Genomic DNA, 43,791 nt, shown 5'->3' with positions numbered 1-43,791 from the left:
CACCCAGGCTCTGCTGTCGCTTGCCCGTCGCCGGGTCGACGTGCTGTGGGCGATGCTGCGTGACAAGAGGCTGTTCACCTCCGCCCCGCCGCTCACGCAGACGGCTTGACACGATCATTGAGATTCCCTCCGTCATCGACCAGTCCGACAGTTCGATACGAGACGTATCGTCTCGCCTGAGTCACCCTCACAGGGTGCGGCGAGACGTTCCGTCTTGTCAACCTGATAAATTCGAGGCCATGGCCAGCAACCCCGCCCGTCCCGACGCCACCCGCCGCAGCGAGAGGTCCCGACGCGCGATCTACGACGCCGCCCTCGCCCTCGTCGCCGAGGTCGGCTACCCGAAGACGACCATCGAGGGCATCGCCGCCCGCGCCGGGGTCGGCAAACAGACGATCTACCGCTGGTGGCCGTCGAAGGCGGACGTCCTGCTGGAGGCCTTCCTCGACCTCGGCGAGCAGGCCGCCCGCCAGGCCGACCCCGGCGCCGACCCCGCCGCCGGGTACGCCATCCCCGACACCGGCGACCTCGCCGCCGACCTCAAGGCCGTCCTGCGCGCCACCGTCGACGAACTCCTCGATCCGAAGTTCGAGGCCCCCTCCCGGGCGCTGGCCGCCGAGGGCCTGGTGAACGAACAGCTCGGCCGGGTCTTCGTCGCCAAGCTCCTCGAACCGCAGCTCCAGCTCTACGTCCAGCGGCTGCGCGCCGCCCAGGACGCGGGCCAGGTCCGCCGGGACGTCGACCCGCGCATCGCCCTGGAACTCTTCGTCTCCCCGCTCGCCCAGCGCTGGCTCCAGCACACCGGACCGATCTCCTACGAGTACACCGACACCCTCGTCGACTACGCCCTCGGCGGCATCGCACCCCACTGAGCACCCCGCTGACCACGGCCTCCGGCGGCATATTCCCGGTGTGGGGTATCTCTCGTACCCCCGTTCCCGGTTGGGGACCCGGGCACCCCAGGGCGCAGGATGGTGGGACCATAGGGCATCCTGACCGCACGACGGCGAGGCGAGGGGATAGATGAGCGCGGAGTACGGCGGCCGCACCGGCCGGCAGGGCAGACTCTCCCAGTGGCTGCGCGGACGCCGGCCGAAGGAGGCCGCCGACGACGGCGGCCGGGAGGCCCTGCTGCTCGCCGCCGCCGCCGCGGGACTGCCGCTGGCGCCCGCCGCGCACCCCGCCCCCGGCTACCGCTGCTCCTGCGACCGGGTCGGCTGTCCCACCCCCGCCCGGCACCCGGTGTCGTTCGCCTGGCAGACCCAGTCCACCACCGACCGCGGCCAGATCGAGCGCTGGGCCCGGCACCAGCCGGACGCCAACTTCATCACCGCGACCGGCATGGTCCACGACGTCCTCGACGTCCCCCTGGAGGCCGGGCGCGAGGCGCTGGAGCGGCTGCTCGCCGACGGGATCGAGGTCGGCCCGGTCGCCGAGACCGGCGACGGCCGCATGCTCTTCTTCACCCTCACCCGCGGCACCCCCGAGGACGAGGACGAGTGGTGGCCCTGCGAGCTGGACTGCCACCCCGAGACCATGGACGAGCACCCCGGCCTGCGCTGGCACTGCCGCGGCTCCTACGTCCTCGTCCCCCCGTCCCGGCTGCCCGGCGAGGGCCTGGACGTGCACTGGGTGCACGGCCCCGAGCAGGCCCTGCCCGATCCGCTGAGCCTGCTGGAGCACCTCACCGACGCCTGCGCCCGGCACCACGTCGGCCAGGACAGCGACCACCAGAGCGGCGGCGCCTGGCCCCTGCGCCACTGAGCCGACCGCGGGGCAGCGGCCCTGCCCGCCCTACTCGCCCTGCGCCGCCGTCAGCCCCTGAATCCGCCCCAGCACCCGCACCCGCTGCTCGCCCGAGCCCCGCGCCGGGTCGAGGACGAGTTGGTTCGACACGAACTCCATCGTCAGCGACTGCTTGATCTCGCCCTTGGTCAGCGCCAGCACGCTGTCGTTCGGCGCGGGCACGGAGGTGCCGGGCGCGGCCGTCTGCCGCTCGAAGTGGCGGGTGGCGAAGAAGACCGCCGCCCCGCCGTCCGCGGTGCGCAGCGCCACCGGCGCGTAGTCGCCGTTGGTCAGCGGCTCGTCGATGTACTGCGTCGCGAGGCCCGGCCGGGTGGCGTTCTTCTCCCGCTTGGCACGCCACTCGGTGGTGTGGGTGCCGGGCTCGAAGGTGTCTTCGCCGTCCTTGAGGTAGGTCGTGTACTCCTTGCTCAGTTCGTCCGGGGAGACGGCCAGCCCGTCGGAGCCGGCGGCCACCGGCTCGGCCCAGCCGTCCGCGTCCGTCCTGAACTCCGGCACCTTCCCGGCCGCGACCAGCGTCAGGAACGACACCTGCCACGGCTCGTCGAGCGAGTCCCGGGTGAACACCAGCAGCCAGCGCGCCGAACCGCCCTTGTTGCCCTCGGCGTCCGCGACGAACCAGCGGGGCCAGCCCGCCTTCTTCGGGATGGCGAACTCGGCGTCCGTCAGCTCCAGCGGGGTGTGCGACGGGTTCCCGCCCGGGTTGTTGGCGCGGCCGGCGGTGAGCCGGGCCTTGTCGATGTCGGCGAGGGCGCCGGTGACGTAGTCGGCGTCGAGGGAGCTGTCGTAGGCCTCGTCCGCCTTGTTGTACGCGGACGTGAACTGCCGCAGCGCCTGGGCGGCTTCGGCGCGGGTCGCCGCGGGGAGCACCTCGCGCTCCCCGTGCACCACCACGCACCCGCTCGCCGTCAACGACAAAGTGGTCACCGAGGCGGCTATCAGCGCGCTGCGGCGACGTCCGCGGACCCTGCTTCTGGGGCTCATCGGGCTCCCTCACCTTCCCCTTCCCGGAGCCGAACCCTACCGGGGCCGTCGGGGCGGGGTGTCACGAGTCCCGTCGTGGGGTCACCAGCACCGCGCCGGTGCGCGGATGCGGCAGCACCTCCACCGGCTGGTCGTAGACCTTCGACAACAGCCCCTCGGAGAACACCTCCTGGGGCGGGCCGTCCGCCGCGACCCGGCCCGCGTGCAGCACCGCGACCCGGTGGGCGTGGGCCGCGGCGAGCCCGAGGTCGTGCAGGACGACGACGACCGCGTCCCCGGCGCCCGCCCGCTCCCGGCACAACCGCAGCACCAGTTCCTGGTGCCGGAGGTCGAGCGCGGCGGTCGGTTCGTCGAGCAGGAGCAGCGGGGCGCGCTGGGCGAGCACCCGGGCCAGCGCCACCCGGGCGCGTTCGCCGCCGCTGAGCGCGGAGAACGGGCGTACGGCGAAGCCGGTGACCTCCGTCGCCGCCATCGCCGCGGCCACCGCCGCGTCGTCCTGCTCCTCCGCGTCGGTCCCGGCCCACGGGGCGCGGCCCATGCGGACGACGTCCGCCACGGTGAACGGGAACGACAGCGCCGCCGCCTGCGGCAACATCGCACGGCGCAGGGCGAGTTCGGGCGCGGACCAGTCCGACGCCGGGCGGCCGTGGAGCCGTACGACGCCCGCCGCGGGCGGGACATCGGCGGCCAGGGCGCTCAACAGGGTCGACTTCCCCGCCCCGTTGGGGCCGACCAGCGCCAGCACCTCGCCCGCGCGGGCGGCGATGTCGACGCCGTCGAGGACGGTGCGGGCGCTGAGGCGGACCCGGAGCGCGGACGCCTCGGCGAGGACGTCGCCGGGGACGGGCGCGGGCGGCGGCAGGGGCCGGCGGGTGCGGAACAGCGGCATCAGGCCCAGCCTCCCTGCTGGCGGCGGGTGCGGCGCAGCAGCCAGAAGAAGAACGGGCTGCCCACCAGGGCGGTGAGCACCCCGAGCGGCAGCTCGGCGGGCGCGGCGAGGGTGCGGGCCGCGAGGTCGGCGGCGAGCAGCACCACCGCGCCGCCCAGCGCGCTGCCGGGGACGAGGAAGCGGTGGCCGGGACCCGCCACCATCCGCAGCAGGTGCGGTACGACGAGACCGACGAAGCCGATCACCCCGGAGACGCTGACCGCGGCCGCCGTCAGCAGCGCCACGATCAGGATCAGCCTGATCCGCAGCCGTTCCACGTCGACGCCGAGGTGCCGTGCGGACCGGTCGCCGAGCGCGAGCAGGTCCAGGCGGCGCGCGTACAGCGGGGCGAGCCCGAGTCCGAGCGCCGCGCACGGCAGTACGGCGAGCACCTTGGGCCAGGTGGCCTGGGAGAGGGAGCCGAGCTGCCAGAAGGCGATCTGGTTCACGGCCGCGGTGTCGGCGAGGAAGATGAACAGCCCGACGAGCGCCCCGGCGAACGCGTTCACCGCGATCCCGGTGAGGATCAGCGTGACGACCTCCGTACGGCCGCCCGCCCGGGACATCGAGTAGACCAGCAGTACGGTGCCGAGTCCGGCCACGAACGCCAGCGCCGGGAGCGTCCAGTTGCCGAGGAAGTCCAGGCCCAGCGAGATCGCGGCGACCGCGCCGACCGCCGCGCCCAGGGAGACGCCGATGGTGCCGGGTTCGGCGAGCGGGTTGCCGAAAACGCCCTGCATGAGCGCGCCCGCGCAGCCGAGGGAGGCGCCGATGAGCACGGCGAGGACGATGCGCGGGAAGCGGACGTTCCACAGCACCGACTCGGCCACCCGGTCCAGTTCGCCGCCGCCGAGGTGGGCCCGGTGCAGCACGGAGGCGATGACGTCACCGGCGGGGACCGGGTAGGCGCCGGTGCTCCCGGCGACGGGCACGAGCACGAGCAGGGCGGTCAGCAGGGCGGCGGTGAGCAGCCAGGCGGTGCCTCGGCGTCTCCGGCGCGGGGCGGGGTCGGTCGCGGCCCGCGGGGGCGCCTTGTCGAGCACCGTCATGCGCCACCGCCCGGTGCGTGGAGCTGGTCGACGAACGACTCCAGGACCTGGTCGGTGCGCGGGCCGTAGGTGAGCAGCACGCCGTCCTCGATGGAGGCGACCCTGCGGTCCATGCCCGCCGGGGTCTGGGCGATGCCCGGGATCTCCGCCAGGCCGTCGATGCCGCCGACCGACTCGAGGCCCTTGCTCATGACGAGGATCGCGTCCGGCGCGGCCTTCACCAGGGCCTCGCTGGTGAGGGCGGTGAAGTCCTTGGTCAGGCCCGACTCGACCCCGGCGTCCACGGCCCCGGCCGCCTCGATGAGCGAGGTGGCGCCGGAGTCCCTGCCGCCGATCAGGTAGACGGAGGCGGAGCCGCGCAGGTAGAGGAAGGCGACGCGGGGCTTCGGGTCCTCGGCGGGGACCCGCTCGCGTACGGCGGTGATGCGCCGCTCGGAGCGTTCCGTGAGCCGTTCTCCGGCGGACGGCACGCCGAGGGCCGCCGCGACGGACCGGATGCGGGGGCCCACGTCGTCGAGGCCGTGCGCCGGGGCGACCACGAGGACCGGGACCCCGGCGTCGCGGATCTGCCGCATCGCCTCGGCCGGGCCGGTCGTCTCCTCGGCGAGGACGAGGTCCGGGCGCAGCGACAGCACGCTCTCGGCGGAGACGTCGTGGGCGCGGGTGACCAGGGGCAGGTCCGCCGCCTGCGCGAAGGTGGTGGAGATGTCACGGGCGACGACGCGGTCGCCGAGGCCGAGGCTGAAGACGATCTCGCTGAGGCCGCCGGAGAGGGGGACCACGCGGTCGGCCCGGCGGACCGTCACCTTCCTGCCGTCTGAGGACGTGGTGGTGGCGGGGAGGGCGGGGGCCGCGGGGTTCTCCAGGGGCTCCACCCGGTTGACGGTCGACGGGGGCGGGCCGCCCTCGCCGCCGCTCCCTCCCGTGTCGGTGGCGGCCGTGGTGCAGGCCGCCGTCGCCGTCAGGGCAAAAACCGCCAGCAGGGCGCCGATCAGTCGTGTGCGTGTGCCTCGCACGGTCGTCCCGTCCTCTCCGCAGCGGGCGTGATCCGGACCTTCCGGAATCCCCCGATGGAACTTAGGTTAGCCTTACCTTGCCAGCTGGGCTCCTTGGGGGCGGCGCTGGTTCCCCGCGCCCTGTTGGAGGTCTCCCGTGTCCCCACCCCCGCCACCACGCCGGTACGGCGCCCTCGTCGCGCTCTGTCTCGCCGTCCTCGGGGCCCTGCTCCCGGCGGGCCCCGCACAGGCCGCGAGCGGTACCGTGCAGGGCGGGCGGCTGGACTGGGGCATCAAGTCCTCCTTCCAGAGCTATGTCACCGGCCCCGTCGCGCAGGGCAGTTACTCCCTCACCGGCGGCGCGGCCACCGTGGGCCAGAACCAGTTCCGCTTCCACTCGGCCCGCGGCACGTACGACGCCGGCACCGGCGCGTTTACCGCCGCCTTCTCCGGAGGCGTCCACTTCCTCGGGCACCGGGAGGGCGACGGCGGCCACCAGCTCGACCTGACGATCAGCAACCCCAGCGTCCGGCTCGCCGGGAACGGCGGGACCCTGTACGTCGACATCGTCAGCAAGGCGCGCGGCAGCGGGGTCGTCACCTCGTCCTCACAGGTCCCGTTCGCCACGCTCTCGCTCGGCGGTGTCGACCTGAGGGGCGGCGGGACCGGCGTCGTCCTCAACAACCTCCCCGCCACCCTCACCGCGCAGGGCGCCCGGTCCTTCGCGGGGTACTACACCGCCGGGACCGCGCTGGACCCGGTGAGCCTCTCCGCGGACATCGTCGCGGCCACCACCGCCGCACCCACCCCCACCAGCGCCTCACCCACCCCGTCGAAGTCCACCGGGACCAAGCCAACCGCCGTTCCCGGCAAGGCCGTCGAGGACGGGGTCGTCGACTGGGGTGTACGGCGCACCTTCCGGGAGTACGTCACCGGTGACATCGCCCGCGGCAGGTGGGCCCTGTCCGGCGGTGCCGAGGACGGCGGCGCGCTGTTCCGCTTCCCCGGTGGCCGGGGCACGTACGACGACGGTGAACTGCGGGCCGCCTTCGAGGGTGCCGTGCGCTTCACCGGTGAGCACGGCCTCGATCTCCGGTTGAGCCGGGTCCGTGCCGTGGTCGAGGACGGCGAGGGCACGCTCTACGCCGACGTCGCCGGTGCGGAGTTCAGCGGGACGAGGGTGCCGTTGGTCACCTTCGCCGCCGACGAACTGGCACTGGAGGACGGGCTCGTCGCCGTGAGCGAGGCGCCCGCGACGCTCACCGGGAAGGGGGCGCGGGCCTTCGGGGGGATGTACCGGGCCGGTACCGCCATGGACCCCGTGTCGGTCGCCGTCGCCGTGGCCGAGGACGCGGAGCTGCCCGCCCTGCCGGACCTCGGCAGTTCAGCCACGCCCGAGCCCGAGCCGACGCCGTCCGCCTCCGCCCAGCCCGTGGCCGGCGCGTCGGGTGGCGACGGAGTGTCCCCGTCCCTGGTGGCGGGGCTCGGAGCGGGTGGCGTGCTGCTCGTCGCCGCGGTGGGCGCGTTCGTCCTGCGCCAACGGCGGCGTGCCGCGGCGCACGGCACCACCGAAGACAACTGACCTGATCACAAGGAGACATCCGACCATGCCGACCAGATCCCGTCGCCGTACCACCGTCCTCGCCGCCGCCGTGGCGACCGCCGCCGCGCTGGGGGTCGGCGGCGTCGGCGTCCTGGGTGCCACGAGCGCCTATGCGGCCGAAGTGCCGCTCACCGGTTACGAGTTGACCTGGGGCATCAAGCAGTCGTACCGGACCTATGTGGCCACCTTCGCCGCCGGTACCTTCACCGCCGAGGGCGGGGCCTCGCAGGCCGAGGGGAACGGGGCGTTCACCTTCGTCAACGGCACGGGGAGCTACGACTCCACGTCGCACGCCGTCTCGCTGGGGTTCGAGGGCGCTCTGCACATCGAGTCCAAGGCGCACGGGTTCGCCGTCTCCCTGTCCGACGTGTGGTTCGACAGCGGCAGCGCCGAGATCACCGCCGATGTCACCAGGGACGGCACGACCAGTGAGGACGTGCCGCTGGCCGAGGTCACCGTGACCCGGGCCATGACCGACATGGCGACGACGCTGACCGCTGAGGCGGCGGAGGTCTTCGGCAGCGCGAGCTACGCCGGGGCGGCGGGGGACCCGCTGACCGTCGTGCGGAAGCAGTCGCCGACGCCCAGCGCGAGCGAGTCGGAGCCGGAGTCCGCGACGCCTTCGGGGACGCCCTCCGGGACCGCGAGTGAGACGGTGAGCCAGTCGCCGTCGCCCTCCGCGTCGCCGTCCGGCACCGGGTCCGTGTCGCCGTCGGCCACCGCCACGTCGTCTCCCTCCGCGTCGCCGTCCGTCAGCGCCACCACCAAGGCTCCCGCCGAGGACGGCATCGTCGACGGGAAGCTCGTCTGGGGCGTCAAGGAGTCCTTCCGCGCGTATGTCGTCGACGGGGTGGCGCGCGGGGAGATCTCGGTCTCCGGGGGCGCCTCGCAGGCCTCGGACAACGGGGTGTTCACGTTCGTCGACGCCACCGGCACCTTCGACGGGGAGAAGCTCTCGGCCGTCTTCGAGGGGGCCGTGAACTTCAGGGGGCACCAGCAGGGCGGGACGTACGGGCTCGACCTGACGCTCAGTGACCTGAAGGTCGCCTTCGACGGGGAGGGCGGGGAACTCGTCGCCGACGTCACCAGCCTGGGGGAGGAGTCGCCGGACGTCGTCCTCGCCGAGCTGACCGCCGACGCGGCTGGCCTCACCGCCGAGGACGACGTCGTCACCCTGGACGACGTCACCGCCGAGCTGACCGAGGCCGGGGCCGAGGCCTTCGGCGGCTTCTACCCGGCCGGGACCGCACTGGACCCCGTCGACCTGTCCGTGGCACTGAGTGCCGACGCCCAGCTGCCTGACGGTGGTTCGTCCTCCGGCGGCGGCACGGGCACCGGTGGCGGTACGGGCACCGGGTCCACCACCACGGGCGGTGTCACCGGCTCCACGGTGACCGGTGGGCTCGCCGCCACCGGGGCGGGCGTTCCGGTGGCGGGGCTCGGTACCGCCGCCGCGGTGGCGGTCGTGGGCGGTGCGGGGGTCGTACTGGCGGTCCGCCGCAGGCGCAGCGAGGCGTGACGGGACAGTCCGCGACGGGCCCCTTCCGCCGACCGGCGGAAGGGGCCCGTCCGTGATGCTTGAATGCCGCCGTGACTGACTATGACGTGCTGCGCGTCTTCTGCGCGCCCAACGGCGGATACGGCAAGGAACTCGGTGTCGTCCGGGAGGGCGCGCGCATCCCCGAGGCGGCGGACCGGGCGGCGCTGGCGGCGAAGCTGGGCTTCAGCGAGACGGTGTTCGTCGACGATCCGGAGCGGGGCGTCATCGACATCTGGACGCCGAGCGTGCGGCTGCCCTTCGCCGGTCATCCGTGCGTGGGCGCGGGCTGGCTGCTCGACGTGCCCGAGCTGGTGACGCCGGCCGGGGCGGTGGGGGTCCGGCTGGACGGGGAGTTCAGCTGGATCGAGGCACGGGCCGAGTGGGTGCCGCCGCGCAGCCTGCGGCAGTACGCGACCGCCCGGGAGGTGGAGGACCTGGCGGTGCCGCCCCCGGGGGAGTGGATCTACGCCTGGGCCTGGGAGGACGAGGCCGCCGGGCGGGTCCGGGCGCGGGCCTTCCCGGGGCGCGGGGACGGGGTGGAGGAGGACGAGGCGACGGGGGCCGCCGCCCTGTTGCTGACCGAATCACTGGGCCGGGCGCTGAACATCACCCAGGGGACGGGCTCGCAGATCCTGACCGCGCCGCAGCCCTACGGGTGGGTCGAGATCGGCGGTCGGGTCCGGCTGGAGCGCTGAGCGGGCGTCCGTACGGGTGGAACCGCGTGTGCGGTGAGGGACGAGCGGGGACCTCTGGGCGTGACCGACCCGCACCACGAGAGGTGTCTCATGCGTATTCGTTCTGTTCTCGCCGCCGCCGCCCTGACCGTCGCCGTGACCGCCGGGGGCGCGGCCTCGGCCTTCGCCGGTGACGACAGGGGGCACCACTTCCCGTTCAACGGGGGGCACTCGTGCAGCCCGTACTTCGGGGAGATCGAGATGGAGACCGCCGAGGTGAGGTGGGGCGGGGCCCGCTGCGACGGCGATCACTGAGCAGGGCGGCGTTCAACCCCCTGGCGCACCCGGTGCGCCAGGGGGGTTCGCTTTGTTACGCCGACAGGGGGAACTCCTCGCCGAGGGAGCGGAAGACCGCGGTGTTGAGCGCGAAGGCCCTCTTGCACTCACTGACGATGCGCTGCTTCTCCAGGTCGTCGGCGTCGACGGTGTCCAGGAGGTGGCGGTAGTCGCGCTTGAAGGCGGCCGGGTTGCCGATCCCGTCGAAGACGTAGAAGCGGACGCCCTTGCCCTTCCTGTCGAAGCCCCAGGTCTTCTCCGCCTTGTCGCGGATGATCTGGCCGCCGGAGAGGTCGCCGAGGTAGCGGGTGTAGTGGTGGGCCAGGTATCCGGCGGGCCACCGGTCGGCGCACTCGCGCACCCGGGCCGCGTACGCCTCGGTGGCGGGGAGGGCGGAGAGGGTGGCGCGCCAGCCCGGGCCGCGCAGGTGTTCCAGGTCCTGGGCGAGGGCGGGCAGCCGGAGCAGCGCGGGGTTGATGAAGGGGCCCGCCACCGGGTCCGCGGCCAGCCGGTCCGCGGGGGTCTCCAGTGCCTCGTAGACGAACCAGAGCTGCTCGGTGTAGCGCGCGTACGCCGCCACGCCCAGCCTGCCGCCGAGCAGGTCGCTCATGAACGTCGAGGTCTCCGCCTCGACATGGGCTTCGTGGGACGCGGTGCGGATCAGCGTCGAGAAGGAGTCCATACGCCTATCCTCTGAGGTTAGGCTTACCTAAGTCAATAGGTTTGCCGACAGGCTGTCGGTAAAAGGCTACAAGAAAAGACCCGTTCCGGCCGGGGAACGGGTCGGTTCCGGGATTCTGGGTCAGGGCAGCGTGAGGATCTCCGCACCCGTGTCCGTGACCACCAGGGTGTGCTCGAACTGGGCCGTCCGCCGACGGTCCTTGGTCACCACCGTCCAGCCGTCGTCCCACATGTCGTACTCATGGGTGCCCAGGGTCAGCATCGGCTCGATCGTGAACGTCATGCCGGGCTGCATCACCGTGGTCGCGTGCGGGCTGTCGTAGTGCGGGATGATCAGGCCCGAGTGGAACGACGAGTTGATGCCGTGGCCGGTGAAGTCACGGACCACGCCGTAGCCGAAGCGCTTGGCGTACGACTCGATCACACGGCCGATCACATTGACCTGGCGGCCCGGCTTGACCGCCTTGATCGCGCGGTTGAGGGACTCCCGGGTCCGCTCGACCAGGAGGCGGCTCTCCTCGTCGACCTCGCCGACGAGGTAGGTGGCGTTGTTGTCGCCGTGCACCCCGCCGATGTACGCCGTCACGTCGAGGTTGACGATGTCGCCGTCGCGCAGCACCGTGGAGTCCGGGATGCCGTGGCAGATCACCTCGTTGACGCTGGTGCACAGCGACTTGGGGAAGCCGCGGTAGCCGAGGGTCGACGGGTAGGCGCCGTGGTCGCACATGTACTCGTGCGCCACCTCGTCCAGTTCGTCGGTGGTGACGCCGGGGGCGATCAGCTTGGCCGCCTCCGCCATCGCCCGCGCGGCGATCCGGCCCGCGTGCCGCATGGCCTCCACGGTCTCCGGGGTCTGCACCTCCGGGCCCGTGTACGGGGTGGGGGCGGGCTTGCCCACGTACTCGGGTCGGCGGATGTTTCCGGGCACGGAACGGGTGGGGGACAGTTCCCCTGGTACGAGCAGCGACTGGCCAGACATGCCAGCGAGTCTAACCAGCGGCCGTGGGGGAACATGTCGGTGGCGAGAGGAGCAGGTCATGGCCTTGTTCAAGAAGCGCACGGTCGGCAAGCCGGGCGAGTGGTACTACTGCCTGGAGCACCAGAAGGTCGAGGAAGGGCCGGAGTGCCCGGCCAAGGACCGGTTCGGGCCGTACCCGAGCCGCAAGGAGGCCGAGCACGCGATGCAGACCGCGCGGGAACGCAACCTGGAGTGGGAGAACGACCCGCGCTGGCACGACGCCCCGGCCCCCGGCGACGACTGATCAGGCGGCCTGGGACGGGGTGGCCTCGGCCGCGCGCCGGTCGCGCAGCCGGATCGCGTGCTCGTTGGTGCGTACGTCATAGGTCATCAGTTTGGGGAGGCACAGGGCCAGCAGGCCGACCGCCGCCGCGCACAGCACGCCGCCCGACCAGACGGAGGCGCGCACCCCGGCCCAGGCCGCCATGGAACCCGCGCGGACCTGGCCCAGCTGCGGGCCCACCGAGTACGACAGCAGCTCGATCCCGGCGAGACGGCCCCGCAGCTCGTCGGGGATCGTCTGGTTCCACATCGCGCTGCGGAAGACACCGCTGACCATGTCGCAGCCGCCCGCCAGGGCGAGGCAGAGCAGCACCAGCCAGACGTTGGGCGCGATCCCGGCGGCGGCTATCGCCAGCCCCCACAGGGCCGCCGCCAGCACCACCATCCGGCCGTGCCGGTGGACGCGGGAGGTCCAGCCGCTGGTCACGCTGACCAGCAGGGCGCCCGCCGGGATCGCCGCGTACATCAGCCCCAGCGACCACTCGGCGTCCAACTCGTCGGCGAGGAACGGCAGTACGGCCAGCGGCATCGCCAGGAACATCGCGGCCAGGTCGATGGTGTAGGTGCCGAGGAGTTCCTTGCGGCGCCAGGCGTAGGCGGCGCCCTCGGTGATGGCGCGCAGGGACGGCTTGGCGGCCTCGTGCGAGGCGGGGGCGGACGCGAGGCCCAGCACCAGCACGACGGAGACGGCGAACGTCGCCAGGTCCACCGCGTAGGCCCAGCCGAGGCCCGCGAACGCGACCACCACGCCCGCCAGCGCCGGGCCCGCGATGCCGCCGACCTGCCAGCGCAGCGCGTTGAGCGCGGCGGCGGCCGGGAGGTGCTCGTGGCGCACGATCCGGGGCATCAGCGAGTCCAGGGCGGGCCGCTGGACCGACACCAGCGCGGAGCTGAGCGCGGCGACCACGTACAGCGGCCAGACGGCGGGGTCCGGCAGCAGCGCGTTGCACAGCAGCACCGCAGCGAGCAGGCCGAGCCCGGCCTCCGTCCACAGGATCAGGCGGCGCTTGTCCGTGGCGTCCGCGAGCGCGCCGCCGTAGAGACCGAAGACCACCAGCGGGACGAGTTCCACGGCGCCGATCGCGCCCACCGCCGCCGCCGACCCAGTCTCCTCCTTGATCTGCACCGGCAGCGCCACGAACGTCAGGAAGCTGCCGAAGTTGGTGATGAGTCCCGACACCCACAGCCGCCGGAAGTCACGGGAGGCCCGCCAGGGGGCCAGGTCGGGCAGGAGGGCGCGCAGGCCGGAGGGGGCCGGGGGAGGGGCGTCGGTCACGAAGAGTAATGGTCGGCCGGAAGGCTTGCCCGGGGCAACGGATTTTGGCGGTGGCGCGTGTCACCACCGCCTCACCGGCCCCGCGCCCGCCCCCGTCTCACCAGCGCGGCGGTGGCGGGGCCGTGAGCTGGTCCGCGAGACGGGCGAGCCGGTCGCGCAGCCGGCGGGGTGCCGCCGGGTGGGGCTGCGGATTCTCGCCCGCCGCCGCGCTGACCAGGTGCTGCACGGTGTCCAGGTCCAGCTCCGCGCCCTCGTGGACGGGCAGCGCCTCATGGGCCATCGCCGACAGGTCCCGGTCCGCCGCGCCGAGGGCGAGGACCGTCGCGCCGGACCGTCGGGCGTCGTGGACCCGCTCCAGCAGGGCGTCGCCGGGCTCCCGGTCCGCCACCACCAGCAGGGTCTCGCCCCGCCGCGCCGCCTCGATACGGCCCAGACCCACCGCCAGGTGCGCGGGGTCCGTGGGGCGCGCGGCGTGCCGTACCAGGGTGGGGGCCAGCTCCGGCGTGCCGGACCAGGCCGCCTCGTCCACCAGGTGCGCGGCCAGGTGCCAGGGCTCGTAGTGCGGGGTGCCCACCAGGAGGAGCCCGCCGCCGTGCGACACCACCGACCCGCGCAGCGCCCCCGCGAATCTCCGGGTGGCCCCCAGCCACTCGGTTCCGGCGAGCACATCCCGCAGCAGTGCGACTCGTACGGCGTCCATGCGGCCACATCCTGCCGTAACGGGACACACTTGACCCCGGGTTCACCCCGAATTCGCCCAGGACGGGCAGTCGTCCGGGACCGCCGTACCGCCGTCGTCGCCCCGAGGAGCCGCGCATGCCGCAAACCACCGCCGCCACCGTCCCGTTCAGCGCCGGGAGCGAGGGATACGCCAGCTACCGCATCCCGGCCGTGGTCGCCACCGCCTCCGGGGTGCTGCTCGCCTTCTGCGAGGGGCGGGCGGAGTCGGCGCGGGACTGGGGACGCATCGACGTGGTGATGAAACGGTCCGCGGACGGGGGCCGTACCTGGGGGCCGTTGCGGGTCGTCGCCTCCAACGGCGCCGACCTGGCCGGGAACCCCGCGCCCGTCGCGCTGGACGACGGGCGGGTGCTGCTGGTCCACGTACGGTCCGCCGCCGCCGCGTCCGAGGAACTCATCGTGCACGGCAAGGTGTCACAGGCCGACGGACGCCGGGTGTGGGTGTCGCACAGCGACGACGAGGGACTGACCTGGTCCGGCCCCCGGGAGATCACCGAACAGGTCAAACGGCCCGACTGGCGGTGGTACGCCACCACCCCCGGCCACGGCATCCAGCTGCGCACCGGCCGCGTCGTCGTCCCCGGCAACCACACCCTGCCCCCGGAAGGCACCGACACCGGCGCCGAGCCCCGCTACAACAGCGGACACTGCCTGCTCAGCGACGACGGCGGCGAGAGCTGGTACCTCGGCTACCTGGACCAGAACACCGACGGGTACGTCAACTGCAACGAGACCACCGCCGCCGAACTCCCCGACGGACGGGTCTACTTCAACACCCGCAGCGACTCCCGCTCGCCCGGCAACCGCGCCGACGCCCACTCGGCGGACGGCGGGCGCACCCTGGTCAGGCCGTTCCGGCCGCAGGCCGGACTCACCGGACCGGTCTGCCAGGGCAGCGTCCTGCACCTCGGCGACCCCGACGTGCTGCTGTACTCCGGTCCCGCCGACCCCGCCTTCCGGGCGCTGATGACCGTCCGCGCCTCCATGGACGGCGGCACCACCTGGCGCTCCGCGCACCCGGTCGACGGGCTGCCCGCCGCCTACTCCGACCTGGTCCGGGCCGACGACGACACGGTCGGTCTGCTGTACGAGACGGGGGACTTCGGGGCGTACGAGCGGATCGTCTTCCGGCGCCTCCCCGTGACGCGGTTCACCTGATCCCGGGGCACGCGGCGGACGTAGAGTCGGCCCCATGACCTCTACCGACAGTGCTGCACAGAAGCCCGCGAAGGACCCCTGGGACCTGCCCGACGTCTCCGGTCTGGTCGTCGGTGTGCTCGGGGGGACCGGGCCGCAGGGCAAGGGCCTGGCCTACCGGCTCGCCAAGGCCGGACAGAAGGTGATCATCGGTTCGCGGGCCGCGGAGCGTGCGCGGGCCGCCGCCGACGAACTCGGGTACGGCGTCGAGGGCGCCGACAACGCCGAGTGCGCGCGCCGCAGCGACCTGGTGATCGTCGCCGTGCCGTGGGAGGGCCACGGCAAGACGCTGGAGTCACTGCGCGGGGAACTGGCGGGCAAGCTGGTCGTCGACTGCGTCAACCCGCTCGGCTTCGACAAGAAGGGCGCCTACGCGCTGAAGCCGGAGGAGGGCAGCGCCGCCGAACAGGCCGCCGCGCTGCTGCCGGACTCCCGGGTCGCCGCCGCCTTCCACCACCTGTCGGCGGTGCTGCTCCAGGACCCGGAGATCGACGAGATCGACACCGACGTGATGGTGCTGGGGGAGGAGCGGGCCGACGTGGAGCTGGTGCAGGCGCTCGCCGGACGCATCCCCGGCATGCGGGGCATCTTCGCCGGACGGCTGCGCAACGCCCACCAGGTGGAGTCGCTGGTCGCCAACCTGATCTCCGTGAACCGCCGCTACAAGGCGCACGCGGGGCTCCGCGTCACGGACGTATGACCCATGGGGGACACTGTTGGACGGCAGCCAGACAACTGAGCAGCAGTCCAGCAGTGTCCCCGACAGGAGCCCCCGCCATGCCTCGTCTCGCCCTCTACACCCTCGTCGTGTGCGTCCTCGCCACCGCCGCGGCCGTGCTGTCCTTCGTGCAGGGCAGCTGGCTGGGGGTCGTGTGGGTGCTGCTGGCGGGCCTGTCGTCGAACATGTGGTGGTACTACATGAAGCGCGGCAAGACCACCCGCAACGCGTCCGTCACGGACTGACCGAGCAGTACTCGTTGGTGCCCTGCCAGAACCGGTACAGCTCGAAGCCGCAGCGACTATCAAGGTCGTCGATGCCGAGCCCCCGCAGCACCGCGTCGACCAGGTCGAAGAACGCGCCGTTCAACGCCGGCAGCCACAGCAGCGCGAACACGAACAGCAGACCGAACGGCGCGAACGGCTCCACCTGCCGCCGGACGTTGTACGACAGCCAGGGCTCGACGACGCCGTAGCCGTCCAGGCCCGGCACCGGCAGGAAGTTCAGGATCGCCGCCGTGACCTGGAGCAGGGCGAGGAACGCCAGCGCGAACCGGAAGTCCCGCGGCACGCCGTCCAGGGCGTCCAGCCAGAACGGCGCCGTGCACACCACCGCGAACAGCACGTTCGTCAGCGGCCCCGCCGCCGAGATCAGACTGTGCTTCCACCGGCCCTGGATGCGTCCCCGCTCGATGAACACCGCCCCGCCGGGCAGACCGATCCCACCCATGATCACGAACAGCACCGGCAGCACGATGCTCAGCAGCGCGTGCGTGTACTTCAGCGGGTTCAGCGTCAGATAGCCCTTCGCCCCGATCGAGATGTCCCCGCTGTGCAGGGCGGTGCGCGCGTGCGCGTACTCGTGCAGGCACAGCGAGACGACCCAGGCCGCCGTCACGAAGAAGAAGACGGCCACCCCGGGCTGCTCGGCGAACCCGGTCCAGGTGGCCCACCCCGTGACCGCGGCGACGGCCAGGATGCCGAGGAAGACGGGACTGATCCGGCGGTCGCTCGGGCGGGCGGTGGCGGTGGTCATGGGGCTCCTGACGGGCGGGGACGGGGCGGGGTCGACCGTACCGGTCACGGGAGGAGAACGTGCTCCGGGGTGGCGCCGGTTCCACGCCAGGTTCATGCCCGCGTAAACCCCCACGCGGCGCGTCCCTCGGCGCAGGGACAATGGACCCCGTGCGCTATCGCATCCTCGGTACCACCCAGGCGTTCCGTTCCGACGGCAGTTCCGTCCCCGTCGGCGGGGCGCGGCTGCGCGCCCTGCTGACCGTGCTCGCCCTGCGGGCGGGGCGGGTCGTGCCCGTGGGGCTGCTGGTCGACGAGGTGTGGGACGGGGACCCGCCCGCCGACGCGCCCGGCGCCGTGCAGGCGCTGGTGGGGCGGCTGCGGCGGGCCCTCGGCGCGGACGCCGTGGCCTTGGCCGACAGCGGCTACCGGCTCACCGCCCGGCCCGACGACATCGACCTGCACCGGTTCGAGCGGCTCACCGAGGAGGGGCTGCGGGCCCTGGCCGACGGGGACGCCGTGAAGGCGGCCGGGGTGCTCGACGACGCCCTCGGGCTGTGGCAGGGCCCCGCCCTCGCCGACCTGCCCGACCGCGCCGCCGAGGCGGCCCGCTGCGAGGCCCGCCGCCTGGAGGCCCGGCGCGCCCGCCTCGCCGCCGCGCTCGCCCTCGGCCACGCCCGCCACGCGCTGCCCGAACTGACCGCGCTGTGCGACGCCCACCCGCTGGACGAACCCCTCCAGGCGCTGCGGCTGCGCGCCCTGCGGGCGACCGGACGTACGGCCGAGGCGCTCGCCGCCTACGAGGACGTACGGCTGCTGCTCGCCGACCGGCTCGGCTCCGACCCGGGACCCGGGCTGCGCGCCCTGCACGCGGAACTGCTGCGCCCCGAGGAGACCCCGCCGGTCCCCGCCGCCCACCGGCCGCCCGGCAACCTGCGGGCCCGGCTCACCTCCTTCGTCGGACGCGAGGGCGACATCGAGGCGATCCGCGGCGACCTCGCCACGGCCCGCCTCGTCACCCTGCTGGGACCCGGCGGCGCCGGGAAGACCCGGCTGTCCCAGGAGGCCGCCGAGACCGTACGGGACACCGCACCCGGCGGGGTGTGGCTGGCCGAGCTGGCCCCCGTCGACGACCCCGCCGCCGTACCGGAGGCCGTCCTGACCGCCGTGGGAGCGCGGGAGACCGTGCTCTACGGCGCCGGTGCCGAGGGCATGCGGGCCGTCGGCGGCGACCGGCACGACGACCCCGTGGAACGCCTCGTCGAACACTGCGGCAAACGGCGCATGCTGATCGTCCTCGACAACTGCGAACACGTCGTCGACGCCGCCGCCCGCCTCGTCGAGGAACTGCTCGTCCACTGCCCGCGGCTGACCGTGCTCGCCACCAGCCGCGAACCCCTCGGCGTCAACGGCGAGGTGCTGCGCCCGGTCGACCCCCTGCCCGAGCCGTACGCCCTCCGGCTGCTCGCCGACCGCGGCGCCGCCGCCCGCCCCGGCTTCCGCACCGACGACGACCCGGAGGCCTGCGCCGAGATCTGCCGCCGCCTCGACGGACTGCCCCTCGCCATCGAACTGGCCGCCGCCCGGCTGCGCATGCTGAGCCCCCGCCAGATCGCCGACCGCCTCGACGACCGCTTCCGCCTGCTCACCTCCGGCAGCCGCACCGTCCTGCCCCGCCAGCAGACCCTGCGCGCCGTCGTCGACTGGTCCTGGGACCTGCTGGACGCCACCGAACGCGACGTACTGGGCCGCCTGTCGGTGTTCGCGGGCGGCTGCGACCTCACCGCCGCCGAGGCCGTCTGCGGCCCCGCCGCCCTCGACGCGCTCGGCTCCCTCGTAGACAAGTCCCTGGTCGTCGCCGCCCCCGGCGACGACGACCGGATGCGCTACCGCCTCCTGGAGACCGTCGCCGAGTACGCGGCCGAACGCCTCGACGAGACCGGGGACCGCGCCGAGGCCGAACGCGCCCACCTCACGTACTACCGCGAACTCGCCCGCACCACCGACCCGTTGCTGCGCGGCCGGGACCAGAACACCGCCATCGCCACCCTTGAACGCGAGTACGAGAACCTGCGCACCGCCCTGCGGCAGGCCGTCGCCCGGCGCGACGAGCAGGAAGGGCTCTGCCTGGTGCTGTCGCTCGGCTGGTACTGGCAGATGCGCGACCTGCGCATCGAGGCCCGCAACTGGTGCGCCGAGGTCATGGCGCTCGGCCCCGACCCGTTCACCGAGCCGGTCCGCCGCGCCGAGCCGGTGCCTGAGCGCTGCACCGACCGGCCACCGCCGTGGACCGGCGAACTGCTCGCCGAGGCCCGGCGCGGCGCCCACCTGTGCCACATGGCCTGCATGGACACCGAGCTGGAGAGCTGGGACAACCCCGAGCGGCAGCGCAAGCTGCGCATCATCACCGAGGTCTACGAACCCGGCATGCCGCAGGTCTGCCGCTTCCCCGGCACGCTGTGGATGTACGCGGTGATGCTGAGCGGCCGGATGGACGAACTGGCCGGTGTCTGCGACGCCGCCGTCGCCGCCTGCCGCGCCACCCCCGGCCACGACTGGGACCTCGCGGGCAACCTCCAGATGCGCGCCAACATGCTCGTCCACCGCCCCGGATGGACCGGCGACGCGGCCCGCGACGCCGACGAGTCCCTCGCCATCTACCGGCGCCTCGGCGACCTGTGGGGCACCGCGGAGGCGCTGGCCGCCCGCGCCGAGACCGCTGAGCACCAGGGCCGGTTCGCCGACGCCGCCGCCGACTTCGAGGCGGCCATCGACATCGCCGGCCGGATCGGCGCCCGCGCCCAGCTCGCCGTCCTCACCGCCCGCCTCGGCAGCACCCTGCTGGAGGCCGGGCACGGCGAACGCGGCGAGCGGCTGCTGCGCGAGGTCCTCGACGACCCGGAGGGCGCCGCCCACGAGGCCCTCGCCTTCGCCCGGATCTTCCTCGCCGGATGGCTCAGCACCACCGGGCGGCTCACCGAGGCCCGCGGCCAGGTGCGGCTGCTGCGCACCCAGTTCGCCCTCGCCGACTTCGTGGTCTTCGACTCCTTCATCCTCGGCCTGGAGGCCTGGCTGGACATCCTGGACGAGCGCTATGAGGAGGCCCGCGGCAAGGCCCGGCGCGGACTGGCACTGGCCCACGAGCCACTGCCCCGCGCCATGGCACCCCAGCTCACCTCCGCCTACCTCGTCACCACCGCCCTGGTGCTGGCCGCGACCGGCGAGCCCGGGGCCGCGGCCCGCTGCCTGGGCGCCGCCGACGCGCTGCTGCCGCCCGGCCACCGCCTCTCCCTTCTGGAACGCACGGCCCGGGAACGCGCCGCCGGCCGGACGCGCGCCGCGCTGACCGAGGAGGAGTACACCAAGGCCTACGACGAGGGCGGCGCCCTCTCCCCCGAGGAGGCCGCCGCCCTCGTATGACCGCCCGCCGGTCAGCTCTTCGTACGGAACTTGTGGATCGCGACCGGCGCCATCACCGCCGTGATCCCCGCCGACCAGGCCAGCGTCAGCCACAGGTCGCCCGCGACCGGGCCGCCCACCATCAGACCGCGGGCGCTGTCCGCGAGCGCGGAGAGCGGATTGACGTCCGTAAAGTTCTGGAGCCAGCCCGGCATCGAGTCGGTCGGCGTGAAGATCGACGAACCGAACTGGAGCGGCATCAGCACCAGGAAACCCATCGCCTGCACGGACTGGGCGTTCTTCATCACCACGCCGAGGGTGAGGAACACCCACATCAGCGCCGAGCCGAACACCGCCGACAGGCCTACGGCCGCCAGCAGTCCGCCCCAGTTGGTGATGTCGAAACCGACGAGCACCCCGACGACCAGCAGCACCGTCGTCGCGAACAGCATCCGCAGCAGCTCCACCGCGATCTTCGCGAACAGCACCGAGCCGCGCCCGATCGGCAGCGACCGGAAGCGGTCCATCACCCCGGTGTTGAAGTCCTGGTTGAAGCCGGTGCCGACGCCCTGGGCCATGCTCAGGCCCATCATGGCCATCAGCCCGGGCACGACGTACTGCACGTACGCCTCCTGCCCGCCGCCGAGCGACTGCCCGATCGACCCGCCGAAGACGTACACGAACAGCAGGGTGAACACGACCGGGAACAGGACCGCGTCGGCCATCGACTCCGGGTCCTGCCGAATCCACAGCAGGTTCCGGCGGACCAGCGCGCCGGTGTGCCGCAGGTGCCCGCGCAGCGAGATCCGGCTGTCGGCCCTGAGGCCGTCGGGCAGGGTGGTGGCGGCGCTCATACGGCGACCTCCTCACGGTTCTCGGAAGCGGAAGCGGACACGGTGTCCTCCGGGGCGCTCGCCCGGTGTCCGGTGAGGGACAAAAACACCTCGTCCAGGCTGGGCAGTTCGGTGCTGACCGAGGCGAGCGTCACCCCGCGCGCGGTCACCGCCGTGATCACGGCGGTCAGCTGCTCGTCACTGAGCACCGGCACCAGCAGCGTGCCGCTCTCGACGTCCACGGTGGTCGTCGCGAGCCCGGTGATGCCCAGCTCGTCCAGGGCGGCGGCGAGCGGCCGCAGCCGCGCCGGTTCGGCCGGCCGGATCCGCAGCGTGCGCCCGCCGACCTTCGCCTTCAGCTCCTCGATCCGGCCGCCCGCGATCACCTTGCCGCGGTCGACGACCGTCAGCTCGGAGGCGAGCTGCTCGGCCTCCTCCATATACTGCGTGGTCAGCAGCACGGTCACCCCGTCCCCGACCATCCGCCGGACCTCGTCCCACACCTCGTTGCGGGTCCGCGGGTCCAGCCCCGTCGTCGGCTCGTCCAGGAACAGCACCGCCGGGTGCCCGATCATCGACGCGGCCAGGTCGAGCCGCCGCCGCATCCCGCCCGAGTACGTCCGCACGGGCCGCCTCGCCGCCTCGGTCAGCGAGAACCGCTCCAGCAGCTCGTCGGCGCGCGCCCGGGCCTCCCTGCGCGGCAGGTCCAGCAGCCGCCCGATCAGGTAGAGGTTCTCCCACCCCGGCAGCTTCTCGTCCACGGACGCGTACTGCCCGGTCAGCCCGATCACCCTGCGCAGCTGGCGCGGCTGCCGTACGACGTCGTACCCGGCGACGTACGCCTCCCCGGCGTCCGGCTGTAGCAGCGTGCTCAGAATCCGCACGAGCGTGGTCTTCCCGGCCCCGTTCGGCCCGAGCACCCCCATCACGGTGCCTTCCGGCACCTCCAGATCCACCCCGTCGAGCGCCTTGGTCTCCCCGAAATGCTTGACCAGCCCCCGCACGACCACCGCCGCACCCCTGGCCTTCAGATCATTTCCCGTCATGAAGGCAACGGTCCCAACCCCCACCGACAAACCACCGACAAGCCGCCGACAGCCGTCCTACACAGCCGCCGAGCCGCCGTAGCTGCGGGCAGTCGTGCCGCTGGGGCGGCACGGGTGGGCGCAGCGGCACCTCGCAGCGCCGGGCCGCGCGACCCACCCCCGCCCAGCCCCACCAAGGGGGACAGCCCTCGCCGGCGGGGGAAGACCGGCGAGGGCTGTCCATGGGTGGTGCGGCAATGGCTCAGTGGACGGAGTGCTCCTCAGAGGGGAACGCCCCGCCGACAACATCCTCGGCGAACGCCTTCGCGGCGCCCCCGAGAACCCCCCGCAGATCGGCGTACTGCTTGACGAACTTCGGCACCCGCCCCCCGGTGAGCCCCATCATGTCCGTCCACACCAGCACCTGCGCATCCGTCTCCGCCCCCGCACCGATCCCCACGGTGGGGATGTGCAGCGTCCGCGTGACCTCCGCCGCCAGCTCCGCCGGCACCAGCTCCAGCACCACCGCGAACGCCCCCGCGTCCTGCACGGCCTTCGCGTCCCGCAGCAGCTGCTGCGCCGCCTCCTCGCCGCGCCCCTGCACGCGGTAGCCCATCGCGTTGACGGACTGCGGGGTCAGCCCGATGTGGGCCATCACCGGGATGCCGGACTCGACGAGCAGCCGGATCTGCTCGTGCGACCGCTCACCGCCCTCCAGCTTCACGGCCTGCACGCCCGCCTCCTTCACCAGCCGGGTCGCCGAGCGCAGCGCCTGCACAGGCCCCTCCTGGTAGGACCCGAACGGCAGGTCGCCGACGATCAGGGCCCGCTTCGTGCCACGGACGACCGCGGCGGACAGCATGGTCATCTCGTCGAGCGTGACGGGCACGGTGGTCTCGTACCCGAGGTGGACGTTGCCCGCGGAGTCGCCGACGAGCATGACCGGGATCCCGGCCTCGTCGAAGACGGAGGCGGTCATCGAGTCGTAGGCGGTGAGCATGGGCCACTTCTCGCCCCGCTCCTTGGCGAGGGCGATGTCGCGGACGGTGATACGGCGGGTGCCCTTGCCTCCGTACAGCGCCTTGCTGCCGTCGGAGGTTCCCGTCTTCGCGGGCTGGGCAGCCGAAAGCTGCGTCATTGCACCGGCTCCTTACGTCATCTCGAGGCACCCTGACGGCGTCCCCGGATCCCCTCCATGGTGGCACCTCGTGCCAGGCGCGGCTAGGGGACCCCCGTCACGTCGGCATCCGGTCACGACGGCCGGTTAAGGGCCGGGTAAAAATTTACGATACGAGACCGACCCGTATCGTAAATCCCCTACGCTCGACGGCATGACAACTCCCTCAGGCGTCCCCGAGGCGGTGCACCGGCGCCGCTGGGCCATCCTCGGTGTGCTCATGCTGAGCCTGCTGATCGTCGTCCTCGACAACTCGATCCTGAACGTCGCCATCAAGACGATCTCCACCCCCGCACCCACCGGCCTCGGCGCCACCCAGAGCGAGCTGGAGTGGGCGATCAACGCCTACACCCTGGTCTTCGCGGGCCTGCTGTTCAGCGCCGGACTCCTCGGCGACCGGCTGGGCCGCAAGAAGGTCCTGCTCGGCGGCCTCGTCGTCTTCGGAGCCGGCTCCGCGCTCGCCGCCTTCGCCTCCTCGCCGAACGAGCTGATCGGGTTCCGCGCGGTGATGGGCCTGGGCGCCGCCTTCGTGATGCCCGCCACCCTCGCCGTACTGATGAACGTCTTCGAGCGCGACGAGCAGCCCAAGGCCATCGGCATCTGGGCGGGCGGCGTCGGCCTCGCCATCGCCATCGGCCCGATCACCGGCGGCGCCCTGCTGGACCACTTCTGGTGGGGCTCGGTCTTCCTCATCAACGTGCCGATCGTGCTGCTCGCCCTCGCCCTGATGGTGTGGCTGGTGCCCGACTCCCGCGACCCGAACCCCGGCCGGATCGACCCGGTGGGCGTCGCCCTGTCCGTCGTAGGCCTGGTCCTGCTCGTCTACGGCATCATCCGCGGCGGCGAACTGGCCGACTTCACGGAGCCCACCGTGCTGGGCGCCATCGGCGCCGGGCTCGCCGTCATCGTCGCCTTCGTCGTCTTCGAGAAGCGCAGCGACCACCCCTCCATCGACGTCACCTACTTCAAGGACAAGGTCTTCTCCGCCGCGATCGCCGCCATCTCGCTGGTCTTCTTCGCACTGATGGGCGTGACGTTCTTCGCCGTCTTCTACACCCAGAGCGTGCGCGGCTACTCGCCCCTGGAGACCGGCCTGCTGATGCTGCCGCTCGCCCTCGCCCAGCTGGTCTTCGCGCCCCGCGCCCGCCTCCTCGTCGACCGCTTCGGCAACAAGGCGACCACCACCGGCGGCATGGTGCTGCTCGCCGCGATGCTCGGCGCGTTCGCCACCCTGGACGCGGACACGCCGATCTGGTTCCTGGAAGTCGTGTTCTTCCTGATGGGCACCGGCATGGCGCACATCATGACCCCGGTCAGCGTCGTCATCATGCAGTCCCTGCCCCGCGAGAAGGCCGGTTCCGCCTCCGCGCTCAGCAACACCTTCCGCCAGGTCGGCGGCGCCCTCGGCATCGCCGTACTGGGCTCCGTCCTGTCGGCCGCCTACCGCACCGGCATCGAGGACAAGCTGACCGCCCTGCCGGCCGGCGCCCGGCACGCCGCGGGCGAGTCCATCGAGGCCACCCTCGCCGTCGCCGACCGCCTCGGCCCCACCGGCGCCCCCCTCGTCGACTCCGCCAACGACGCCTTCCTGCACGCCATGCACATCACCGCCCTGTGCGGCGCGGGCATCGCGGTGCTCGGCGCCGTGGTCGTGGCGCTGTTCCTGCCGGGCAGGCAGCCGGACCCGGCCGCCGGGGACGCCCCGGAGGAAGCGGCCGAGCCGGTCGCCCAGCCGGGCGGCACACCGTAGGAAGGCGCACCAGGAAGAATCGTCCACGCCCCGCCCCGGACCGACGAAGGGACGCACCACCGTGAGCCTCGCCGCCCCCCACCCCCCACATGACGGCCCCACCCGTGGCCGCCCCCGCAGCGAGGCCGTGGAGCGCGCCATCATCGAGGGCGCGATGAAACTCCTGGAGGACGGCGTCCCGCTCGGCGACCTCTCCATCGAACGCATCGCCCGCACCGCGGGCGTCGGCAAGGCCACCATCTACCGCCGCTGGCGCGGCAAGGAGGAACTCTTCGTCGACGTCCTGCGCGCCGCCGAACCCCCCGACCCCGAACTCCCCGGCACCTCGCTGCGCGACGACCTCGTCGTCCTGCTGGAGGCCCTGCGCCGCCGCGGCCTCGCCGACCGCACCTCCGCGATCCTGCACAACGTGCGTGCCCAGATGAAGAGCAGCCCCAAGATCTGGGCCGCCTACGACAGCATGGTCATCGCCCCCCGCCGCCGTACCGGCATCGAACTCCTGCGCCGCGCCCAGCGCGACGGCGAACTGCGCGCCGACACCGACGTGGAACTCCTCTACGACATCTTCGTCGGCCCCATGCTCACCCGCTCCGTGCTGCGCCGCTCCGCCGACCTCCCCGAGGGCCTCGCCGAGCGGATCGTGGACACCCTCCTCGAGGGTCTACGTCCCGTCAGCCCGCCGTCCCCCGAGCACTGATGTGCGTGGTTCGTCACAGAGAGCGCGTTCACACCCGGACCCCGGAACCCCCGGCGCCCGAGGAGTCGTCCTGCACTTCCGAACGGCCGTCATGGGACGGCGGGAACGGAGCCGATCATCCCCTAGGGTCTTGGGTGCGGGGGATGACGGTGTGCACGGCAGGTAGCGAGGCGACGGTATGGCGCAACAGGCGTACGTGACGGAGACGGACAACGACGGCCCGGGGCCCGAGCGTCGCGGCTCTGCCCTACGGCGCCTGAAGGACCGTACGGCCCGCCTCCTCGGCCGGCTGCGGAGCGACCGCCGCGTCTGGCTCCGCGGGCTGGTCCTCGCGGCCCTGGCCCTGCTGCTCGCGCTGGTGATGGTCGTCCACGCGCACATCCCCAACTCCATCGGCAACCTCGGCAGTCTCACCGAGACCTTCCTGCCCTGGCTCGGCGTCGCCATCCCGGTGCTGCTCGTGCTCGGCCTGGTGCGCCGCTCGGCCAGCGCGCTGATCGCGGTCCTGGTGCCCGCGCTGGTCTGGCTGAACCTCTTCGGCGGGCTGCTCTCCGACAAGGCGGCCACCGGCGGCGACCTCACCGTGGTCACCCACAACGTCAACGCCGAGAACGCGGACCCGGAGGGCACCGCCGAGGACGTGGCCGCCTCCGGCGCCGACGTGCTGGCCCTGGAGGAGCTGACCGCCGCGGCCGTCCCGGTCTACGAGAAGGCGCTGGCGTCGACGTACCGGTACCACTCGGTGCAGGGCACGGTCGGCCTGTGGAGCAAGTACCCGATCAGCGGCGTGCGCTCCGTCGACATCAAGCTGGGCTGGACCCGCGCCATGCGCGCCACGGTGACCGCCCCCGCCGGACCGGTCGCCGTCTACGTCGCCCACCTCCCCTCGGTGCGCGTGAAGCTGGAGGCCGGGTTCACCGCCCGGCAGCGCGACCACAGCGCCGACGCCCTCGGCGAGGCCATCGCCGACGAGCGCCTGGAGCGGATCGTGCTGCTCGGCGACCTGAACGGCACCATGAACGACCGGGCGCTCAACGCGGTGACCAGCCAGATGCGTTCCACCCAGGGCGCCGCGGGCAGCGGCTTCGGCTTCAGCTGGCCCGCCTCGTTCCCGATGGCCCGCATCGACCAGGTGATGGTGAAGGGGATCGAGCCGGTCAGCTCCTGGACCCTGCCGAGGACCAGCAGCGACCATCTGCCGGTGGCGGCCCGGGTGGATCTGGCCACGGGTTCTTAACCGGCCCGAAGCCTGCCCCTGACCTGTTGGAATACTGGGCCCGAGAAAGTTTGTTCCGAGCTTGAACATACAAAACGTATGATGGCGGAACACCACACTCCGAAAGGCCCGAGATTCCCATGCCCCTGGCCCTGCTAGCCCTGGCCGTAGGCGCCTTCGGCATAGGCACCACCGAGTTCGTGATGATGGGCCTGCTGCCCGATGTCGCCGCCGATCTCGGCGTCTCCCTCCCCGCCGCCGGACATCTGGTCTCGGCGTACGCCCTCGGCGTGGTCATCGGCGCCCCGCTGCTCGCGGCCGTCACGGCACGCGTGCCCCGGCGCCGCGTCCTGATCGCCCTGATGGTCCTCTTCGTCGCGGGCAACGCGCTCTCCGCCCTCGCCCCCGACCACCACTGGCTCCTCGCCGCCCGCCTGCTCAGCGGCCTCCCGCACGGCGCCTTCTTCGGCGTAGGCGCCGTCGTCGCCACCAGCATGGCCGCTCCCGACCGCAAGGCCCGCTCCGTCTCCCTGATGTTCCTCGGCCTCACCGTCGCCAACATCGCGGGCGTCCCCGCGGCCACCCTCATGGGCCAGCACCTCGGCTGGCGGGCGACCTTCCTCGCCGTCAGCGCGATCGGCGTGGCGGCGATCGCCGCGCTGGCCCTGCTGGTCCCCGCGGCGAGCGCCCCGACCCCGGCGGCGGGCCTGCGCGGCGAACTGACGGCCCTGCGCTCCCTGCCGGTCTGGCTCGCCCTCGGCACCACGGTCGCGGGCTTCGGCGCGCTCTTCGCCGCGTACAGCTACATCACCCCGATGCTCACCGACGCCGCCGGGTACACCGACGCCAGCGTCACGCTCCTGCTCGCCCTGTTCGGCGTCGGCGCGACCATCGGCAACCTGCTCGGCGGCCGCCTCGCCGACCACTCCCTGCGCGGCACCCTGTTCGGCGGCCTGACGGCACTGACGACGGTCCTCGCCCTGTTCCCGCTGCTGATGACCACCCCCTGGACGGCGGCCCTGGCGGTCACCCTCCTCGGCACCGCCGCGTTCGTCACCGGCTCCCCTCTCCAGCTGATGGTCATGGAGAAGGCCGCCTCCGCCCCTTCCCTCGCCTCCTCCGCCAACCAGGCCGCCTTCAACCTCGCCAACGCGGGCGGCGCCTGGATCGGCGGCCTGACCCTGGCCGCGGGCCACGGCGTGACGTCCCCGGCGGTGGCGGGCGCGGGCCTGGCGGTACTGGGCCTGGCGGTAGCCGCGACGGCGTACGCACTGGACCGCCGTACGGCCCCGGCCACCCCGTCCCACGAACGCCTGGTGGCGACGCACGTCCCGGAGCGAGCGGAGACGCTTCAACCCTGAGGAGGCCCGGCCTTCTCGTGCCGGGCGTCGTCATACGCCTCCCGGCTCCGCTCGATCCCGGCGTTGTGCTCGATCGCCCACTCGGCCAGCGCGACGGCGGGTCCGATCAACGTCCGCCCCGTCTCCGTGAGTTCGTACTCCACCCGCGGCGGCACCTCGGCGTACACCGTCCGCCCGACGAGCCCGTCCCGCTCCAGATGCCGCAACGTCAACGTCAGCATCCGCTGCGACACCCCTGGTATCCGGCGCAGCAACTCGGTGAACCGCATCCGCTCCCCGTGCAGCGTCGCCACCACGAGCAGCGTCCACTTGTCCCCGATCCGGTCGAGCAGCCCACGCACGGCCCGCCCGCCGTCACCCCGGATCAGACAGGCCCTCTCGTACTTCGACATCGCGCTCCAGGTGGGAGACGGGCACACGGATGTGCCTTTTGCAGACCTTCCGACGGTTACCCATCATGGCCCTGCTCCCCCGTCGTAACCCATGACGTGAGAAGGCGGAACCATGACCGTGGCGTACTGGATCGTCGTATCCCTGCTGGGCCTCTTCTACCTCTACTCGGGCACCAAGAAGGCCACCCAGAGCAAGGAGCGACTAGCCCCGATGATGGCCTGGGCCGACTCGGTCCCCATGCCCCTGGTCCGACTCATAGGCGTGCTGGAACTCCTGGGCGTGGCAGGCCTGCTGCTCCCACCCCTGACGGGCGTCGCACCGGGCCTGGCCGTGGCGGCGGCAGCCGGTCTCGTCGTGCTCCAGGTGCTGGCGGCGGGGCTGCACCTCTCCCGGGGGGAGGCGAAGGAGACCGGCCTCAACTGGACGCTGACAGCGGTCGCGGGCGTGACGGTGTGGCTGGCGGCGGCGCTCTGACGGAACGCCGCCGCCGTGACCCTCAACCGTCCCGGGAGGACAGCCGGTCGTCGTGGGTCCGGCAACGGTCCAGTCCCACGGCCTCGAACTCGTCCTCGCCCAGCGTCCTGCTTGTGCCGAGCCATCGCAGGGCCTGCGAGACCGGGCTGATCGAACGGGAGAACCGCCACTTTCTCGTCGGCACCGCCAGCGGCCCCGGAACCAGCGCGCCGTTGCCCCAGACAGCGGCCCGTTGCCCGCCGACCCCCCCCGAAGTACTCGACCTCGACATAGGCGACGGGCCCCGCGGCGGACCACTCCGCGAGCCGCTTCTCGAAGCCCCCGCGTAACCCACCCTTGCTCCCCACCCTGGATCGGAGACCTCATCCTGCCTCCTCCGGCGGCGGCTTGAGCGTGAAGGTGAAGTCGTCGGAGAGCTTGGCGTTCAGCCGGACCGCCGAGACGAGCCTGCCGTCGGCGACCAGTCGCTCGACCTCGGCCCGCGTGAGGCCGCACCCCTCGGCGACCAGCCGCACCGGCCGGACGGGTATGCGGGCCGCGAAGTGGACCGAGACGTCGAGCACCTCGCGGTCAAGGCGGTCCGAGCCGCCGGTGTCGAGGCGCCAGGCGCCCGTCCAGTCGAGGGCGACGCGGTTACGGCGCTGAAGGGCCGGTTCCTGGAGGAGTTCGGCCGCCAGGCCAAGGTCGTTGTCGTGCATCCGGTCCAGCAGGCCGGGCCGTACGGAGCGGACGTTCATCCGCTCCCAGACCGTGAGCTTGGCCGTGTCTCCGCAGCCGGTGCAGAGCACGAGGAGCCAGGCGTCGAGGAGCTTGTGGTGGGCGTTGACACGGAACTTGCCGTTCGCCCGGAAGCGGCCGGACGCGCAGGCGTGGCAACGGCGGAGAACGGTCGGCAGGCAGGTGGGCATACCACCCAGCGATTGAGCACAGGAGTACACCGGTTTCAGTGAGAAGTCCGCAGCAGGAAGCAGCGCGGCGCACAGCGGCAGCGGCGACGCGCGACAGATCAGCTCTCGGGAGGTCTCACACGGTGTACAACGGCACGTCCTTGTCCTGGACGACTCGGTCCAGCGGCACGGTAGTGGGGGGCGGCGCCACCGTTCCACGGGTTTTCGACGCCGGACGCGCGAAGGGGCTGACGGTCGACGACCGTCAGCCCCTTCGGACCGGAATCCGCCCCTACAGCACCGGCAGGTTCTTCCGCAGCTCGAAGGCGGTGACCTCGCTGCGGTACTCCTCCCACTCCTGCCGCTTGTTGCGCAGGAAGAAGTCGAAGACGTGTTCGCCGAGGGTCTCGGCGACGAGGTCGCTGCGTTCCATGAGGGTGAGGGCCTCGCCCAGGTTCTGGGGGAGGGGCTCGATGCCCATCGCGCGGCGCTCGGCGTCGGAGAGGGCCCAGACGTCGTCCTCGGCGCCCGGCGGAAGCTCGTACCCCTCCTCGATGCCCTTCAGGCCCGCGGCGAGGAGGACGGCGTAGGCGAGGTAGGGGTTGGCGCCCGCGTCCAGGGAGCGGACCTCGACCCGGGCGGAGCCGGTCTTACCGGGCTTGTACATCGGGACGCGGACCAGGGCCGAGCGGTTGTTGTGGCCCCAGCAGATGTACGACGGGGCCTCGCCGCCCGCGCCCGCGGTGCGCTCGGAGCCGCCCCAGATGCGCTTGTAGGAGTTCACCCACTGGTTGGTGACCGCCGAGATCTCCGCCGCGTGCCGCAGCAGGCCCGCGATGAAGGAGCGGCCGACCTTGGAGAGCTGGTACTCGGCGCCGGACTCGTAGAAGGCGTTCCTGTCGCCTTCGAACAACGACAGATGCGTGTGCATGCCGCTGCCGGGGTGCTCGGAGAACGGCTTCGGCATGAAGGTGGCCTGTACGCCCTGCTCCAGCGCGACCTGCTTCATGACCAGGCGGAACGTCATGATGTTGTCGGCCGTGGAGAGCGCGTCCGCGTAGCGCAGGTCGATCTCCTGCTGGCCGGGGGCGCCCTCGTGGTGGGAAAATTCGACGGAGATGCCCATCGACTCCAGCATGGTGATCGCCTGGCGGCGGAAGTCCATGCCGATGTTCTGCGGGGTGTGGTCGAAGTATCCGGAGTTGTCGGCTGGGGTCGGCCGCGAGCCGTCGAGCGGCTTGTCCTTCAGCAGGAAGAACTCGATCTCCGGGTGGGTGTAGAAGGTGAAGCCCAGGTCGGAGGTGCGGGCCAGGGCGCGCTTGAGCACATAGCGCGGGTCGGCGAAGGAGGAGGAGCCGTCCGGCATCAGGATGTCGCAGAACATCCGGGCCGTGCCGGGGGCCTCGGCACGCCAGGGCAGGATCTGGAAGGTGGACGGGTCCGGCTTGGCGATCATGTCGGACTCGTACACCCGCGCGAAGCCCTCGATGGCGGAGCCGTCGAAGCCGATGCCCTCGTCGAAGGCCTGCTCCAGCTCGGCCGGGGCCACGGCGACCGACTTGAGGAAGCCCAGCACGTCCGTGAACCACAGACGTACGAACCGGATGTCGCGCTCCTCCAACGTCCGGAGCACGAACTCCTGCTGCTTGTCCATCTTCCGCTTCCCCATCCTTGCTGGTCAGGCCGCCTGTCTCCGGTCCCTCGGGAGGCGGTCGGGCACCTGAGCATCCCACCACAACACCATTTCATGCGCGTTGCGGACCTTGATCGCCCGGCCGACCCCGGTCTGAACGCCTCAGATGCGGCAGGTGTACGGCTCCCCGGGCTCTCCAGCCCATCTTGCCTGCCCACACCGACATCCGTAATGGCAGGGCGGTACGGGAGCGAACGACGGCCCGCCACCGCCCCACCGAACGCCCCGTTCCCGTACCTATCGGGCCATTCCTGTGACCACCCTACGAGACGACAGCGGTCCCCCATTACGATCAGCGCACCCGACCGTCCTCCCTCCCCAGAAGGGCCAGCCCCATGGGTTCCGCCAAGAACAAGAGCAGTGCCGAGCGCAAGGCGCGGATAGAGGAGATGCGGCGCGCCGAGCGTGCCCGCGAGCGGCGCGGCCGCATCCTCACCGTCACGGCGTCCGCGGTGATCGTGGCCGGCCTCGTCGTCGGCGGGGTCGTCCTCGTCCAGTCGCAGTCCGACGACTCGGACTCCACGACCGACTCGAAGACCGCGGGCAAGCTGGTCGCCGGTGCGGACGGGGTGAGCACCTGGAAGGGCACGCTGTCCCAGAACCACGTCACCAAGTCGGTGAAGTACCCGGTGACGCCCCCGGTCGGCGGCGACCACCACGCGGCCTGGATGAACTGCAACGGCGACGTCTACACCAAGGCCGTCAACAACGAGAACGCCGTGCACTCGCTGGAGCACGGCGCGGTCTGGGTGACGTACAACAGCGAGGCCCCGAAGGCCGACGTCGACGCGCTGGCGGAGAAGGTCAAGCAGACGCCGTACACGCTGATGAGCCCGGTGGAGGACCAGAAGGACCCGATCGTGCTCACCGCCTGGGGCCACCAGCGCACGGTGACCGGCGCGGACGACCCGAAGGTGGGCGAGTTCTTCGAGAAGTTCGTCCAGGGTGAGCAGACGCCCGAGAAGGGCGCCGCCTGCACGGGCGGACTGTCCGGGTGAACCGGTCGCACAGCGGGTGGATCGCGGGCGCCGCGGCGGCGGTGCTCGTCGCGGCCGGTGCGATCACCTACGCGGTCGCGGAGGACGGCGGCTCCGGCGTGGAGCCGCCCGCCGCCGACTCCGCCGACGCCGGTTTCGCCCGCGACATGGCCGTCCACCACCAGCAGGCGGTGGAGATGTCGTACATCGTGCGCGACCGCACCGACGACGAGGACGTGCGGCGGCTCGCGTACGACATCGCGCAGACGCAGGCCAGCCAGCGGGGCATGCTGCTGGGCTGGCTGGACCTGTGGGGGCTGCCGAAGGTATCCGCCGACCCGCCGATGACCTGGATGGGCATGGGCTCCATGCCGCCCGGCGAGGACGGGGCGCTGATGCCCGGCATGGCGACCAACACCGAGCTGAAGAAGCTCGGCGAACTCAACGGGCGGCAGGCCGAGGTCTTCTTCCTCCAGCTGATGACCGACCACCACAAGGGCGGCGTCCACATGGCGGAAGCCTGCGTGGACAAGTGCGCGGTCGGCGTCGAGAAGCAGCTCGCGCGGGGCATGGTCGAGGGCCAGAAGTCGGAGATGGCGCTGATGGCGGACATGCTGGAGGAGCGGGGCGCGAAACCGCGGCCGTAGCGGGCCGAGGGGGGTGGCCCGCGCCACACGCCACCCCATCGCGTCGCTCTGACGATTACACTGATGTGCGTGCCTCAACTTCGCCTCGCTCTGAACCAGATCGACGCACGCGTCGGTGACCTCACCGGGAACACGGAGACGATCCTCCGCTGGACCCGGCACTCCGCCGAGCGCGGAGCGCACCTCGTGGCCTTCCCGGAGATGGCGCTCACCGGCTACCCCGTCGAGGACCTCGCCCTGCGCTCCTCCTTCGTGGAGGCCTCCCGCGCGGCCCTGCGCTCGCTCGCCGAGCGCCTCGCCGCGGAGGGCTTCGGGGAGCTGCCGGTGATCGTCGGCTACCTCGACCGCTGCGAGACCGCCCAGCCCAAGTACGGCCAGCCCGCAGGCGCTCCCCAGAACGCCGCCGCGGTCCTGCACCGCGGCGAGATCGTCCTCACGTTCGCCAAGCACCACCTGCCGAACTACGGCGTCTTCGACGAGTTCCGCTACTTCGTGCCCGGCGACAGCATGCCCGTGCTGCGGCTGCACGGCGTCGACATCGCCCTCGCCATCTGCGAGGACCTGTGGCAGGACGGCGGCCGGGTCCCCGCGGCCCGCTCGGCGGGCGCGGGCCTGCTCCTCTCCATCAACGCCTCCCCGTACGAGCGCGACAAGGACGACACCCGCCTCGAACTGGTCCGCAAGCGCGCCCAGGAGGCGGGCTGCACCACCGCCTACCTCGCCATGATGGGCGGGCAGGACGAGCTGGTCTTCGACGGCGACTCGATCGTCGTCGGCGCGGACGGCGAGGTGATCACGCGGGCGCCGCAGTTCGCGCAGGAGTGCGTGGTCCTGGACCTCGACCTGCCCGCGGCGGCCCCCGACGCGCCGGCCGGTGTGGTCGACGACGGTCTGCGCGTCGACCGGGTGATCCTCTCCGAGGAGCCCCTCGCGCCCTACGACCCCGAACTGCCCGGTGGCTACGCCGAGCGCCTCGACGACGCCGAGGAGGTGTACGCGGCGCTGGTCACGGGCCTGCGGGCGTACGTGGAGAAGAACGGCTTCCGCTCCGTCCTGATCGGCCTGTCGGGCGGTATCGACTCGGCGCTGGTGGCGTCGATCGCCTGCGACGCGGTGGGCGCGGAGAACGTGTACGGCGTGTCGATGCCGTCGAAGTACTCCTCCGAGCACTCCCGCGACGACGCGGCGGACCTGGCCCGGCGCACGGGCCTGAACTTCCGCACGGTCCCCATCGAGCCCATGTTCGACGCGTACATGGGCTCCCTGGGGCTGACCGGCCTGGCGGAGGAGAACCTCCAGTCCCGCCTGCGCGGCACGCTCCTGATGGCCATCTCCAACCAGGAGGGCCACATCGTGCTCGCCCCCGGCAACAAGTCGGAACTGGCGGTCGGCTACTCCACGCTCTACGGCGACTCGGTCGGCGCCTACGGCCCCATCAAGGACGTCTACAAGACGTCGGTCTTCCGCCTCGCCAAGTGGCGCAACCGAGCGGCGGAGGAACGCGGCGAGACCCCGCCGATCCCCGAGAACTCCATCTCCAAGCCCCCCAGCGCGGAACTCCGCCCCGGCCAGGTCGACACGGACTCCCTCCCGGACTACCCGGTCCTCGACGCCATCCTGGAGCGCTACGTCGACCACGACGAGGGCGCCGACACCATCACCGCGGCCGGCTTCGACCCCGCCCTCGTCACCAAGACCCTCCGCATGGTCGACACAGCCGAGTACAAGCGCCGCCAGTACCCCCCGGGCACGAAGATCTCCCCGAAGGGCTTCGGCAAGGACCGCCGCCTCCCGATCACGAACGGCTGGCGGGAGACGGCGTAGCCGGTCCGGTCGACGCGGCATGGCAATGACCGCAGGCCTCTTCTGTGCTGAGGCCTGCGGTCAGCGCCGGTTGACCATGACGGCGTACAGCGGGGAGTCGCTGGAGGGCTGGGTCTCGCCCTGCTTCTTGTAGCCCCATTCCTCGTACCGGGTCTGCACCCTGGGGTGGGTTGAGTCGACGAGGAGTGTCACGTAGTCGACGTCGACCGATTCGACCAGCGCGTCATGAATCCGCCGCGCCCGGCCGGTGCCCTGCCATCGGGGCACCACCATCAGCTCGGACAGGGCGAAGATCCGACCGCGTACGTCGACCGGGCGGACCGCTCCCTTCCACCAGCCGCCCGGCTTGAACTTCGAGCCGTACGCGTACCCGACCGGGGTGCCGTTCTCCCATCCTGAGACACACAGCCAGTCCTCGCGCCCTGACCACAGGTCGACGAAGTACGAGAACCGCTCGCGCGAGTGGAACGGGTCGGGGTCGTCCGCGTACACCTCGTCGTGCACGTCCAGGAGCAGAGCGCGCACGTCACGCGCGTCGGCGTGCCGGTGACACCTCAGGTCCATCGGCGGGACTCCTCGATCCAGCTCGTGACCTCGGAGGCTTTCGTGCCCGTGGCCTCGATGACGTGGCGTGTTCTGGCGAGTGTGTTCGTCGTTCGCTGCGATCCGGATGAGGGCAGCAGCATCCCGTACGCGCGTCTTCCGGTGTCGCAGGCAAGCTCCAACTCGCCCTGCCGCGCCTGGGACAGTGACAGGTGCGCCGTATAGAGAGCCGTGTCACGGACCATGTCGGCGGGGATGGCGGCGAGGGTGCGGTGGAGACAGAACTCGGCTCGCTCGTGCTCCCCGAGCGCCGTCCAGACGTACGACGACAGCGCGTCGAACTCGGCGCGGCCGTAGAACGCGATCCATCCCGAGGGCTGCTCGACGCCCGCCTGGCCGAACGCCTTCTCCGCGAGGTTCAGGGCCCGCAGTGACTCGGCACCCTGATGCAGCCTGGCCAGGGCGTTGGCGTGCCGCAGATGTCCCAACGAGGCGTACAACGGTTCACGCCGGGCCAGTGAGGAGCGCTTCATCACCTCCGCGCTGGCCGCCGCCTCGGCATGGTTCTCCCGCTGGCTGAAGGTCAGCATGAGCTGATCCCACACGCGGTACATGGCCTCGCCGTCGCGGGCGAGGCTCGCGAGGGTGAGGGCCTGATCGAGGTGACTGCGGGCGCGCTGGGGAGCGCTCGCGTCGATGGCGGCGAAGGCCGCCAGGCACATCACGTCGGAGGCGAGCCGGTGCAACTGACGCCGGATGCGGTCGGAGGCGCCACCGCCCGCCAGGGAGGACTGGATGCGAGTGGCCAGTTCGACGGCACTGACCTCGGTCCGCTGCCCGCCTCCGAGCCGCGAGTCGACGCGCAGCAGGCCGAGGTACTGCTCATGGAACCGATCAGCGTCCCGCTGCCCCAGCCGCGGGCGTGGTGCAGGAGCGAGAGCGGCGACCGGACTGCCGGTCGCTGCTGCGAGGAAGGTACGACGGTGCACTCGGTCCTCCGCATGGCCCTGGCGCGCCCTGGACGATCGGGGGGAGAATCCCAGCTCGGTGGCCGGACGACCCAGCACTCTCTCCAGTCCGAGGCGCTGTCTGTGCTGTGGCCAGGTGGTCTCACCGCTCAGATAGCGTCGGATGTCCCGGTCGGTGAGGCTGCCTTCCCTGCCGGTGAGTCGCTGGGTCTCCGCGTTCACGCGGCGGGCTAACTCGGCCTGGCTGATGTTGAGTTCCGCCATGGCGGCGGCCAGCTCGCGGTTCTCTCCCACATCGGCAAAGTAGCCGCGCGGTCCGGCGGCGCGACACCCTGAAGGTAAAAATCACCGGGGTCACGCCACCGGTCTCCGGGGATTTCACCTGTCCGAGTCACCGGCGCGCGCAGTGCACTGGACGCATGCCAAGTGTTGCTGACGGCGTCGTGGGCGTATCGGCCCACGTGGACCTCCCTCTCGCCGACTTCCGAGTCGGGCACCGGCTGCGCATCGCACGTGACCCGGCCGCTGCCCCCGGTGTGATCACCGAAGCCGACGCCCGATGGCCCGGACGCCTCCGCCGTATCGCGCGGGCAACGCTGCTCCACTGGCAGAGACAAGGGCTGCTGGCAGCTGCCGAGCGACTGCTGACGACCGAGGAACTACTGACGACGGAGTTGGTCACCAACGCTCTTCGGCACGGTTCCGGTCCTGAGATCGACTACCGCCTCCACCTCACGGGCACTCACGTGGTGACCGTGGTCCGTGACGGTTCTCCGGAATCCCCCGTCCTTCGTCAGGCATCCCTGGACGACGAGCACGGCCGCGGCCTCTTCCTCGTCGACTCCATGGCCGACGCGTGGGGTGTCAGTCCCGACGGCACAGCGATCTGGTGCGCCCTCTCCTACCGGGATCAACCCAGGTCCAAGTGAAGGTGTGCGACCAGCCCGGCGACACCGCGCTGTCAGCGGCAGTTCCGGAAGTCAGCAAGTGGGAAGTGTGGTCGCTCGTCCTGGCTGTCGGCTGCCTGGTGATGGCGCTGATCCTGGCGGCCCTCACCGATCGCCCGGCAGGGCGGCAGAAAGCAGGCATGGATGCGCATTGCTGGATCATTCGAGACACTCAGGAGAATCATGCAGGCTGTGACACCGGACGCTGCCCTCACCCCATGGGGCACCGCGCGCATGAGGCTGTTTCCCCCCGCCCTCGTCCTCCCGCCCAGCCGTGCCGTACTCGACCCCGAGACGCAGACGGCCACGTGGCTGGACGCCGAAGGCTTCCCTCTGCCGACGCTGGACCGGCACAAGCGCTCCGAGACGTCGAAGGAGACGACGACGAAGACCAGCCTCGACGGTACCCCCGACCAGGGCAGCGACCAGCAGGGAGACAGCGACTGATGGGCGCGGGTAGGCCACCTGTCCTTGTCGTCTCCCGGCTGGACGACGCGACTGCCGACGAGGTGATCGGAGAACTCAATCAGCGTCGAGTGCCCGTGGTGCGGCTGGACCCCGGAGACTTCCCCGCCTCGGTCACCATGGACGCCCTCATCGACAGCACCGGCCCCGGTGGCACCCTCACCACCCAGACCCGCACCCTCCGACTCGGCCAGGTGCGGTCGGTGTACTGGCGGCGGCCCACCCCATACGCGGCCGACCTCGCGATGCCTGGGCAGGACGCCCGCTGGGCAGTGGAAGAAGCCCGCTACGGGTTCGGCGGAGTGCTCGGTTCCCTGCCCGGCGCCCACTACGTCAACCATCCCTGGCGCAACCGGGACGGCGAGCACAAGCCCGCGCAACTGGCCGTGGCCGCGCGCTGCGGGCTCACCGTGCCTCCGACCCTGATCACCAACGATCCCGACCGGGCTCGCGCCTTCGCCGTCGCGTACGGACCGGTGGTCTACAAACCGCTTCGTGAGACGGAGTACACCGCCCCGGACGGCCGCAGCCTCACCGTGTGGATCGATGACGTGACACCGGAGCAGATCGACGACCGCCTACGGCACACCGCTCACCTCTTCCAACAGCGGGTCGCCAAAGCAGCCGACATCCGGCTGACCGTCGTAGGCGACCAACCGTTCGCCGTCCGCATCGATGGATCACCCGGGGTGGACTGGCGTCGCCACTACGACCTGCTCACCTACACCGCCATCCCCACCCCGCCGGAAATCCTCAAGGGCGTCCTCGGCTACCTCGACACCTTCGGCCTGGTCTTCGGCGCCTTCGATTTCGGGCTGGGAGCCGACGGGCGCTGGCACTGGTACGAATGCAACCCCAACGGGCAATGGGCCTGGTTCCCCGAGCACATCACGGATCCGATCACCGTCGCTCTCGCCGATCAGCTCCAGCATCCGGGAGGCACCGCATGACCACTGACCCCGCTGTCCTGCGCCGCCGCCTCGCCGCCGGAATCGGTGTGAGCGACCTCGCCTGGCGGTCCGCCGTAGAAGCCGTCCCCCGCGAAGCGTTCCTCGGAGACTGTCTGTTCCGCCTGTCCGGCACCCAATGGGTGCCGACGCACCGGGATCAGATCGGTGAAGACGCATGGCTGCGCCTCGTGTACCAGGACGCCACCTGGGTCACACAGGTCGAGGGTGTCGACGCGGCCGACTCGTCGGGCCCCCTCACCGGCCGCCCCACGTCTTCCGGCACCCTGCCGTCGCTCGTCGTGCGCATGCTCGACCTCGCGGGAGTCGGTGAGGGTGACCGGGTGCTGGAGATCGGCACCGGCACCGGCTACTCCACAGCCCTGCTCTGCCACCGCCTCGGCGACGAGTGCGTGTACTCCGTCGAGTACGACCCGCGGCTTGCCACCGTCGCGGGGGACCGCCTCCGAGCCACCGGGTACTTCCCCACCCTGGTCACCGGAGACGGCCTCGCCGGGTACAAGGACGGCGCCGACTACGACGCGATCGTCGCCACCTGCGCCGTCCGGCACATTCCGCCCGCCTGGCTCCGGCAGGTCCGAGCGGGTGGAACCATCACCACCGCCCTTGGCGGCTGGATGACGGCCTCGGGTCTCATTCGCCTCACCGTCCAGGACGACGGCACCGCCAGCGGCACATTCGCCGCGGACCAGGTCGGCTGCATGCTCGCGCGTCCGCACGAACGCCCGCCCCGTCCCACCTACTTCCAACGTCCGGGCCAGGTCCGGCAGATCCGTACCGACCCGGGGCTCCTCGACGACTGGACAGGGCACTTCGTGGCCCAGCTCGCCGCTCCCTCGGCCGAACTCATGACCAGCGACGACGGCGTGATCCTCGTCGACGTCGCCACCGGCTCACAGGCGTGGACCGAAGCCACCGCCGCGGGCCGGCGCGTTCACCAGTACGGCCCTCTGCGCCTGTGGGACGCCGTGGAGGAGGCCCTGCTGACCTGGCAGCGAGCCGGTTCACCCGCGCAGTCCGCCTTCGGTATGACCGTGGACGGTGACGGCGTCCAGCGGGTGTGGGGCGGGGACCCGGGCGGTCCGTCATGGCGGCTGCCGGTCTGAGGGGCCGCGTCAGTCGTGGTGCCCCTTACCCGTTCGCAGATGCGCCCGCGTCCCCTCCGGTCCGAACAGGATCAGCAGTTCCACCGCGCCCCCGTCCGCGCTGCCCAGCCAGTGGGGGAGGGACGTGTCGAACTCCGCGGCCTCGCCGGGGGAGAGGGTCAGGTCGCGTTCGCCGACCAGGAGGCGCAGGCTGCCGTTCAGGACGTACAGCCATTCGACGCCCTCGTGGGTCTGCGGGGTCGGTTCGAGGGGTCTGGGGCGGGCGGGGATGAGGAGTTTGAAGGCCTGGGTGCCGCCCGGGCGGCGGGACAGGGGGATGAAGACCATGCCGAAGCGGTGGACGGGCTTCAGGTGGATGCGGGGGTCCCCGGTGCGCGGGGCGCCGACCAGGTCGTCCAGGGGGACGTCGTACGTACGGGCCAGGGGCAGCAGGAGTTCCAGGGTGGCCCGGCGCCAGGCGGGACAGCGTGCTCTCCGAGACACCGGTCACCGCCGCGAGGTCGGCGAGGGTGATGCCCCGCTCCCGGCGCAGGGCGCGCAGGCGCGGACCTACGAGGGCGAGTACGTCATGCGTGTCGCTGTCCACGAGGGCACCTTGCCATAGCCGCAAGATTTCGTGCCGGGTGGGAGGTGGTCCGGTGAGACTGCGGGGACGAGGACACCCCCCGTTCGCTCGAAGAGGTGGAGCCCATGTCCCGCACCCGCCGCCCCGGCCGCCGTGCCGACACCCCGCCGCCCCGCACCGGGAACAGTGAGCTGGAGGTGCTGCGCGGGTTCCTCGGCTATCTGCGCGACTCGGTCGTCAGGAAGGTCGAGGGCGCTGCCGAACCGGCGGTCCGGACGGCCGGGGTGCCGTCCGGTACGAATCTGCTCGGGCTGGTCAACCATCTCGCTCACGTGGAGCGTTCCACGTTCCTCGGGGAGCGGGTCGCCGACTGGCAGGCCACCTTCCACGCCGCCCCGGAGGACGGCGTGGCGGACGTCGTCGGGCGCTATCGGGCGGCGGTCGCGCGGGCCGATGACGTGCTCGACGGCTGTCTCGATCCGGGCGCCCCGCTGCCCGGGAGCCACCGGCCCGGCCCCAGCGTCCGCTGGGCCCTCACCCACCTGATCGAGGAGACCGCCCGGCACGCCGGGCACGCGGACATCCTGCGGGAACTGGTCGACGGAGCGACCGGGCGTTGAGTCAGACCGCCGGGGCGAGGCGCGTGTCGGTGCCCTCGTAGCGGAACGTGCTCTTGGTGTCGGCCGGTACCTGGTGCAGGGCCGGGCAGACCGGGAGCCGGGTGACGGCGGAGGCGGCCACGAGGGCCACCGCCGATCCGGTCAGTATCCAGGTGCTCTTGCGCGGCGGGGTGGCGCCAACTCCTGTCGCGGCATTGGTATTTGGTGACGGGGAGGGGTGAAGGTCCCGTGAGCGCGCCCGCCTCATCGCTCAGCGACCGCTCAGTGCAACCGTCGAGTGTCGGTCATCCCGTCCCGTCGTTGCGCGAAGCCTTGCCACAGGTCGGTGCTACCCATACCCTCGCGCAACAGAAAGCGCTTTCCCGACTCATGGGACAGTTCCGGTGGAGGCGAACGTCGCGGCACCCGCAAGGCCTTGCTGACAGTTCGCTGACATGCCCATGACATGTAACGCCTGTAACGCGGCAATGACCCGTAGTCGAAGAAGACGAAAGGCAAGGCGAGCAAGCATGAAGCGACCCGTCGCAGTGCGACTCTGCGCGGCACTGGCCACCGGAGCCGTCGCGGCCGCGACCGGTGTGGCCCTGTCGATGCCCACGGCGTCCGCGGCCACCACCGGTGCCACCGGATACGCGACCCAGAACGGCGGCACCACCGGCGGCGCGGGCGGTCAGACCGTCCGGGCCACCACCGGCACCGCCATCCACACGGCCCTGTGCAACCGGGCCAGCGCCAGCACCCCGATCACCATCCAGGTCGAGGGCACCATCAACCACGGCAACACCAGCAAGGTCTCCGGCGGCAGCTGCAACACCGCCGACGGCGTCATCGAGCTGAAGCAGATCAGCAACGTCACGATCGTCGGGGTCGGAAACGGTGCCGTCTTCGACCAGCTCGGCATCCACATCCGCGAGGCCAGCAACATCATCATCCAGAACGTGACGGTGCGGAACGTCAAGAAGTCGGGCTCCCCCACCTCCAACGGCGGCGACGCCATCGGCATGGAGAGCAACGTCCGCAACGTCTGGGTCGACCACGTCACCCTGGAGGCGTCCGGCGGTGAGTCGGAGGGCTACGACGGCCTCTTCGACATGAAGAACAACACCCAGTACGTGACGCTGTCCTACAGCATCCTGCGCAACTCCGGCCGCGGCGGGCTCATCGGCTCCAGCGAGAGCGACACGTCCAACGGCTACGTCACGTTCCACCACAACCTGTACCAGAACATCGACTCGCGCACGCCCCTGCTGCGCGGCGGCATCTCCCACATCTACAACAACCACTACGTGCAGCTGAACGAGTCCGGCATCAACTCCCGCGCCGGTGCCCGCGCCAAGGTCGACAACAACTACTTCAAGGACTCCAAGGACGTCCTCGGCACCTTCTACACCGACGCCGCCGGGTACTGGCAGGTCAGCGGCAACATCTTCGACAACGTGACCTGGTCGAGCCGCAGCGGCGACAACAACCCCGCCGGGCCGAACCCGACGTCCAACACCAGCGTCAGCATCCCATACTCCTACAGCCTGGACGGGGCCAGCTGCGTGCCGGGCGTGGTGAGCCAGACCGCCGGTGCCAACAAGGGGCTGCGCGTCTCGGACGGCAACTGCACCCCGCAGACGCCGACCCCGACCCCGACGCCGACCGACCCGGCCCCGACCGACCCCGTCCCCACCGACCCGCCCACCGGCACCAACCTCAGCATCGGCGCCGGGTCCGACGGCTCCAGCAAGGCCGACGGGACCAGCTACGGCAATGTGCGCGACGGCAGCATGAGCACCTACTGGTCGCCGTCCGGCTCGACCGGCTCGGTCTCGGTCAAGTGGGGCTCCGCGACCCGGGTCTCCTCGGTCAACATCCGTGAGGCCGCCGGGGCCACGGGCGCCATCGGCTCCTGGAGGGTCGTCAACCACGACACCGGCGCCGTCCTGAAGACCGGCAGCGGCGCGGGCGTCATCGCCTTCACCCCGACCACCCTGAGCAAGATCACCTTCGAGATCACCAGCTCCAACGGCACCCCGAGGGTCGCCGAGTTCGAGACGTACGCCTGAGTCCGAGGCCGGGGGCCGCCCGTCCCGCCGGGTGCCCCCGGCTACTCCCGCGCCGCCGCGAGCTGCGCCAGCAGCCGGTGCAGCGGCTCCGTGGCCCGGCGCCGGTACTCCTGGACCGACCACCCGTTGCCGTCCGGGTCGGTGAAGTACATGAACGTGGCCCCGTCGTCGGGGGAGTACTGGACCGGCTCGGAGATCTCCAGGCCCCGCCCGGTCAGCTCCGCGTGGGCCGCCTTGATGTCGGCGACGCACAGCTGGAGGCCCTGGTAGGAGCCGGGGGCCGGGCGGGGGCCCTTGGTCAGCTCCCAGATGGAGTCGCCGAGGGCGATCGAGCAGCCGGAGCCGGGAGGCGTCAGCTGGACGATGC

45 protein-coding genes and 1 pseudogene (1 of these 46 running past the window's edge) are annotated in these 43,791 nt (G+C 71.9%); 25 read left to right on the top strand and 21 right to left on the bottom strand.

The genetic code is table 11. The features are described from left to right. Window positions 1-239 precede the first annotated feature (239 nt). Both KBY47_RS02325 and KBY47_RS02320 read left to right on the top strand, forming a co-directional pair. Window positions 240-872, top strand: a complete 633-nt coding sequence (locus KBY47_RS02325; protein ID WP_210919141.1) for a TetR/AcrR family transcriptional regulator — start codon at window positions 240-242, stop codon at window positions 870-872. A 151-nt stretch (window positions 873-1,023) separates the two neighbouring features. Then, complete coding sequence (locus tag KBY47_RS02320) at window positions 1,024-1,764, top strand: bifunctional DNA primase/polymerase (protein ID WP_210919140.1); 741 nt, start codon at window positions 1,024-1,026, stop codon at window positions 1,762-1,764. Window positions 1,765-1,794: 30 nt separating this feature from the next. Here KBY47_RS02320 and KBY47_RS02315 read toward each other — a convergent pair whose 3' ends face one another. The 4 genes from KBY47_RS02315 to KBY47_RS02300 all read right to left on the bottom strand — a co-directional run bounded on the left by KBY47_RS02315 (window position 1,795) and on the right by KBY47_RS02300 (window position 5,780). After that, the gene (locus KBY47_RS02315) at window positions 1,795-2,787 is read right to left on the bottom strand and encodes a hypothetical protein (RefSeq protein ID WP_210919139.1); all 993 of its coding nucleotides are present in this window, start codon (window positions 2,785-2,787) and stop codon (window positions 1,795-1,797) included. 61 nt (window positions 2,788-2,848) lie between these two features. Continuing rightward, window positions 2,849-3,676, bottom strand: a complete 828-nt coding sequence (locus KBY47_RS02310; protein ID WP_210919138.1) for a heme ABC transporter ATP-binding protein — start codon at window positions 3,674-3,676, stop codon at window positions 2,849-2,851. Continuing rightward, window positions 3,676-4,764, bottom strand: a complete 1,089-nt coding sequence (locus tag KBY47_RS02305; RefSeq protein ID WP_210919137.1) for an iron ABC transporter permease — start codon at window positions 4,762-4,764, stop codon at window positions 3,676-3,678. The genes KBY47_RS02310 and KBY47_RS02305 overlap by 1 nt, the downstream gene beginning before the upstream one ends. Beyond that, a complete protein-coding gene (locus KBY47_RS02300; RefSeq protein WP_210919136.1) occupies window positions 4,761-5,780 on the bottom strand; it encodes an ABC transporter substrate-binding protein in 1,020 nt (339 codons plus the stop codon). Before KBY47_RS02300 ends, KBY47_RS02305 begins: the two co-directional genes overlap by 4 nt. 136 nt (window positions 5,781-5,916) lie before the next feature. Here KBY47_RS02300 and KBY47_RS02295 point away from each other — a divergent pair, with 136 nt between their 5' ends. From KBY47_RS02295 to KBY47_RS02280, 4 genes are all read left to right on the top strand, one after another. Continuing rightward, window positions 5,917-7,341, top strand: a complete 1,425-nt coding sequence (locus tag KBY47_RS02295) for an HtaA domain-containing protein (protein WP_210919135.1) — start codon at window positions 5,917-5,919, stop codon at window positions 7,339-7,341. Between the two features lie 25 nt (window positions 7,342-7,366). Further along, on the top strand, window positions 7,367-8,881 hold the full coding sequence (locus tag KBY47_RS02290; protein WP_210919134.1) for an HtaA domain-containing protein: 1,515 nt from the start codon (window positions 7,367-7,369) through the stop codon (window positions 8,879-8,881). Window positions 8,882-8,952: 71 nt separating this feature from the next. Further along, window positions 8,953-9,597 carry a PhzF family phenazine biosynthesis protein gene (locus KBY47_RS02285; protein ID WP_210919133.1) on the top strand — a complete coding sequence of 215 codons (645 nt, stop codon included), beginning with the start codon at window positions 8,953-8,955 and terminating at the stop codon, window positions 9,595-9,597. Window positions 9,598-9,687: 90 nt separating this feature from the next. Then, window positions 9,688-9,891, top strand: coding sequence for a hypothetical protein (locus KBY47_RS02280; RefSeq protein WP_210919132.1), 204 nt, complete (start codon window positions 9,688-9,690; stop codon window positions 9,889-9,891). A gap of 55 nt (window positions 9,892-9,946) precedes the next feature. Here the strand turns inward: KBY47_RS02280 and KBY47_RS02275 are convergent, their stop codons facing one another. Together KBY47_RS02275 and map are read right to left on the bottom strand one after the other, a co-directional pair. Continuing rightward, on the bottom strand, window positions 9,947-10,594 hold the full coding sequence (locus KBY47_RS02275; protein ID WP_210919131.1) for a heme oxygenase (biliverdin-producing): 648 nt from the start codon (window positions 10,592-10,594) through the stop codon (window positions 9,947-9,949). 120 nt (window positions 10,595-10,714) lie between these two features. Continuing rightward, the gene (map, locus tag KBY47_RS02270) at window positions 10,715-11,572 is read right to left on the bottom strand and encodes a type I methionyl aminopeptidase (protein WP_210919130.1); all 858 of its coding nucleotides are present in this window, start codon (window positions 11,570-11,572) and stop codon (window positions 10,715-10,717) included. Window positions 11,573-11,630: 58 nt separating this feature from the next. On the opposite strand from map, the gene KBY47_RS02265 reads away from it, so the two are divergent. Then, window positions 11,631-11,855, top strand: a complete 225-nt coding sequence (locus tag KBY47_RS02265; protein WP_210919129.1) for a hypothetical protein — start codon at window positions 11,631-11,633, stop codon at window positions 11,853-11,855. On the opposite strand, the gene KBY47_RS02260 is transcribed toward KBY47_RS02265, so the two are convergent. Then, complete coding sequence (locus tag KBY47_RS02260) at window positions 11,856-13,169, bottom strand: MFS transporter (protein WP_210919128.1); 1,314 nt, start codon at window positions 13,167-13,169, stop codon at window positions 11,856-11,858. It abuts the gene before it with no gap. 97 nt (window positions 13,170-13,266) lie between these two features. Then, complete coding sequence (locus KBY47_RS02255; protein WP_210919127.1) at window positions 13,267-13,869, bottom strand: hypothetical protein; 603 nt, start codon at window positions 13,867-13,869, stop codon at window positions 13,267-13,269. Between the two features lie 116 nt (window positions 13,870-13,985). Between KBY47_RS02255 and KBY47_RS02250 the strand changes: the two genes are divergently transcribed. The 3 genes from KBY47_RS02250 to KBY47_RS02240 all read left to right on the top strand — a co-directional run bounded on the left by KBY47_RS02250 (window position 13,986) and on the right by KBY47_RS02240 (window position 16,070). Continuing rightward, window positions 13,986-15,068 (top strand): exo-alpha-sialidase, encoded by a 1,083-nt coding sequence (locus tag KBY47_RS02250; protein ID WP_210919126.1) that lies wholly within the window; start codon window positions 13,986-13,988, stop codon window positions 15,066-15,068. 34 nt (window positions 15,069-15,102) lie between these two features. Beyond that, a complete protein-coding gene (gene npdG, locus KBY47_RS02245) occupies window positions 15,103-15,807 on the top strand; it encodes an NADPH-dependent F420 reductase (RefSeq protein WP_210919125.1) in 705 nt (234 codons plus the stop codon). 77 nt (window positions 15,808-15,884) lie between these two features. Next, on the top strand, window positions 15,885-16,070 hold the full coding sequence (locus KBY47_RS02240; RefSeq protein ID WP_210919124.1) for a hypothetical protein: 186 nt from the start codon (window positions 15,885-15,887) through the stop codon (window positions 16,068-16,070). On the opposite strand, the gene KBY47_RS02235 is transcribed toward KBY47_RS02240, so the two are convergent. Then, the gene (locus KBY47_RS02235; RefSeq protein ID WP_210919123.1) at window positions 16,060-16,860 is read right to left on the bottom strand and encodes a site-2 protease family protein; all 801 of its coding nucleotides are present in this window, start codon (window positions 16,858-16,860) and stop codon (window positions 16,060-16,062) included. The two genes, KBY47_RS02240 and KBY47_RS02235, sit on opposite strands and share 11 nt — an antisense overlap. A gap of 140 nt (window positions 16,861-17,000) precedes the next feature. Between KBY47_RS02235 and KBY47_RS02230 the strand changes: the two genes are divergently transcribed. Further along, window positions 17,001-20,258, top strand: coding sequence for a BTAD domain-containing putative transcriptional regulator (locus KBY47_RS02230; RefSeq protein WP_210919122.1), 3,258 nt, complete (start codon window positions 17,001-17,003; stop codon window positions 20,256-20,258). 11 nt (window positions 20,259-20,269) lie between these two features. Here the strand turns inward: KBY47_RS02230 and KBY47_RS02225 are convergent, their stop codons facing one another. The 3 genes from KBY47_RS02225 to panB all read right to left on the bottom strand — a co-directional run bounded on the left by KBY47_RS02225 (window position 20,270) and on the right by panB (window position 23,233). Beyond that, complete coding sequence (locus KBY47_RS02225) at window positions 20,270-21,091, bottom strand: ABC transporter permease (protein ID WP_210919121.1); 822 nt, start codon at window positions 21,089-21,091, stop codon at window positions 20,270-20,272. Next, window positions 21,088-22,116 carry an ATP-binding cassette domain-containing protein gene (locus KBY47_RS02220; protein ID WP_210919120.1) on the bottom strand — a complete coding sequence of 343 codons (1,029 nt, stop codon included), beginning with the start codon at window positions 22,114-22,116 and terminating at the stop codon, window positions 21,088-21,090. Before KBY47_RS02220 ends, KBY47_RS02225 begins: the two co-directional genes overlap by 4 nt. A gap of 241 nt (window positions 22,117-22,357) precedes the next feature. Beyond that, window positions 22,358-23,233 carry a 3-methyl-2-oxobutanoate hydroxymethyltransferase gene (gene panB / locus KBY47_RS02215; RefSeq protein WP_210919119.1) on the bottom strand — a complete coding sequence of 292 codons (876 nt, stop codon included), beginning with the start codon at window positions 23,231-23,233 and terminating at the stop codon, window positions 22,358-22,360. Window positions 23,234-23,426: 193 nt separating this feature from the next. Here panB and KBY47_RS02210 point away from each other — a divergent pair, with 193 nt between their 5' ends. The 4 genes from KBY47_RS02210 to KBY47_RS02195 all read left to right on the top strand — a co-directional run bounded on the left by KBY47_RS02210 (window position 23,427) and on the right by KBY47_RS02195 (window position 28,296). Beyond that, complete coding sequence (locus tag KBY47_RS02210; RefSeq protein WP_210919118.1) at window positions 23,427-25,022, top strand: MFS transporter; 1,596 nt, start codon at window positions 23,427-23,429, stop codon at window positions 25,020-25,022. A gap of 61 nt (window positions 25,023-25,083) precedes the next feature. Continuing rightward, the gene (locus KBY47_RS02205; protein ID WP_210919117.1) at window positions 25,084-25,719 is read left to right on the top strand and encodes a TetR/AcrR family transcriptional regulator; all 636 of its coding nucleotides are present in this window, start codon (window positions 25,084-25,086) and stop codon (window positions 25,717-25,719) included. Window positions 25,720-25,897: 178 nt separating this feature from the next. Beyond that, complete coding sequence (locus KBY47_RS02200; protein WP_210919116.1) at window positions 25,898-26,956, top strand: endonuclease/exonuclease/phosphatase family protein; 1,059 nt, start codon at window positions 25,898-25,900, stop codon at window positions 26,954-26,956. Between the two features lie 119 nt (window positions 26,957-27,075). Then, window positions 27,076-28,296: an MFS transporter gene (locus KBY47_RS02195; RefSeq protein WP_210919115.1), complete on the top strand. Its 1,221-nt coding sequence runs from the start codon at window positions 27,076-27,078 to the stop codon at window positions 28,294-28,296. On the opposite strand, the gene KBY47_RS02190 is transcribed toward KBY47_RS02195, so the two are convergent. Beyond that, on the bottom strand, window positions 28,287-28,688 hold the full coding sequence (locus tag KBY47_RS02190; RefSeq protein WP_210919114.1) for a helix-turn-helix domain-containing protein: 402 nt from the start codon (window positions 28,686-28,688) through the stop codon (window positions 28,287-28,289). The genes KBY47_RS02195 and KBY47_RS02190 overlap by 10 nt on opposite strands. 112 nt (window positions 28,689-28,800) lie before the next feature. On the opposite strand from KBY47_RS02190, the gene KBY47_RS02185 reads away from it, so the two are divergent. After that, window positions 28,801-29,163 carry a DoxX family protein gene (locus tag KBY47_RS02185; RefSeq protein WP_210919113.1) on the top strand — a complete coding sequence of 121 codons (363 nt, stop codon included), beginning with the start codon at window positions 28,801-28,803 and terminating at the stop codon, window positions 29,161-29,163. A 22-nt stretch (window positions 29,164-29,185) separates the two neighbouring features. Here the strand turns inward: KBY47_RS02185 and KBY47_RS02180 are convergent, their stop codons facing one another. The 3 genes from KBY47_RS02180 to KBY47_RS02170 all read right to left on the bottom strand — a co-directional run bounded on the left by KBY47_RS02180 (window position 29,186) and on the right by KBY47_RS02170 (window position 31,704). Beyond that, entirely contained in the window at window positions 29,186-29,347 is a 162-nt protein-coding gene (locus tag KBY47_RS02180; protein ID WP_210919112.1) for a hypothetical protein, read from the bottom strand. Window positions 29,348-29,525: 178 nt separating this feature from the next. Continuing rightward, window positions 29,526-30,071: a DUF1062 domain-containing protein gene (locus KBY47_RS02175; RefSeq protein WP_210919111.1), complete on the bottom strand. Its 546-nt coding sequence runs from the start codon at window positions 30,069-30,071 to the stop codon at window positions 29,526-29,528. A gap of 271 nt (window positions 30,072-30,342) precedes the next feature. Beyond that, window positions 30,343-31,704, bottom strand: a complete 1,362-nt coding sequence (locus KBY47_RS02170; RefSeq protein WP_210919110.1) for a glutamine synthetase family protein — start codon at window positions 31,702-31,704, stop codon at window positions 30,343-30,345. 374 nt (window positions 31,705-32,078) lie between these two features. On the opposite strand from KBY47_RS02170, the gene KBY47_RS02165 reads away from it, so the two are divergent. From KBY47_RS02165 to KBY47_RS02155, 3 genes are all read left to right on the top strand, one after another. Further along, window positions 32,079-32,741: a DUF3105 domain-containing protein gene (locus KBY47_RS02165; RefSeq protein ID WP_210919109.1), complete on the top strand. Its 663-nt coding sequence runs from the start codon at window positions 32,079-32,081 to the stop codon at window positions 32,739-32,741. Continuing rightward, window positions 32,738-33,367, top strand: coding sequence for a DUF305 domain-containing protein (locus KBY47_RS02160; protein WP_210919108.1), 630 nt, complete (start codon window positions 32,738-32,740; stop codon window positions 33,365-33,367). The genes KBY47_RS02165 and KBY47_RS02160 overlap by 4 nt, the downstream gene beginning before the upstream one ends. A gap of 63 nt (window positions 33,368-33,430) precedes the next feature. Beyond that, complete coding sequence (locus tag KBY47_RS02155; RefSeq protein WP_210919107.1) at window positions 33,431-35,191, top strand: NAD+ synthase; 1,761 nt, start codon at window positions 33,431-33,433, stop codon at window positions 35,189-35,191. A 60-nt stretch (window positions 35,192-35,251) separates the two neighbouring features. Here the strand turns inward: KBY47_RS02155 and KBY47_RS02150 are convergent, their stop codons facing one another. Together KBY47_RS02150 and KBY47_RS02145 are read right to left on the bottom strand one after the other, a co-directional pair. Continuing rightward, window positions 35,252-35,755, bottom strand: a complete 504-nt coding sequence (locus KBY47_RS02150) for a GNAT family N-acetyltransferase (protein WP_210919106.1) — start codon at window positions 35,753-35,755, stop codon at window positions 35,252-35,254. After that, window positions 35,746-36,996: an XRE family transcriptional regulator gene (locus KBY47_RS02145; RefSeq protein ID WP_308405011.1), complete on the bottom strand. Its 1,251-nt coding sequence runs from the start codon at window positions 36,994-36,996 to the stop codon at window positions 35,746-35,748. Before KBY47_RS02145 ends, KBY47_RS02150 begins: the two co-directional genes overlap by 10 nt. Before the next feature lie 125 nt (window positions 36,997-37,121). Here KBY47_RS02145 and KBY47_RS02140 point away from each other — a divergent pair, with 125 nt between their 5' ends. From KBY47_RS02140 to tgmC, 4 genes are all read left to right on the top strand, one after another. Further along, on the top strand, window positions 37,122-37,631 hold the full coding sequence (locus KBY47_RS02140) for an ATP-binding protein (RefSeq protein WP_210919105.1): 510 nt from the start codon (window positions 37,122-37,124) through the stop codon (window positions 37,629-37,631). Window positions 37,632-37,793: 162 nt separating this feature from the next. Next, complete coding sequence (locus tag KBY47_RS02135; RefSeq protein WP_308405010.1) at window positions 37,794-38,096, top strand: putative ATP-grasp-modified RiPP; 303 nt, start codon at window positions 37,794-37,796, stop codon at window positions 38,094-38,096. Next, window positions 38,096-39,064: an ATP-grasp ribosomal peptide maturase gene (tgmB, locus tag KBY47_RS02130; RefSeq protein ID WP_210919103.1), complete on the top strand. Its 969-nt coding sequence runs from the start codon at window positions 38,096-38,098 to the stop codon at window positions 39,062-39,064. The genes KBY47_RS02135 and tgmB overlap by 1 nt, the downstream gene beginning before the upstream one ends. Beyond that, a complete protein-coding gene (gene tgmC / locus KBY47_RS02125; RefSeq protein WP_210919102.1) occupies window positions 39,061-40,188 on the top strand; it encodes an ATP-grasp peptide maturase system methyltransferase in 1,128 nt (375 codons plus the stop codon). Before tgmB ends, tgmC begins: the two co-directional genes overlap by 4 nt. A 9-nt stretch (window positions 40,189-40,197) precedes the next feature. On the opposite strand, the pseudogene KBY47_RS02120 reads toward tgmC, so the two are convergent. Beyond that, a pseudogene (locus KBY47_RS02120) lies at window positions 40,198-40,774 on the bottom strand (helix-turn-helix domain-containing protein). A 104-nt stretch (window positions 40,775-40,878) separates the two neighbouring features. On the opposite strand from KBY47_RS02120, the gene KBY47_RS02115 reads away from it, so the two are divergent. Further along, window positions 40,879-41,373, top strand: a complete 495-nt coding sequence (locus KBY47_RS02115) for a DinB family protein (RefSeq protein WP_210919101.1) — start codon at window positions 40,879-40,881, stop codon at window positions 41,371-41,373. Window position 41,374: 1 nt separating this feature from the next. On the opposite strand, the gene KBY47_RS36935 is transcribed toward KBY47_RS02115, so the two are convergent. Further along, the gene (locus KBY47_RS36935) at window positions 41,375-41,503 is read right to left on the bottom strand and encodes a hypothetical protein (protein ID WP_282108336.1); all 129 of its coding nucleotides are present in this window, start codon (window positions 41,501-41,503) and stop codon (window positions 41,375-41,377) included. Between the two features lie 379 nt (window positions 41,504-41,882). Here KBY47_RS36935 and KBY47_RS02110 point away from each other — a divergent pair, with 379 nt between their 5' ends. After that, on the top strand, window positions 41,883-43,424 hold the full coding sequence (locus tag KBY47_RS02110; protein WP_210919100.1) for a polysaccharide lyase family 1 protein: 1,542 nt from the start codon (window positions 41,883-41,885) through the stop codon (window positions 43,422-43,424). Window positions 43,425-43,465: 41 nt separating this feature from the next. Here the strand turns inward: KBY47_RS02110 and KBY47_RS02105 are convergent, their stop codons facing one another. Further along, window positions 43,466-43,791, bottom strand: partial view of a VOC family protein gene (locus KBY47_RS02105; protein ID WP_210919099.1) — the 3' portion only. 121 nt of this gene lie beyond the right edge of the window; only the last 326 of its 447 coding nucleotides appear in the window; its start codon lies off the right edge, out of view; the stop codon is at window positions 43,466-43,468.

Origin of the sequence: Streptomyces sp. B93, from assembly GCF_018070565.1 — a bacterium.
GTDB lineage: Bacteria > Actinomycetota > Actinomycetes > Streptomycetales > Streptomycetaceae > Streptomyces.
This window is presented reverse-complemented; position numbering and strand designations above follow the sequence as displayed.

Bases quoted from the DNA above. Each gene is read 5' to 3' on its own strand.
- KBY47_RS02320 (WP_210919140.1), top strand. From the start codon at position 1,024: ATGAGCGCGGAGTACGGCGGCCGCACCGGCCGGCAGGGCAGACTCTCC.
- KBY47_RS02185 (WP_210919113.1), top strand. From the start codon at position 28,801: ATGACCGTGGCGTACTGGATCGTCGTATCCCTGCTGGGCCTCTTCTAC.
- tgmC (WP_210919102.1), top strand. From the start codon at position 39,061: ATGACCACTGACCCCGCTGTCCTGCGCCGCCGCCTCGCCGCCGGAATC.
- KBY47_RS02110 (WP_210919100.1), top strand. From the start codon at position 41,883: ATGAAGCGACCCGTCGCAGTGCGACTCTGCGCGGCACTGGCCACCGGA.
- KBY47_RS02230 (WP_210919122.1), top strand. From the start codon at position 17,001: ATGGACCCCGTGCGCTATCGCATCCTCGGTACCACCCAGGCGTTCCGT.
- KBY47_RS02235 (WP_210919123.1), bottom strand. From the start codon at position 16,860: ATGACCACCGCCACCGCCCGCCCGAGCGACCGCCGGATCAGTCCCGTC.
- KBY47_RS02240 (WP_210919124.1), top strand. From the start codon at position 15,885: ATGCCTCGTCTCGCCCTCTACACCCTCGTCGTGTGCGTCCTCGCCACC.
- KBY47_RS02290 (WP_210919134.1), top strand. From the start codon at position 7,367: ATGCCGACCAGATCCCGTCGCCGTACCACCGTCCTCGCCGCCGCCGTG.
- KBY47_RS02175 (WP_210919111.1), bottom strand. From the start codon at position 30,071: ATGCCCACCTGCCTGCCGACCGTTCTCCGCCGTTGCCACGCCTGCGCG.
- KBY47_RS02155 (WP_210919107.1), top strand. From the start codon at position 33,431: ATGTGCGTGCCTCAACTTCGCCTCGCTCTGAACCAGATCGACGCACGC.
- map (WP_210919130.1), bottom strand. From the start codon at position 11,572: ATGTCTGGCCAGTCGCTGCTCGTACCAGGGGAACTGTCCCCCACCCGT.
- KBY47_RS02195 (WP_210919115.1), top strand. From the start codon at position 27,076: ATGCCCCTGGCCCTGCTAGCCCTGGCCGTAGGCGCCTTCGGCATAGGC.
- npdG (WP_210919125.1), top strand. From the start codon at position 15,103: ATGACCTCTACCGACAGTGCTGCACAGAAGCCCGCGAAGGACCCCTGG.
- KBY47_RS02325 (WP_210919141.1), top strand. From the start codon at position 240: ATGGCCAGCAACCCCGCCCGTCCCGACGCCACCCGCCGCAGCGAGAGG.
- panB (WP_210919119.1), bottom strand. From the start codon at position 23,233: ATGACGCAGCTTTCGGCTGCCCAGCCCGCGAAGACGGGAACCTCCGAC.
- KBY47_RS02280 (WP_210919132.1), top strand. From the start codon at position 9,688: ATGCGTATTCGTTCTGTTCTCGCCGCCGCCGCCCTGACCGTCGCCGTG.
- KBY47_RS02225 (WP_210919121.1), bottom strand. From the start codon at position 21,091: ATGAGCGCCGCCACCACCCTGCCCGACGGCCTCAGGGCCGACAGCCGG.
- KBY47_RS02220 (WP_210919120.1), bottom strand. From the start codon at position 22,116: ATGACGGGAAATGATCTGAAGGCCAGGGGTGCGGCGGTGGTCGTGCGG.
- KBY47_RS02190 (WP_210919114.1), bottom strand. From the start codon at position 28,688: ATGTCGAAGTACGAGAGGGCCTGTCTGATCCGGGGTGACGGCGGGCGG.
- KBY47_RS02305 (WP_210919137.1), bottom strand. From the start codon at position 4,764: ATGACGGTGCTCGACAAGGCGCCCCCGCGGGCCGCGACCGACCCCGCC.
- KBY47_RS02210 (WP_210919118.1), top strand. From the start codon at position 23,427: ATGACAACTCCCTCAGGCGTCCCCGAGGCGGTGCACCGGCGCCGCTGG.
- KBY47_RS02265 (WP_210919129.1), top strand. From the start codon at position 11,631: ATGGCCTTGTTCAAGAAGCGCACGGTCGGCAAGCCGGGCGAGTGGTAC.
- KBY47_RS02275 (WP_210919131.1), bottom strand. From the start codon at position 10,594: ATGGACTCCTTCTCGACGCTGATCCGCACCGCGTCCCACGAAGCCCAT.
- KBY47_RS02315 (WP_210919139.1), bottom strand. From the start codon at position 2,787: ATGAGCCCCAGAAGCAGGGTCCGCGGACGTCGCCGCAGCGCGCTGATA.
- KBY47_RS02165 (WP_210919109.1), top strand. From the start codon at position 32,079: ATGGGTTCCGCCAAGAACAAGAGCAGTGCCGAGCGCAAGGCGCGGATA.
- tgmB (WP_210919103.1), top strand. From the start codon at position 38,096: ATGGGCGCGGGTAGGCCACCTGTCCTTGTCGTCTCCCGGCTGGACGAC.
- KBY47_RS02170 (WP_210919110.1), bottom strand. From the start codon at position 31,704: ATGGACAAGCAGCAGGAGTTCGTGCTCCGGACGTTGGAGGAGCGCGAC.
- KBY47_RS02115 (WP_210919101.1), top strand. From the start codon at position 40,879: ATGTCCCGCACCCGCCGCCCCGGCCGCCGTGCCGACACCCCGCCGCCC.
- KBY47_RS02140 (WP_210919105.1), top strand. From the start codon at position 37,122: ATGCCAAGTGTTGCTGACGGCGTCGTGGGCGTATCGGCCCACGTGGAC.
- KBY47_RS02255 (WP_210919127.1), bottom strand. From the start codon at position 13,869: ATGGACGCCGTACGAGTCGCACTGCTGCGGGATGTGCTCGCCGGAACC.
- KBY47_RS02135 (WP_308405010.1), top strand. From the start codon at position 37,794: ATGCGCATTGCTGGATCATTCGAGACACTCAGGAGAATCATGCAGGCT.
- KBY47_RS02310 (WP_210919138.1), bottom strand. From the start codon at position 3,676: ATGCCGCTGTTCCGCACCCGCCGGCCCCTGCCGCCGCCCGCGCCCGTC.
- KBY47_RS02250 (WP_210919126.1), top strand. From the start codon at position 13,986: ATGCCGCAAACCACCGCCGCCACCGTCCCGTTCAGCGCCGGGAGCGAG.
- KBY47_RS02150 (WP_210919106.1), bottom strand. From the start codon at position 35,755: ATGGACCTGAGGTGTCACCGGCACGCCGACGCGCGTGACGTGCGCGCT.
- KBY47_RS02200 (WP_210919116.1), top strand. From the start codon at position 25,898: ATGGCGCAACAGGCGTACGTGACGGAGACGGACAACGACGGCCCGGGG.